43 protein-coding genes and 4 riboswitches (1 of these 47 cut by a window edge) are annotated in these 56,466 nt (G+C 44.7%); of the genes, 17 read left to right on the top strand and 26 right to left on the bottom strand.

The features are described 5' to 3' along the window. Window positions 1–26: 26 nt before the first annotated feature. The 8 genes from AWB54_RS06230 to AWB54_RS06190 all read right to left on the bottom strand — a co-directional run bounded on the left by AWB54_RS06230 (window position 27) and on the right by AWB54_RS06190 (window position 11,976). Window positions 27–911, bottom strand: a complete 885-nt coding sequence (locus AWB54_RS06230) for a reverse transcriptase domain-containing protein (protein ID WP_082736052.1) — start codon at window positions 909–911, stop codon at window positions 27–29. A gap of 551 nt (window positions 912–1,462) precedes the next feature. Next, window positions 1,463–3,853, bottom strand: coding sequence for a CRISPR-associated helicase/endonuclease Cas3 (locus AWB54_RS06220; RefSeq protein ID WP_061213747.1), 2,391 nt, complete (start codon window positions 3,851–3,853; stop codon window positions 1,463–1,465). Between the two features lie 21 nt (window positions 3,854–3,874). Then, entirely contained in the window at window positions 3,875–4,618 is a 744-nt protein-coding gene (gene cas5b / locus AWB54_RS06215) for a type I-B CRISPR-associated protein Cas5b (protein ID WP_061213746.1), read from the bottom strand. A 16-nt stretch (window positions 4,619–4,634) separates the two neighbouring features. Next, on the bottom strand, window positions 4,635–5,507 hold the full coding sequence (cas7b, locus tag AWB54_RS06210; RefSeq protein WP_061213745.1) for a type I-B CRISPR-associated protein Cas7/Csh2: 873 nt from the start codon (window positions 5,505–5,507) through the stop codon (window positions 4,635–4,637). Then, window positions 5,497–7,434: a TIGR02556 family CRISPR-associated protein gene (locus AWB54_RS06205; RefSeq protein ID WP_061213744.1), complete on the bottom strand. Its 1,938-nt coding sequence runs from the start codon at window positions 7,432–7,434 to the stop codon at window positions 5,497–5,499. The genes cas7b and AWB54_RS06205 overlap by 11 nt, the downstream gene beginning before the upstream one ends. 207 nt (window positions 7,435–7,641) lie before the next feature. Then, a complete protein-coding gene (gene cas6 / locus AWB54_RS06200; RefSeq protein WP_061213743.1) occupies window positions 7,642–8,385 on the bottom strand; it encodes a CRISPR-associated endoribonuclease Cas6 in 744 nt (247 codons plus the stop codon). Between the two features lie 96 nt (window positions 8,386–8,481). Then, window positions 8,482–11,049, bottom strand: a complete 2,568-nt coding sequence (locus AWB54_RS06195) for a PocR ligand-binding domain-containing protein (RefSeq protein WP_061213742.1) — start codon at window positions 11,047–11,049, stop codon at window positions 8,482–8,484. Between the two features lie 372 nt (window positions 11,050–11,421). Beyond that, window positions 11,422–11,976, bottom strand: coding sequence for an HD-GYP domain-containing protein (locus tag AWB54_RS06190; RefSeq protein ID WP_061213741.1), 555 nt, complete (start codon window positions 11,974–11,976; stop codon window positions 11,422–11,424). 539 nt (window positions 11,977–12,515) lie between these two features. On the opposite strand from AWB54_RS06190, the gene AWB54_RS15270 reads away from it, so the two are divergent. The 3 genes from AWB54_RS15270 to AWB54_RS06175 all read left to right on the top strand — a co-directional run bounded on the left by AWB54_RS15270 (window position 12,516) and on the right by AWB54_RS06175 (window position 15,409). Continuing rightward, window positions 12,516–12,989, top strand: coding sequence for a helix-turn-helix domain-containing protein (locus AWB54_RS15270; protein ID WP_082736051.1), 474 nt, complete (start codon window positions 12,516–12,518; stop codon window positions 12,987–12,989). A gap of 338 nt (window positions 12,990–13,327) precedes the next feature. Then, window positions 13,328–14,194 (top strand): Gmad2 immunoglobulin-like domain-containing protein, encoded by an 867-nt coding sequence (locus tag AWB54_RS06180; protein WP_061213740.1) that lies wholly within the window; start codon window positions 13,328–13,330, stop codon window positions 14,192–14,194. Window positions 14,195–14,449: 255 nt separating this feature from the next. Continuing rightward, a complete protein-coding gene (locus tag AWB54_RS06175; protein WP_061213739.1) occupies window positions 14,450–15,409 on the top strand; it encodes a cation diffusion facilitator family transporter in 960 nt (319 codons plus the stop codon). Window positions 15,410–15,433: 24 nt separating this feature from the next. On the opposite strand, the gene AWB54_RS06170 is transcribed toward AWB54_RS06175, so the two are convergent. From AWB54_RS06170 to AWB54_RS06110, 13 genes are all read right to left on the bottom strand, one after another. Continuing rightward, window positions 15,434–16,285 carry a DegV family protein gene (locus AWB54_RS06170; RefSeq protein ID WP_061213738.1) on the bottom strand — a complete coding sequence of 284 codons (852 nt, stop codon included), beginning with the start codon at window positions 16,283–16,285 and terminating at the stop codon, window positions 15,434–15,436. A gap of 90 nt (window positions 16,286–16,375) precedes the next feature. Further along, window positions 16,376–17,116 carry a pyruvate formate-lyase-activating protein gene (pflA, locus tag AWB54_RS06165; RefSeq protein ID WP_061213737.1) on the bottom strand — a complete coding sequence of 247 codons (741 nt, stop codon included), beginning with the start codon at window positions 17,114–17,116 and terminating at the stop codon, window positions 16,376–16,378. Window positions 17,117–17,136: 20 nt separating this feature from the next. Continuing rightward, window positions 17,137–19,365 carry a formate C-acetyltransferase gene (pflB, locus tag AWB54_RS06160; RefSeq protein ID WP_153014674.1) on the bottom strand — a complete coding sequence of 743 codons (2,229 nt, stop codon included), beginning with the start codon at window positions 19,363–19,365 and terminating at the stop codon, window positions 17,137–17,139. 184 nt (window positions 19,366–19,549) lie between these two features. Continuing rightward, window positions 19,550–20,242 (bottom strand): ECF transporter S component, encoded by a 693-nt coding sequence (locus AWB54_RS06155; protein ID WP_061213735.1) that lies wholly within the window; start codon window positions 20,240–20,242, stop codon window positions 19,550–19,552. Between the two features lie 18 nt (window positions 20,243–20,260). Beyond that, a complete protein-coding gene (locus AWB54_RS06150) occupies window positions 20,261–21,976 on the bottom strand; it encodes an ABC transporter ATP-binding protein (protein WP_061213734.1) in 1,716 nt (571 codons plus the stop codon). Then, a complete protein-coding gene (locus AWB54_RS06145) occupies window positions 21,973–22,899 on the bottom strand; it encodes an energy-coupling factor transporter transmembrane component T family protein (RefSeq protein WP_061213733.1) in 927 nt (308 codons plus the stop codon). Before AWB54_RS06145 ends, AWB54_RS06150 begins: the two co-directional genes overlap by 4 nt. Before the next feature lie 3 nt (window positions 22,900–22,902). After that, the gene (locus AWB54_RS06140) at window positions 22,903–23,538 is read right to left on the bottom strand and encodes a DUF4430 domain-containing protein (protein ID WP_061213732.1); all 636 of its coding nucleotides are present in this window, start codon (window positions 23,536–23,538) and stop codon (window positions 22,903–22,905) included. A 45-nt stretch (window positions 23,539–23,583) separates the two neighbouring features. After that, window positions 23,584–25,851 (bottom strand): S-layer homology domain-containing protein, encoded by a 2,268-nt coding sequence (locus AWB54_RS06135; protein ID WP_061213731.1) that lies wholly within the window; start codon window positions 25,849–25,851, stop codon window positions 23,584–23,586. 245 nt (window positions 25,852–26,096) lie between these two features. Then, window positions 26,097–26,280: riboswitch (cobalamin riboswitch) on the bottom strand. A 76-nt stretch (window positions 26,281–26,356) separates the two neighbouring features. Next, on the bottom strand, window positions 26,357–27,454 hold the full coding sequence (locus tag AWB54_RS06130; protein WP_061213730.1) for an HD domain-containing phosphohydrolase: 1,098 nt from the start codon (window positions 27,452–27,454) through the stop codon (window positions 26,357–26,359). Between the two features lie 14 nt (window positions 27,455–27,468). Next, window positions 27,469–29,559 carry a [Fe-Fe] hydrogenase large subunit C-terminal domain-containing protein gene (locus AWB54_RS06125; protein WP_061213729.1) on the bottom strand — a complete coding sequence of 697 codons (2,091 nt, stop codon included), beginning with the start codon at window positions 29,557–29,559 and terminating at the stop codon, window positions 27,469–27,471. 299 nt (window positions 29,560–29,858) lie between these two features. Further along, the gene (locus AWB54_RS06120; RefSeq protein ID WP_061213728.1) at window positions 29,859–30,419 is read right to left on the bottom strand and encodes a DUF502 domain-containing protein; all 561 of its coding nucleotides are present in this window, start codon (window positions 30,417–30,419) and stop codon (window positions 29,859–29,861) included. 328 nt (window positions 30,420–30,747) lie between these two features. After that, window positions 30,748–32,160, bottom strand: a complete 1,413-nt coding sequence (locus AWB54_RS06115) for a C1 family peptidase (RefSeq protein WP_160328915.1) — start codon at window positions 32,158–32,160, stop codon at window positions 30,748–30,750. Between the two features lie 321 nt (window positions 32,161–32,481). After that, a complete protein-coding gene (locus AWB54_RS06110) occupies window positions 32,482–33,432 on the bottom strand; it encodes a C40 family peptidase (RefSeq protein WP_061213726.1) in 951 nt (316 codons plus the stop codon). A 463-nt stretch (window positions 33,433–33,895) separates the two neighbouring features. Here AWB54_RS06110 and AWB54_RS06105 point away from each other — a divergent pair, with 463 nt between their 5' ends. Continuing rightward, complete coding sequence (locus AWB54_RS06105) at window positions 33,896–34,657, top strand: SIR2 family NAD-dependent protein deacylase (RefSeq protein WP_061213725.1); 762 nt, start codon at window positions 33,896–33,898, stop codon at window positions 34,655–34,657. Between the two features lie 19 nt (window positions 34,658–34,676). Here AWB54_RS06105 and AWB54_RS06100 read toward each other — a convergent pair whose 3' ends face one another. Further along, window positions 34,677–35,303: an NUDIX hydrolase gene (locus tag AWB54_RS06100; RefSeq protein WP_061213724.1), complete on the bottom strand. Its 627-nt coding sequence runs from the start codon at window positions 35,301–35,303 to the stop codon at window positions 34,677–34,679. A 144-nt stretch (window positions 35,304–35,447) separates the two neighbouring features. Continuing rightward, window positions 35,448–35,966, bottom strand: coding sequence for a CDP-diacylglycerol--serine O-phosphatidyltransferase (gene pssA, locus AWB54_RS06095; RefSeq protein ID WP_061213723.1), 519 nt, complete (start codon window positions 35,964–35,966; stop codon window positions 35,448–35,450). Between the two features lie 282 nt (window positions 35,967–36,248). Here pssA and fdhD point away from each other — a divergent pair, with 282 nt between their 5' ends. From fdhD to AWB54_RS06025, 13 genes are all read left to right on the top strand, one after another. Further along, entirely contained in the window at window positions 36,249–37,040 is a 792-nt protein-coding gene (gene fdhD, locus AWB54_RS06090; protein ID WP_160328914.1) for a formate dehydrogenase accessory sulfurtransferase FdhD, read from the top strand. A gap of 287 nt (window positions 37,041–37,327) precedes the next feature. Continuing rightward, a riboswitch (molybdenum cofactor riboswitch) is annotated at window positions 37,328–37,449 on the top strand. A gap of 55 nt (window positions 37,450–37,504) precedes the next feature. Then, a riboswitch (molybdenum cofactor riboswitch) is annotated at window positions 37,505–37,624 on the top strand. Between the two features lie 64 nt (window positions 37,625–37,688). Then, window positions 37,689–37,939, top strand: a riboswitch (molybdenum cofactor riboswitch). A 141-nt stretch (window positions 37,940–38,080) separates the two neighbouring features. Then, entirely contained in the window at window positions 38,081–40,762 is a 2,682-nt protein-coding gene (fdhF, locus tag AWB54_RS15265; RefSeq protein ID WP_082736055.1) for a formate dehydrogenase subunit alpha, read from the top strand. An 11-nt stretch (window positions 40,763–40,773) separates the two neighbouring features. Further along, window positions 40,774–41,805 carry a molybdopterin-binding protein gene (locus AWB54_RS06075; protein WP_061213720.1) on the top strand — a complete coding sequence of 344 codons (1,032 nt, stop codon included), beginning with the start codon at window positions 40,774–40,776 and terminating at the stop codon, window positions 41,803–41,805. Window positions 41,806–41,826: 21 nt separating this feature from the next. Then, complete coding sequence (locus tag AWB54_RS06070; RefSeq protein WP_061213719.1) at window positions 41,827–43,035, top strand: molybdopterin molybdotransferase MoeA; 1,209 nt, start codon at window positions 41,827–41,829, stop codon at window positions 43,033–43,035. A 73-nt stretch (window positions 43,036–43,108) separates the two neighbouring features. Then, window positions 43,109–43,555, top strand: a complete 447-nt coding sequence (locus tag AWB54_RS06065) for an NADH-quinone oxidoreductase subunit NuoE family protein (RefSeq protein WP_061213718.1) — start codon at window positions 43,109–43,111, stop codon at window positions 43,553–43,555. A gap of 29 nt (window positions 43,556–43,584) precedes the next feature. Continuing rightward, complete coding sequence (gene nuoF, locus AWB54_RS06060; RefSeq protein ID WP_061213717.1) at window positions 43,585–44,808, top strand: NADH-quinone oxidoreductase subunit NuoF; 1,224 nt, start codon at window positions 43,585–43,587, stop codon at window positions 44,806–44,808. Between the two features lie 233 nt (window positions 44,809–45,041). Beyond that, complete coding sequence (locus AWB54_RS06055; protein WP_061213716.1) at window positions 45,042–45,293, top strand: TM1266 family iron-only hydrogenase system putative regulator; 252 nt, start codon at window positions 45,042–45,044, stop codon at window positions 45,291–45,293. Between the two features lie 423 nt (window positions 45,294–45,716). After that, window positions 45,717–47,180, top strand: a complete 1,464-nt coding sequence (gene hydG / locus AWB54_RS06050) for a [FeFe] hydrogenase H-cluster radical SAM maturase HydG (protein WP_061213715.1) — start codon at window positions 45,717–45,719, stop codon at window positions 47,178–47,180. A gap of 23 nt (window positions 47,181–47,203) precedes the next feature. Further along, a complete protein-coding gene (locus AWB54_RS06045) occupies window positions 47,204–47,536 on the top strand; it encodes a hypothetical protein (RefSeq protein ID WP_061213714.1) in 333 nt (110 codons plus the stop codon). Further along, complete coding sequence (gene hydE / locus AWB54_RS06040) at window positions 47,505–48,560, top strand: [FeFe] hydrogenase H-cluster radical SAM maturase HydE (RefSeq protein WP_061213713.1); 1,056 nt, start codon at window positions 47,505–47,507, stop codon at window positions 48,558–48,560. Before AWB54_RS06045 ends, hydE begins: the two co-directional genes overlap by 32 nt. A gap of 346 nt (window positions 48,561–48,906) precedes the next feature. Further along, entirely contained in the window at window positions 48,907–49,350 is a 444-nt protein-coding gene (locus AWB54_RS06035; RefSeq protein WP_061213712.1) for a complex I 24 kDa subunit family protein, read from the top strand. 60 nt (window positions 49,351–49,410) lie between these two features. Next, window positions 49,411–50,634, top strand: a complete 1,224-nt coding sequence (nuoF, locus tag AWB54_RS06030) for an NADH-quinone oxidoreductase subunit NuoF (RefSeq protein WP_061213711.1) — start codon at window positions 49,411–49,413, stop codon at window positions 50,632–50,634. A gap of 24 nt (window positions 50,635–50,658) precedes the next feature. Next, entirely contained in the window at window positions 50,659–52,383 is a 1,725-nt protein-coding gene (locus tag AWB54_RS06025) for an NADH-dependent [FeFe] hydrogenase, group A6 (protein WP_061213710.1), read from the top strand. Window positions 52,384–52,397: 14 nt separating this feature from the next. On the opposite strand, the gene AWB54_RS06020 is transcribed toward AWB54_RS06025, so the two are convergent. The 3 genes from AWB54_RS06020 to AWB54_RS06010 all read right to left on the bottom strand — a co-directional run. Beyond that, window positions 52,398–54,155: a B12-binding domain-containing radical SAM protein gene (locus AWB54_RS06020; RefSeq protein WP_061213709.1), complete on the bottom strand. Its 1,758-nt coding sequence runs from the start codon at window positions 54,153–54,155 to the stop codon at window positions 52,398–52,400. An 8-nt stretch (window positions 54,156–54,163) separates the two neighbouring features. Continuing rightward, on the bottom strand, window positions 54,164–55,063 hold the full coding sequence (gene murB / locus AWB54_RS06015) for a UDP-N-acetylmuramate dehydrogenase (protein WP_061213708.1): 900 nt from the start codon (window positions 55,061–55,063) through the stop codon (window positions 54,164–54,166). A 446-nt stretch (window positions 55,064–55,509) separates the two neighbouring features. Further along, window positions 55,510–56,466, bottom strand: partial view of an acetyl-CoA hydrolase/transferase C-terminal domain-containing protein gene (locus tag AWB54_RS06010; RefSeq protein WP_061213707.1) — the 3' portion only. 387 nt of this gene lie beyond the right edge of the window; only the last 957 of its 1,344 coding nucleotides appear in the window; the start codon falls outside the window, past its right edge; the stop codon is at window positions 55,510–55,512.

The following is a 56,466-nucleotide window of genomic DNA, read 5'->3' as shown; positions in this document are numbered from 1 at the left end:
TAGCCTCGCCTTTTCCTTAACGCTCACTACCGTGGCTTTTGACCAAAGCAGCTTAAGGTGGTTTGAAGCCTCCACCTGTATGGCGGCTTCGAGGGGCCCTCCCTCATCTTCTGTGCAGCATGGCTGCGCTCAGTTGCATCTCTGCGCCTTCGTGGCGCACAGTCATCGGCGTATCTGATGATATGCGCCTCGCCTTTACACTGCTTCTTTACCACCTTGTCAAACCACATATCCAGCACATAATGCAGATATACGTTTGCACATACCGGCGAAATCAATCCACCCTGGGGTGTACCCCTGTCGCTTTCGTGGTATTTCATGTCCTCCATGATGCCTGCTTTCAGAAACCGCTTGATGTACCGCAGAAAATTCTTGTCCGCTATATCATGCTCCAGAAATCTCATCAGCCACTCATGGTCTACATTGTCGAAGAACCCCTTTATGTCCGCATCAACAATGAAGTTTATCTTATTTGTCATTATCAGCTGGTTTACTTCCCTTATTGCTTGATGACAATTCTTGCCTTTTCTGAAGCCGTAGGAGAAATCATAGAACTTCCCCTCGTATACCTGGTCAAGCACCTTCCGCATTGCTCCCTGCACCAGTTTATCCTCATATGCAGGTATCCCCAGCGGCCTCATCTTGTCGCTTCCCGCTTTGGGTATATATGTCCGTCTCACCGCCTGTGGCCTATAGCTGAACATTTTCATTCTGGTGAGCAGGTCCTCTATGTTCGCTTCGAGGTTTTCCCCATAGGCTTCCTTGCCCACTCTGTCTATACCCGTGGCTTTGCCTTTATGTTGTTGCCTGTGTTCTTCAGTCAGATTTTGTTTGTTTACATAGTGCATCAGCGTCTGCGCTCTCTTGTGTTTCTCTACCTGCTGCGCTATTCTTTCGTACGCATTTTCCATCTTCTCTACCACCTCCAGTGTGGCTGATGTTTTGTCCTAAGAACGGTTTATATGTCCGCCCCTTCCCTCCGCCGTCATTACCGGTTTCTTCGGTACTATGAGCGAATCCGACTCCTTGTATACCGTTTCTTCCGCCTTGGATGAAATGCTCCTTGTGCGAAAAATACTCTTTCGAGAGTATGCAAGGCCTCCCAGGTACGTTGTGAATAACAATCTCATGCTCGCCATGCTCTCAGACCCCGGTGGAACTCGCTTGTTCTCGCCTCTATCGTCCAAACGTTATTGCCTGCTGCCGAGGTGAAGGCATCGGCTTCCACTTTATATAATCTAACGGGGCTCTATCACTTCACGCTTTCGCATTACGGCTCGCATGGTTTCCTGCCTACGCTTAAACCTCACCTCACGGCTTTGGCTCCAAGGCTGGATACCGGCGGCTGGCTAGACCTTACCGTGCCGGCTTCCCACCGGCTATATCCACAACGCCGAACTGGCGCACCACCTCTGTTGATTTATCAATCTTGCTTAATAATTAAACTCCTGTCCCATAAGCACTAAAATGCTAAAAAGCTATCATTTCGTTCTCGCTTAAATCCGGTATCTTCATCATAATAATCTGCCATTCCTTCAGGCGGAAGCGAAATAAAGACATTGCTTTCCCCCAATGGTCTTTTTTCAAAAACATCCGTAAATTGGGCCGGTAATGAAATCGTATATTTTTGTAAAATAGTTTTTATCTTCAGATATTCGTTTCTCTTCTCCTGAAAATCCTTGATCCCTATAACTTCCCAGAAACGCTGGTAGGCCTCTTCAACCCTGGAATTATACCGAAATAACACATCAATGTATCCGCTGTTGTTCTTTATCAAGGAAAACCCACTTACACCATCACGCGACATATTAAAATTCTCCAGGGCGGCAATTAAATCATGAGCCGGCTGAGTGCTTATTTCTTTTTTTATCATGTTATAAAATGCCTCAATCAAGCTCAAATATTCCCGTTCCTCAATCCTGTCTCTACCACGTAGCAGTTCTTTGGTAAGAATTAAATTGCTTGTTCCGTAAATGAACGAAGCGTAATCATCTCCTTTTTCATTCACCACATTGAATAAATATACTATTCCTCGATTATAGCTAAACATTATCCCACCACGATTGCATCGACCGGCACATTGGATAATGGAATCCAGGGGAGCAAAATCGCGAACGACAATATCAAAATCCAAATCTACCCCGGCCTCTACCACCTGGGTAGAAACCAGTATTAAATTCTCTCCATCTTCAAGATCCGCAGCTATCTTGTCAATTCTATCGGCGCGCTGTGCTGGAACCAGATTGGTTGACAGGTAATAAACCTTACGCTTTTCACCGAATATCTTTTTCAGCAGGCTAAAAACCCTCAACGATGATTTAATAGTGTTGCAGACCACCATGCAGGAAGTTTCATCCTTTATCAAGGCCGCTATTTCCTGCACAAAATCCTCTAGCCCTATTTTGTCCAATTTCGGTATCAGGCAAGTTCGGTTAAACCTGGAATAGTAATCCGGATAATTCTCCAATAGTTCCATAGCTGGAAGCCGGTCATTGGGAGATGACCCGAAAATTACCGGTCGGGTAGCTGTCATTAGAATTACCCGGCTATCGTATTCGCGGCAGAGGATGTTCAAAACATACTCCACCAGAGGATAGTACTTGATGTCCAGAGCCTGTATTTCATCTATCAAAAAAATAGAACCTGCATAGTTGTGAAACTTCTTCAACATGCGGTTGCGAACACTAATCATGCTCTCGAAAAACTGGACAAATGTTGTAACAATGACAGCGCTTTGCCAGTCTTCGGTAAGGAGTTGCTCAAATACCGGGGAGCTTGCCGGGTCATAGCCTTCTTCATTCTCTTCCTTTACTTGGCCTGATAAATGATGATGCTTGAGCAAGTAGAATCTTTCCTTATCGGTTATCTCTCCGCTATTATGAAACAGTTCTTGAATGCTCTTATAATTCTGATCAATAATAGATGTAAAGGGCAAAACATATACTATCTTTCGATTTCCACCCAAGCGATCGCGCAGCTTGGTAGCCGCGCAAAAACCAGTCCAGGTCTTGCCCGAACCTGTGGGACTGGTGATGGTAAAAATACGCTGCGTATCGGCAAAAAGCTCCATATTGGTCTGTACCCGGCGAAAAATATCTTCTCGTATTGAATTAATCTCACCCTGGCTATCCTTGTTGTTTTTTTCCATCCTGGATTGCACAATTTTGTCACGAGCCAGCAATATCCCTGGGGACTGAATAAAGCGAATCGAGGTTGGGTTTTCACCTGAGGCACTGAGTTTATCAGCAGCAATAAGTGAGGAATATATAAACTGATGGGCAAAATAACTCGTGTCCCGTTTGTATTTGCCACGAACGGTATAATAATACTCCAGTTTTAAGAGCTTGCGGAGCAGCTCGTGGGGATTAAAACCTTTTATGAAGCCATTTATCAACTGTTCATCAAGCATATCCCGGTAGGCTTTCCTGACCTCTTTGAGGTTGGTCTCTATATTTTCCACCTGTCGCCGGGCTATATCAACGTTTTCCTCGAAGGCCGCACCAAAGTTCTTCATTGAGGAAGGTAGTATTTCCTTAAAATCACTTAGATTACCATGGTGATGATAAATACTGCTATAGATTGCCAGGGGGAAGAAGTGGTCTTCCCCCCAGCGGTGAAAAGCATTATGAGCCCCAAAAAGCGCCGAGATAAAGCCATGCTGTTTTAATTTACCCTGCTGCTTTTTTTTAAGCATATATTCTTGAAAAAAGGTGGTAAACTTGCCAAAGTCATGGGCTATCCCGGCAATTCTTGCGGCTTCTCCATAGCGCTGGGGGCAAAAAGCGGCCGCCATAGTACTTACCTCTTGCAGGTGCTTTGACAGCAACTTGTCCGGATGAGAATAAAATTGCATGACTCCTCCCCCTATTATGGTTTAATAAAAAGTGATATTTTCCTTGATATCTTGTTCCTCCCATTGGTAGGCTATTCGCCAGCACATATCTTCATTAAGGCTTACGGGCAGGGCTGAAGCATTTTCGTCATAAACATAGCTGGCACTGGCCACTGGATATCTTTCCGCCGTAAAATCCACCGGCATTTTTTCTTTAACCAGGGCTACATTATCCAACATACGATCAAATGAAAACTCCACTATGTTCCTGCTTTTTATCGGAGTAGACACCTCTACCAACCCTCGCGTCTGCAGCCGTTGGCACGAAGCCTCAGCAACAAAATTGGCTGTAGCCGAAAAAGGGGCTGCTCCCAGGTAAGGCGGAAAAACATACTTGTCGTTTACCAAACGCTGTTTTAATTCCTCGTAAGCACCCGGGTTCCCGGCAAAATAGATCCGGTAACGCAGCTCGGGTTCTCCGCAAACCAATTCAAACGGTATCTGAGTGTGTTCCCGGGGTACAATTAGCTCTCTGCTTCCCGTAGCCCTCATATAATTTAAGGTTTGCATAATCTTCCTGGTTCTGCCCAGTTTTTTAACGGCAATAAAGCTATGTTCCCGGCTAAATTCCTGATAATAGCTATCCCGTTCCCGGCCCAGCATGGCCGCTATTATGCCTGCCAGGCATGTTCGGGGTGGCAGCGAGTAGCTTAAGGAGGAAGAATTAGTATATATCTTGCGGAAATGAGCCAGGGAGCCCTTTAAATCAAAAACTAATACCCGCATCTGCTCATCTCCCTAATTAAACAGGAATGTTGGTAAAGGCAGAAAAAATATCGCTAGCAGTTTTCTCCACTCCATTGTCCAGCATTCGCAATTCATTGCTTTGAAACATTCTTATCTCTTTTATCAAACCCTTGCGAGCTTCCAAATAGGCCCGCAAACGCCCGCATTCCAAAGCGCATTCGTTAATAGAGCGCAGGTTCTCATCCGCCGGCAGCAGTTGAATGTAGTTTCTGAAATCATCCAATATCGTTTCATTATCATTAAAAACTACTCTCATATAAAAACGGGGATACTGCCCGATTTTACTGCGGGTGGCCAGAAGTGGAATGGCTTTTTTCATAGCCTCATCCAGCAGTTCCAGATCGCTCTCGCTCAGCCGGGAATATTCGGCCCGCTTGCCGCTTACCACACCGGAAAAAGCAATAAAAGAGTATTTTACCCGGTAATCCTTGCCAATTGCTCCCTGTCGATTAGTGCTGGAAGAGGCAAAGTGTGAAGTTATACTGGATTCCAGCAACTCTACTTTATTCAAGGAATAACCCCAGTTGAACTGCACCGGGCCTATAAAAGACTTGCTATCTCCGGTGGCCGGCACAGTAGCCCCAAAAAGCCGGATATCAATAAAAGAATTCAACAGGTTTTCATCACTGGTATCTCTGATCTGTTGAACCCTTTCTGCCGCTGTGACCGGTTTATTATCAATACTCTGAACATAGAGTTCATAATTCTTGTCTAAGAGATAATCCCGGATATATCTCTTTAACCTGAGATCAGAAACCAGGTTAATACCTCTCTCATAATCCATGCGGGGCCGGTTCTCTTCATCCGGATCACCATTGGGATTGGTTAATTGGGCATCATAAAGGTAAAGGATCTCACTATTGTTCATCACTGTTATCCCCTTTCTTTTTCACTGGCAGCGTAGTACCAAAAGCGTAACCAGACAATACATAAAAAAGATTTTCGTCCTTATTCATCTTCCAGTCATTGATGTTTTTATCCATCAAGCGCGTACACTCCGCAAAAATCCTTTCGTTATAGACAAGCACCTTTTCCTGGCGCAGTTTGTTAAAGACATCGGAGCGCAGGCGTATTATTTTGCTTTTATCGATACCATTGAAGTTTATCTTGTTTAATACCGGTTTATATGTAGTATCCGCTCCTTTTTCACTGGCACGCCGGTACTGAGCATTACCTACTTGTCCCAGCAGATAGCCCAAAAGGAATAAGGCCGCTTGCTCTTCATCATAGTGCATATCCGCCATAAATCCCTTGATACTATCATTCAGGTTTAATGTACGGTAATCCATCCCTTCCCCACCTTTCAAACAACCCATTCTTTTGAAGAATTCCAGCAAAAAAACCCCGTCCAGGGTTAAATAATTAATATATTGCTGCTTTTGTCGAATATTAAAGCCTTCTTTTTCATAAAAACATATAGCCAGAGCCTCTGCCAGATTTTTTATGATCCGTTTTTTATCGATAGAGCGATTCGTAAACAGGGCATCATAAAGAGCCAGCAGTTCCCGGAAGCTGGAAGCATTACCCTGTTTGAGCCTGATCGGGGTTAAATAATAGACCTGCTCCAGTCCTCCCCGGTAATGATAATTATTCTTAAAATGTTTATTGGCCAATTCCTGCAATTGGGCCACGGAAACATCCAGGTTCTCAAAAAAGGAAGGGCGGACATCCTTTACCAGGCGCAGTATCTTGGTAGCAGCATTAGAGCTGCGGACAAACGCAAAATCAATAAGATAGTAGATATTTTCAATTTCCTTCAGTTCTTCCAGCCGGTTGCGAAAGTCCTCGAGCGCATCAATGGATTTGGCCATATTTACGGTTAGTAATAGTTTTTGCGCCAGGTTTTTCATGGTAGATGGATCTACCGATTCCCCATATACCAGATGAGGTATAATATAGACAGTGAAGCCCGCTATCCTGGTGGAAAGCTGCTCCTGCAAAAACACCTCTCCGGCCTGCAGTTTTTCCATGCAGGAGCTGCAGATGTTCAGGTTTTTGGTATAATCCTTTAACTGGCTGGCAAAGATAAGTTGATTGGTAGTAAAATATTTGATTTTCATTTTGCTCAAGTCAGCCGGAACCCCTTCCGAAGCACCGCATACATTGCATTCCAGTTCCATTTGCTCATGCTGCCTGGCAGTTTGGGGCTTTTTTGAATCACTTACGGCCTGGCGATAAGAAGGATCGTTCACCAGCGCTTCACCATCGATAACAACTGTATATAAACCTAATTGCCTCTCCCCCACGCCATATTCTTGCTGTATCCATTTGAATAGTTGTTTTTGCAGCAATTCCAGGATTTTTTTTCCAGGCTTGTTGCTTTTGCTTGCTTCCTCAATAATCTCATCCAGGGAAATATCGCCCATACCCAGTTTTTCAATATCCAATATATACCTGTACTTTTTATTCCCCGCCAGTTCCGGGTCAATAGGATAATAGAACTGTTCCACAATACTCCGGGATTTTCTTATGATATCTTCCTCGATTATTCCCTGCATTTCAAGCAGGTTAGGAAAGAGCTCACTCAGTATATAGGAACTGGCCGTACTGGTAGCAAACCATTGTGCCGACCGGGGTCCGTCCACACTTCCCACATGAAGATACCGGAGCGATGAATTATCGTCCATTTCTTCTTTTACATCAATTCTTAATTCCTTCTTTTTGGTATGGAATACAAATTTACAGATATGTTGTTGCCGGTTATTCTTTATTGATGGAACTTTTTTAATCAATGATGCCAAGGCATCCTGTTCCTCTAGAACCGCTGCGCCCAGTCCGATTATACTTTCCAGCATTTTCTCACCTCCCCTTTAGTCATTATTAAGGTTATTTGTATAGTACAGTAACAAGGAATATTTTGCAAGCTATAAATACTTGACAAGTTGTAAAAATAAATGATATGAGTTATAACAACTTGATAGGAGTAACCCTGGAAGGAATTGAAACAGGTTTTTTGTCATCGTGTTTTAGCTTACCTAAAAGGGTTGCTCCTTTTGGTTTCCCTACCCCACCACCTCCCAGCAGCCGAAGCCCTGGGCGTTTTTACTGCCCAGGCCCGTATCATAGGCTATCTTGATCAGATCCGGATTGCCCTTGAGCCAGTAAAGTCCTAGATACCCGACTATTACCGTTCCTTTATATTTGATTACGCTCTTGAATTTTTGTTCTTGACTACCATGGGGGATAATTTTGAGCTCCTCCTGGGAGGGAATTTCGCCATAGAGAACCTGGTATTTGGCTTCCAAATTGGCTTTGACTAATTCCGCGAAACGGGGCTGCCAGGGGGAATAGTATTCAGTCCATTTTTTCTCACTTTCCGTCAGGGTGGAGTAGGCAACTATAGGTGAAAGCATTTTTATCTGCAGCAGATTGGATGGAGTGAAATTCTTGTGAACACCGATGCTCTTGACCTCAACGGGCTGGTTTCCCAGAAAATTAAGCTCGGACTTTATGAGGGTTTCGGCCAGATCGGTAATGAATTGCTCAACACCGGCAGCCACAATTATTTTAACGGGAGGAGTAAAGATTATTTCTTTTTTCTGCGGAACTATCCTGAACTCACCCAACAATCGAGAAAAGGTAAAAAGCTTGAATGATTTGTTTCCCAGGCTGTAACCTTTCTGGTGCAAGAATTCTCGATAATCCTTATTGCTCAAGTTTTTGTAAAGGAAACCCTGCAAAATATGGTTATAATGAATAGGCAGTTTTATTTCCTTTTCACTTGAGATTTCCAGCGTTATTCTCAATTAAAAAACCTCCAAAATTCTTCTCCTTTACTAAGTATTCATTATTATCCATCTAATTCCTTCCATTCCATCAAAATTCCATATTAATTATTGTTATTATACCATGGGCTCTTCTCCCGTTTCGCCCGGGAATTTGAGATAAAAAGTGCTGCCGTTTATACTGGTCTCCACATTGATTTTGGCATTATGCTGCTCCGCTATCCGGTAACAAACTGCCAGTCCCAGGCCTGTCCCATTATCTTTGGTGGTTAAGAAGGGGGTTCCCAACTTATCCAGCAATGAAGGGTCTATTCCCTGACCTTGATCTTGAACCGCCAATACCACTGCTTCATCTTCCATATATGTTTTTATAGTCACATAGCCAGGTAAAGACATGGATTCCAGCCCATTATTGACCAGATTCAGTATCAATTGGTGAACTTCTTTATTATCCAGAAGCAAGTACGGTATCTCGCCTAGTTCCAGTTTTATGTATTGATCTCTACTCAAAGCCTTGGCTTGAATCAACGGCAATAATTTATTAATTATGGCATTGAGATCTCCTGGCTTCATATCCACCATCTTGTTTTTAGCCAGAGAAAGAAAATCAGTGATTATAGCATTGGCTCTATCCAGTTCTTCTATCATCAGATTAAAATATTCCAGCTCTTGTATGTTATCCTTATTCTCCCGCATAATTTGCAGATACCCACGAACAGTGGTCATGGGGTTCCTGATTTCGTGTCCAATACTGGCGGCCATTTCTCCTACTAAATTGAGTCGATCCAAACGAGTCATTTCCACTTCCATTCGTCTAAGTTCAGTTATATCCGTAAGTACGCTGAGCAAGCATGGTTTGCCGTCAATATCAAGGCCTTCAGCAGAAAGTAATCCCAGCTTTTGCTCTCCGTAAATATTGCCAAAAACAATTTCCATATCCCGAACCGATTGCCCGGCCACAATGCTTTGTTTTAGAAGGTCACGCTCCAGCGGATTTAGCCAAAATCCTATCTCTAATGACGTTCGACCTATCACCTCTTCATGATCATAACCGACAATGCACGCAAATGCTTTGTTAGCTTTAATAAACATTCCCTCCTCCAGGGTAGTGATGGCCATTATGATCGGACTGGTATTAAAGGCTTTGAATAAGCATTCCTCCGACAAACGTAATGCTTCTTCCATTTGCTTTCTTTCCGTAATATCTCTATTTGTAGTGATAAGATATTCTTCACCACCCAAGTCCACTATCTCGCCGGAAAGCAAAGAAATCCCAGTTTCCCCGTATTTTGACCTTAATTCTATTTCAAAGTCGCGAACTCTGCCGTTTTCCTGTATTTGTTTTATTACTGCGTCCCTTTCTTCAGGAACAACCCATATATTTAAATCAAATACACATCGCCCAATAACCTCATTGCGTTCATAACCGGTAATGGCAACAAAAGCATCATTTACTTCCACATAGCGCCCGTCTTTTATGGTGCTGATGGTCATTATGTCCGGACTGGAATAAAAAACTGTGGCGAATTTCTGTTGTGATTCAAACAAGGATGCTTCCACCTTCTTAAAGGCTGTGATGTCGATACTTGCGCCCACCATGGTTAACGGCTGACCTTCTGCATTTCTGGCTACTAACTGACCGTGATCCAAAATCCATTTCTCTTCACCCGATTCGGTAATTATTCGGTATTCGGCCGCGTAAACTGTTGTTCGTTCCTGTAGATGTTCATTAATGGCCTCCATTGCAGTGCTTATATCATCAGGATGAAGACGCTTTTCCCAATTTTGAATATCTACCTCACAGTCCTCAAACGAATAGCCCAACATTTCGGCCCAGCGCGGGCTGTAATATACTTTACCCGCTTCAATATTCCATTCCCAAAAGCCATCATTGCTCGTCTCCCAAAGCAGTCTAAATCTTTCCTCTTGCTTTCTTATTGCCTGCTTTGCCAACTCAATTTGGCGTTTCCGGTTTAGTCCTATAGATGCAAGAAATTGGCCCAATTGTATATAAAACTTCATAATAGTTTCTATCTGCTCTTCAGGAATTACCGGAACCCGGCAAAGTGCTTCCAGGTAAGCATTTTCGTCAAATCCATACTCTCGGGCCTGGCTACTAAAATATTCTTCATCGGGCGGTTGATGCAGAAGCTGTCCAATGAAGACTGTAGCCAAATGTTCCCCTTCCACAATAATAGGGGTAGCATAATCCATGAGGCCATTTAAACACTTGTACCCGACATAAGGTCCATCATGCAGATGGGCTGATATGTAGCTGTCGCTTTCTTTGCACCTGCAGCTACTTTGCGGACACGCCCGGTGAAACCGGCTGCAAATATCCTGCCAACCTATTCCGCTCAGTATATTATTATCAATATCGACGAGGGCATGGGGCAATCCGGTAGCTTCATATAAAGATTTTAGAAATTGCTGAAGAAGAGGAATGTCTACCAAATCCGAAAACTTATATTTCTTCTTGCTATTATCGATTTCTTCTTGCTCCGAGCTTTTGCAAACAAATAATTCAGCCCGGCCCGTAGAGAACCAGCGGTTGGGTGAAGATGATTCAGGGGCTGTAGAAAGGCATTCTTTATCTTTAAGAATAAGTTCCAATTCCATGTTCTTCTGCCGGAGTTTAGCCAGTTCATCTACCAGTTGCTTTTTTGTCATATTTTTATAATTCATCCGTGCAACCTCCTCAGCTTTTAACAATCCTTAATTACCATAGCTGATTACTTAAGCAAATAATGTCGAAGATGGTTAGTTGAAGTATTTTCTTAGAAAAATATATGAAAAGCAGGAAAAAACACCAGCGAAATATAAGCTAAACCAACAAGAGGGGTATTGCGGTTTCAACACACCGCTGCAACGAGGTGGGGATTAGAACCCGTCGCCTGTTTTGTGAATAGGCGGCCGCTCAGCGGGGGACAATATTTCACCTCGTTATAATTGCTCATCAAATGACCAGTGGAAGTGGGTATGCGTATTTATGGCGAGGGGTAATAAGTTCCTGATTCGAGGAGGGAATGTCCGAGGGAATAAGGGATAAATTATTAATCACACATGGGATAATCCCTTGACTTTTTTACATATATATGGGTCAAACTGTGTTCCTTCACACAGAAAAACCTCATTAATCGCTTCATTAAAACCTAAGGTATGGGTTTTATATATACGTCTGGTTGTCATGGCATCCAGTGCATCGGCAATAGCAATAACCCTTCCATAAATTGATATGGATTCCCCTTTAAGGCCGCGTGGATAGCCATCGCCGTTAAAAGACTCATGGTGACTATATACTCCTTCTATTACATCGTTTGACATTATCTCATAGTCATGAACCAAGATGTTTGCACCATAAAGCGGATGTCTTTCTATTTCGTTCCATTCTTCCGGGTTCAATTTTCCTGGCTTATCTAAAATACTATTGCCTAGTTTCACTTTTCCAATATCATGTAGTAGGGCAGACATATGCAATAGATCTAATTCAGAAGTGCTTAGAGCAATCTCTTTTCCAATATTATAGGCTAACATGGCGACTCTAAGGCTATGCAAGTAGGTATCATAGTGAATTCTTTTTAGCAGTTTTAGCGGTTGCCATGTTCTATCCATAGTCCCCTACCCCAATATGAAAATCTAGTACAGTTAGGGAGTTTATTGTGAGAATCACGAAACAGTGATTATCAGTAATAATAAATCATTAAAAGACTTCCTCCCAATGGAACTGAGTCAAAATGTTATGAAAGTAAAGGTACTTGCGTATAATTGCACATTGTAACGGAAATTGCTAATATGACTAAAAAGATTACTTTCAAATTAAGATTTAACCATAGAAAATATGGTTACCTGGTTATCACGCTACCCAACTCGCTTTCCAAGTGAACCACAATTTTCTGTGCTTTAAATTTGACTGCACTGTAGCTAACCAAACTGTGCTAATAATATTTAGCGCTCTTTATTGGATACGAATTATGTTTCTAACAAAATGTCATAAACTAAGTTAAATATTGTCATAATGATTTTATTCTACTATTTCAGATTGATTATCCATATATTATTAAGCCTGTTTTTGATTAATATAATCACATTGGATAGTATTAGTATACTTTTTTTGATTATAAGGTTAGTTGTGCTAAACGTCAAGGAGAATTATGCTGAATAAAGGTAAATTTTCAAAAAGATTAAAGGAACTTCGGAAAATGCAAGGTATATCAACACGAAGCTTGGCTAAAGCCATTGGTCTGAAAAGTCATGCTGCGATTACTCAATTTGAAAAAGGCACATCTATGCCTGCACTGGATACACTTGTAGCCCTTGCAGGTTTTTTTGAGGTTACGCTGGATTACCTTGTTGGAATGACTGATTTTCCTCAAGCTATTCCTGATAAAACCAAAAAATTATTAGAGCAGACAGAGAATCCCGAAGCATGTATTACTATTTTAAACCAGATCAGCAACGAGAAATTTCAGGAACTGCAAAAACGCACAGAATCCCCACAAATAATAGCGGAAATGATAATGGGATTGGACGAAAAATCAATGTTGGAATTATATATGTTCTTGCGATATTTACACATTCGTCAAGCACTAGTAGAGACAGACGCAATCTCCGCTGATAGGATATAGCAATAAACGAAAAACAATGAAACCAGATAAGAAGCATAGTAATGATATATTTAAGCATCGGAAGAAGCTGCGGAGCAGTTTCAACACACCGCTGCAACGAGGCGGGGTATTAGAACCCGCCGCCTGTTTTGTTATAGGCGACCGCTTAGCGGGGGACATATCTCACCTCGTTATATTTTGTTCTAATAATAGAAGGAAATCGGCCTTTTATGGATAAATTATTTATAAAGTATAAATAAGATAATTATATGCAAAAGATAAATCTGGAGGTAATAGCGTGAAAAATACTTTTTTATTACTATTTGTATCGCCGCTTTTGCGGCGAGATGGAGGTTTATATGAAGCTTCTTAGAAAAGCCCCTGCCCTTATACTGATTTTGCTGTTGTTATGGTTGCCTTCCGGCTGCGGTCAGCAAACGGGTAAAGTACCAGGTGATAAAGACCATAAGGAAAAGCCGGCTCCATCAACACCGGTTGCTAAAACGGCCGATGTTGCTGTTTATTATCTCAAGATGACTAATGATGATGCCTATCTGGTGCGAGAAGTACATCAAATTAAGAAAAGCTCAAACCTTCCCCAACTTGCCCTAAACGAATTAATCAAGGGCAAGCCGCTTACTCCCGGAGCTAATCGAGTTTTACCCCCGGATACAAAAGTTTTGGGAATCAAAATTGATAAGGGGCTGGCTACCGTTAACTTCTCCCCAGAGGTGCTTAAGGCCAATGTCGGTGCAAGTGGTGAAGCGCTGGGAATAGCCAGTATTGTTAACACCCTTACGGAGTTTCCCGATATTCAAAAGGTTTCCTTTATGGTGGATGGTCAGGTGGAAAAAGCCATAGATTGGTGGGGGCACATCGGTTTATCAGAACAGCCATTTAGCCGCAATCTGGCTGTGGTATATGAGCCGGTTATTTGGGTAAGCTCTCCAACTCCTGGAGAGACTATCAGCAGCCCGGTAGAGATCAGCGGTAGTGCCCGCGTATTTGAAGCCATGGTGAGTATTCGCATAAAGGATGCCCAGGGTAAAACCCTGGTGCAAGATTATACCGCTGCCAGTGAGGGTGCTCCCGGTCGTGGAATATTTCAAAAAGAAATCGCCTTTAAAGCTCCCGGTCCAGGTCAAGGTCAAATTGAAGTCTTTTGGTTGAGTATGAAAGATGGCAGTGAACAGGATAAGGTAATCATCCCGGTAAAGTGGAAATAATTATGACATATTTCAAAAACTCGCTTGTGTCATATTATGTCAATCATATATCCTAATAAGGTTTTTTTGTATTAAAATCACCCTTGCTTAATATAAGTATTTTTGATAGAATGTTGGGAGCAACTTAAGAAATCTGGTCAGGCCTTGAGCCGGGCCCCAAAGGGCAGCGGAAATTACCGTGGGACTATTATTAAAAGTAAGAGTCTACGGTAATTTTTTTACCTTAAATTATTTCTTTTTGGGAAGGTGATATATTTGGATAAGTTCACGTCTTCTATATCTGACTTCTTAATAAGCAAAACCCTTAAGGATACTTATGCCGAAACAAATATTGAAAATCCTGAACAGAGAAGGAAGATAGCTTATCTGGAAGCCTGGGTCAGCATTATCGGCAATATTGTTTTGGCAATTATAAAGTTCATCATGGGGATATTGGTAAACAGTATTTCTCTGATTGCGGACGCGGTTCATACCGCTTCTGATGTACTGACCTCGCTGGTAGTAATTATTGGATTTAAACTGGCCGCTTTACCTGCGGATGAGGAGCATCCTCATGGCCACGGCCGTATTGAATTTATTGCCACCCTGGTTATTTCTTTGCTGCTGGTAGCAGTGGGAATAAAATTTGGTTTTGATTCTTATAAAAGGCTCATGGCCAATACCCCGGTAGCAGGAAGCTACTTTGTAGTTGCCGTTATGCTGGTTGCCGGCTTGTTTAAAGAGTGGATGTCCCGTTTTTCCATCGACCTGGGGCAGAGAATTTCTTCCTCCACCCTTATAGCTGATGCCTGGCACCACCGAACTGATGCCATAGCTTCAGTGTTAGTAGCTATTGCCATCTTAGCCTCTAAATTTGGCTACTATTGGGTAGATGCTGTACTGGGCTTTGCTGTGTCGGCCTTGATTGTTTGGACGGGTATCGAAATTTTCCGCGAATCCTGCTCCAAGATTATCGGAGAGTATGATGAGGAGCAGGTAAAGCGGGTTAATCAGTTAGCCCTGAAGGTACCTGGAGTAATCGCGGTTCATGATACCAGTGTGCATGATTACGGGGCTAATAAAGTGGTTTCCCTGCACATTGAGGTGGATCAAGGATTGTCCGTGGTCAAGGCTCACGCCATTGCCGATGTAGTTGAAGTAAGCATAAACCAGTACCTCTACACTACCTCAACAACGGTTCATGTTGATTGGATAGATAATGAGGCGCAAAACTAAAGCAGGAGGAATTCCCTCTCTACTTCATGCCACATAGACCATACCTATTGTGCCCAGTCCTGTGTGCAATCCTATTACCGGGCCGATAGAAAGTATGCTTACGGGTAAAGCATAGCGGTCGATAAGGGTTTGCCTTAACTGCCAGGCTCTTTCCGGGGCATTGATATGGTGGACCATGATTTCCTTCAACCCATATTTTTTATGATCTTCTTCCATTAGACGCAGCATTCGCTTAACTGCATTGGAGGTGCCTCGGGCCTTCTCCAGCAAATGGGTCATACCTTTTGCCATATCTACCGTTAGAATGGGCCGGATGTTCAAAAGGGTACCGAGAAGAGCGGAGGCTGTACCTATTCGTCCCCCTTTGCGCAAATACTCCAGGGTTTCTGGGACAAAGTAGAAATGTACCCGGTCATGGATGTATTGGGCCGCTTTTACCACAGCATCTATATTGCCCCCGGCCTTGGCGACCCGGGCGGCCTCCACAACCTGAAGCCCCAGGGCCATACAATTGGTATGAGAATCAATAATCTCCATCCTGGCTCCAGGATATTGTTCCATAAGCTGCTTTTTAACATTCAGGGCTGTAGCCCAGGTTCCACTCATGGTTGAAGATATAAAAATGCCTACAATATGATCTCCATGAGATAGTGCCTTTTTAAAAGCTGCAAAGAATTGCCCCGGCGGAGGTTGGGAAGATGTCGGAATCTCCCCGGTTTTCTCTATTTTCTGATAAAAATAATCGTAGTCTACTTCTGTCTCAATAAAGGACTCATCGGAGAAATGCACAGTTAAAGGAATGATTTCAATATCCAGTTCTTCTTGCATTTCTTTACTTATGTATGAAGTGCTATCAGTAAAAATTTTAACGCTCACCCCAACTGCCTCCTGTTGTTTTCATATTATTCGTTAGCATTGATTCTACTACACCCTGAGCATAAGGGGAACTTTTAGAAACGGAAACATCTATTTCAAATAAACCGGTTTTCCGCTAATGGCGGATATGATGTTCTTAAGCTGTTCCAAAGCCTCCGGGCTGGGAGCAGTTACCCCGTTTAATTCGTAGTTTAAGCCCAGCAAATCCCATTTATGTTTTCCCAGGGAGTGGTAAGGCAAAAGGTCAATGCGTTCGACTTGTTCAAGCCGCCCAACAAAAGCCGCCATTTCTTCAAGATCTTCCCTCGCATCGGTCCAGGCAGGAATTATCACATAGCGAATCCAAATGGGTATATGATGCGAGTTGATTAGTTTGAGGTTGCTCAAGTTAAGACTATTGCTCATTCCGGTCAGGCAGCGGCTTTTTTCTTCGCTGATATGTTTTATATCCGCCAGCACCAGGTCGGTCAGCGGCAAAACTGTTAACAACGCTGCGGGCTTGACATAAAGGGAGGTATCGATAGCGGTAGAAATATTTTCTTCCCGGCAAAGAAGGAAAACTGCCTTTATAAAATCATCATGCAGCAGGGGCTCACCGCCGGAGAAGGTAAGTCCTCCCCCGGAAGCGATAAAATAAGGTTTGCTTCTTCTTATGACTTCCATTAATTCTTCAGGACTATATTCCTGAGCAGAAAGGCTTTTCAATTCCCAGGTGTCGGGATTGTGACAGTATTTGCAGCGCAGGTGACAGCCCTGCATAAAGACCACGGTTCTAATTCCGGGCCCGTCCAGGGTGCTGAAGGTATCAATGGAGTGAATTCTGCCTATCATGGAGCCGTACCCACCTTCAACTACATTCGGCGATAGAAGGTACGCATAATTATCTCTTCCTGTTGCTCCCGGTTTAACCGGGTAAAATGCACTGCATAACCAGAAACCCTTATGGTCAGATCCGGGTATTTTTCCGGGTGCTCCATAGCTTCCTTCAATGTTTCTACATTAAGAACATTTACATTCATATGATGAGCATCCTGAACAAAATAACCTTCAAGCAGAGCCAGAAGATTATTCACTCTTTCCTCCTCACTTTTGCCGAGAGCTTCGGGGACGGTGGAGAAGGTGAAGGAAATGCCGTCCCGGGCATCTTCATAGGGTAATTTCGCTACCGAGTTGCAGGCGGCTATGGCTCCCTTTTCTTCCCTACCATGCAGGGGGTTGGCACCGGGAGCCAGGGGTTCGCCTTTTTTTCGTCCATCCGGAGTGGTTCCGGTATGTTTCCCATACATTACATTAGAGGTTATGGTTAATATGGACAAAGTATGCTGGGCATTTCTATAGGCGGGATGGCGCTTAAGCTGGTGTATAAAGGTATGGATTATTTCCACCGCCAGCAGGTCAACCCGGTCATCGTCATTACCAAACTTGGGGAATTCACCTTCTATGGCAAAATCACTGACCAATCCCCTTTCGTCTTTGATGGGCCTTACCCTGGCATATTTTATAGCACTTAGAGAATCAGCTGCTACTGATAAACCGGCTATGCCAAAAGCCATAAAGTGTTTAACAAAAGTATTGTGCAAGGCCATTTGCATATATTCAAAAGCATACTTGTCGTGCATATAATGAATAAGATTCATGGTATTAACATAAAGCTCGGCCAACCATTCCATCTGAATCTTGAATCGTCTCATAACTTCGTCAAATTCCAATTTATCTCCGTCATAAACCGACATTTCCACCCCTACCTGTTGGCCGCTTATCTCGTCCTTACCCCCATTTATGGCATAGAGCAAAAGTTTGGCCAGGTTGCAGCGGGCGCCAAAAAGCTGAGTCTCCTTCCCCAGGCGCATAGCCGATACACAGCAAGCGATACCGTAGTCATCACCATAGTAGTCACGCATCAGATCGTCATTCTCGTACTGGAGAGCAGAGGTAGAGATAGACAGCTTGGCACAGAACTCTAAAAACTTGCGAGGAAGATTGCGCGACCATAAAATAGTCATATTAGGTTCAGGCGCCGCTCCTAAATTTTTCAAGGTCTGTAGAAAGCGATAAGAAGTTTTGCAAACCAGATGCCTCCCGTCCGTACCAGAGCCGCCCAGTGATTCCGTGACCCAGTTCGGATCACCGGCAAATATCTCACTGTACTCGAGGGTGCGCAAGTGTCGAACCAGTCGTAGTTTTATCACCAATTGATCAATCAGTTCCTGGGCCTCGTTCTCCGTAATCCTCCCGGAACGCAAGTCCCGTTCCAGATAGATGTCCAGAAAGGTAGATACCCGCCCCAGGCTCATGGCTGCTCCGTTTTGTTCCTTAACTGCGGCCAGGTAGGCAAAGTAGAGATGCTGCACTGTTTCAGCCGCAGTGGAAGCCGGTCGGGAAATATCATAATCATACGATTTAGCCATTAGCTTAAGGTCTTGCAGGGATTTAATCTGTCCCGCCATATCTTCCCTGAGTTGTATAGACTCAGTAGTCATTCTGCGATTAAGCCAGTCGCGATCATTTTCTTTGGCTTTAATAAGAAAGTCTACTCCGTAAAGGCTTACCCGGCGATAGTCGCCAATTATCCGGCCCCGGCCATAAGAGTCTGGCAGACCGGTAATTATCCCCACCTTTCGCGCCAGGCGCATTTCCGGAGTATAGACCGCAAATACTCCATCATTATGGGTACGGCGATGTTTTTCAAAAAACTCCCGAAGCTTCTTATCCGGTTCATAACCATATGCCCGGCAAGCGTTAAGGGTCGTTCTCAAACCACCGTAAATGTTGATAGCTCGTTTTAAGGCTTTATCCGTTTGTAATCCGACAATCTTCTCCAGTTCTCGGTTAATATAGCCGGGGGGGTGACTGGTGATGCTTATGGGAGTATCCGCATCCACCAGCAAAACCCCTTGGGATTCCCTTTCCTTCTGTAATAAATCCTGGCATTTCCTCCAGAGCAAAGATGTTTTTTCTCCCGGGCCAGTCAAAAAACCACTATCGCCATCATAGGGGCTATAGTTTTTTTGGATAAAGTCCCTTACATCTATTTCATGCATCCATCTACCCGCTTTAAAACCGCTCCATGCAGCCTGCAATATACCCACCTCCAGGGATTGAATTAGCCTTATTATTTGATACTTTCCCGCTTTTTAACCTAAGTCGTCGGGAGACGGAAGACAGAAGGCGGAAATCAGAAGACGGAATGCTTGTCAGATGGGCGGTTAGTAAGGAAAGTGAGGAGTGAGCCCTATTTGCTTACTATCCGAAAAGTAACCTGGGCTATTTGCTGTATCCTGACATCTTTCTTTGGAAGCGAAAAAGCAGTTGATAGAAGTGAGTGCCAAAAAGAAGTGAAAAAGCCAGATTGCCGGCTGCGTGAATAAGATCGAAAGGAAAGCTGGCGATGCAGCTGCCCAGGTAGCTGGACCAGTTCAGAGGATGAACGAAGCTGCTCCAATAGGAGATGTTAGTAATCCAGCCGAAGAGGAAGGCAGAAAAAGTACATAGAAAAACAAAGGGCAGCAGGCGAAATGCGGATAAAGCCTGCCCCAGGCAGCCGGCCAATAGCCCGCATATACCCCAGGCCAACATCTGCCAGGGTGTCCATGGCCCCTGCCCTAAAAAAAAGTTCGATACCAGGGCGGTTATAGCTCCGACCAGGAAACCGGTCTGGCTGCCAAAGACATAGCCGCTAATCATAATTATAAAGCTTGCCGGCTGCAAACCGGCAATAGGAACAAAAGCTACGCGGGATAGGGCGGCCAGTGATGATATGGTGGCAATAAAAGATAATTGCACTATGCTGTTCCGCCGTCTCTCAAATTGCCAGAAAAACCCGGCCAGGGCAACGGTCAGGATGGTGGCTGCCAGCAAGCCCCAATTCCAGTTTCCCAAACTTCTTCCCGGCCAGATGCTAAGCAAGAGCAATAACCCCAGTAAACCCAGGGATATGAGGGATATTCTTAACTGCATAATCCTTATCTCCTACCCTTATTTTTCCCCGGTTCCAGCATTACCAGCTAGCCTTGGAATAGCCTCCTGGCGGTGATAGAGAATGCGCTGCAAAAGTTCTTGCGCCTGCTCCAGAGTGACGATTCCCTGAGCGATACCCCGAAATACTTTAGTGACTTGCGGAGAATAAAATGTAGAGGAGCTGAGCATATCATATTTACTGCCGGAGCACAGCAAAGAACCGTCTGTTATAAAAATCACCTTAGCAGCGTATTCAGCCACAAACTCCACATCATGGCTGACCATAAGAATAGCCGTACCCTCAGCCTGCATTTCAAGAAGGATACGCCCCAGTTCTTCTTTATGACGATAGTCCAGGCCGCGGGTCGGTTCATCCAGAAGTAAAACCCGGGGTTCGCTGGCCAATACTGCTGCCAAAGCCACCTTCTGCCGCTCACCGCTGCTGAGATCGCGCGGGTTGAGCTGCGCCAGCCTGCAGAGACCAAAGCGCTGCAAGACCTGGTCGCTACGGCTATCAATATCGTCCTTCCCCGCCAAATACTGCAAGCTGAATTTTACTTCCTCCCGTACGGTAGGTAAAAAAAGATAATCATCCGGATTTTGCGAGAGGTAGGCTATGCTATTGGCCAGTTCCGCTACCGGAACCCCTTTGCTGTCGCGGCCGCAAATCTTAATCTTACCCCGGCCCGGGCGCAATAGGCCGTTAAGGTTTTTAAGGATAGTACTCTTTCCGGCTCCATTCGGCCCCATAAGCACAGCGAACTCGCCCGCTTTCAAGTTAAAGGAGATATCTTTCAGTACTTCCTTTCCTTCCGGGTAGCGGAACCAGACCTTCTCCACTTCCACTACCGGCTGTTCAAAACTCCTCTCTGCATCGAGCTTATTCCCCAAGCCAGGGGATGCCGCGGAGAATGAAGGGGAGAAGTCACCCTGGGGAGCCAGGCTTCTTAAGACACCCCGGCCCTCCTTTATGCTGGCCGGTATTTTCGAGAAAGCACAGCCAGCAAATAAGCGCGCTACCGGAGGAAGGCAGGAAGTCTCATTTTTAACGGCCCAGTGGGATAGTTTATCAAAGCTCTGCTCATCACAAGCTATGGCTCCATTTTTCATCACCAGTACTCTATCCGCTAAATGAAAGCACCTTTCCAGCCGTTGTTCAGCCAAAATTACGGTCAAGCCGCTATCTTCGTTAAGACGGCGTATGCTGTTCAAAATCTGTTCCGCCGCCACCGGATCGAGTTGGGAAGTGGGTTCATCCAGCAGCAGGATTTCCGGTTCCCAGGCTAAAATCGATGCCAAAACAACCTTCTGTTTCTGTCCCCCCGATAAAGTGGCTGTAGCCTGCGGCAGACAATCCGTCAAGTCCAGAGCGGCTGCCACTTCCATTATCCGCCGCTTAATCAGGGCCGGGGGAAAACCCAGGTTTTCCAGGGCAAAGGCAATTTCCGCCTCAACCGTATTCATAAGCAATTGCCGTTCGGCTTCTTGAAATACGATGCCTGTTTTCAGCAGGCGCTGGCGATGGGGAATCCTGGTTAAGGGAATTCTATCCAGGTAAATGGCACCTGCCAGGTGACCTCCATGAAAATCCGGAACCAGACCAGCTATAGCCCGGAGCAAAGTGGTCTTTCCACAGCCGGAAACTCCCGAAAGTAAAACAAATTCACCTTCATTTAGAGTAAGGTTAATTTTCTTCAGAGCGGGTTCTTTTTCATCTGGATAGGAGTAACTCAAATCTTGGATAAGAAGCTGTTGGAACGTTTACACCCCCAATTCAAGACGGATGGGATGGCCAAGCTTAAAGTCATCAGGGTTAAGATGCTGCTGCCCGAGAATTCCCAGCTTAGACGAGGATAATAATTAAAGGCAGTCCACCCTTGCCCATAGGCCAGTATTCCACAGAAGAAAGCAATTATCAGCGCCAGCAAAATCAGGAAGTCGCGGGGATGCCATAAATCAGCCTGTCTTTGGCTGCGTTCTCCGCTGCCGTATCCCCGGGCATACATTGATTCCGCCAATTCCAGCGCCTGCTCCAGAGAAGATGAAAACAGAACCGATATGACTGGTTTTAACCGGCCGGTTCTTTGCCACAAGTTACCGTGATAAGGGTCAACTCCACGACATTGAGAGATTTCCATGATTCGCCTATAATCCCTCAAAAACTGGGGAAAAAGGCGGGTGGCTAAGATAATGGCCAGAACTGTTTTCCCCTTCCCCAATCCCGCGACTGCTCGCAGTATGCGGTCAGGATCTATCGCCTGCGAATAAAGGCAAAAGGCCGTTATAATAACCAGCAGGCGCAGACCCATTCCAGCAGCAAAAGCAAGAGCTTCCAGGCTTAAATCGAGTGGAGCCATCCCGGGCAAAAGCTGTAGGGTAAATAATATCGTTTCCCCTTCCCGCGAAAAAACCATATTCAAAACCGCGATTAGAATAATCAAGCTTACACTAAGCTTTAGATAAATGCTCCATTCCTTGTAGTGACCAGAGGAAACTATAACTAAAGCTGCGGGCAGCAGTAAAGCTGCCAGGTAAATCGGGTGATAGAATATGAGGGATAGAATCGTTATTACTAATACATAACTCAGGGTGGTTAAAGGATGGAGGCTATGAATCAGATTATCCTTCACCCGGTATGAGAGCATAGTTTCATTCATTGGCTATCTTCCCCCTGAACTCCAACTATGATAATCCCACCATACCACATCCCCCGGAGCCGGGCGGTAAGATGCGGCACCCACATTGGCCGAAGTACCGTTGATATAATAAAACCAGTCTTCCGGTTCCTGGCCTAGGCCGGCACGCTTCGATTTCAGACCATTGATGCCTTCGACAAACTCACCGCCGTAACTGCTGCTGACCTCCAAATGGGCTTTTAAAATATCCATTACTGTCGCATCCTGGGCTAATTCCACTTCCTGGTCAAAAATCACCTCTTCACCATTGTCCTGGGTAACCAGCAATCGCAGCTGGGCTTTATTATCAGCAGGCCCCGGCTCCGGCAGAACTGGGGTTTTGTTGCCGCCCATAGCTTCGGGAGTCTCCTGCAGCGTAGAGGAAGAAACCTCCAACGGGGCCGGAGCAATGTTTCCCTGTCCCTTGCCCTTGACACTTGTGGAAGCGGCAGAGCCAGTATCATCCGCTTTTAGCTTTTCCTGCCCCGGCTCTACGCTGGCTTTATAGCTGGAAGAGCCGGAACTCTCCCCCTGCTTATTAATGCCGTCGCTGCTATGGCAGCCAGCTATGAGGAACAGCAACAAAAACAATAGTAAATATATCGAAAAGTTCCTTTTCATCATAAACCTCCATCACTATATCATGGGGCGGTTCTATTGATATATTCATTTTAATGGAGCAGCTTCGATGCTGTGCAAATAACGGAATAAAATCACGGCTGCTTCTGCGCGGCTGCAGGGCTGCCCGGCCCGAAAGCTGCCATCCTCGTAACCCAGCATTAATTTCTCCGCTACTACGAACTTAACAGCCGGAATAGCCCAGGGAGCTATACTGTCTTGATCTCCCAAAATTGAAGCCGGCAGATTATTATTTTGCTTATCCTTCATTAGACGATACAAAATACAGGCCATTTCCTGGCGGCTAATTGAATCCCCGGCCCGAAAACTACCATCGGGATATCCGGAAATTATCCCTTCTTGCAGGCAATACTGCAAAGACGGGTAAAACCAATCAGATTGGCTCACATCTTGGGGCATAATTCCCTGATAATCAACGGTATTCTTTCCCAACGCCCGGGCAATTAAAGTTATAAACTCGGCCCGAGTTACCGGAGCCAGGGGGTCAAAATGCTCTCCCCGCCCCTGTATTATCCCCCTGCCCGCCAGTATTTCAATAGCATCCCGAGCCCAGGCCAGGCTATCATCCACATCACTGAAAAATCCCCTGGCTGCAGGAGTTGGTACTTGCTTGTCCAATTCGGGCTTAATCTCTGGCAGCACCTTCTGCTTATCTGGAAGCTTTTCTTTCACCTCTGGATTATAGATTTGGCCGCTGCCCAGACGGTCCCATTCCGGGCTGCTGGCGGAAGCATCCTGGCTGTACCAAAATATAATCCGGTCTCCATCGGACACAGTCTGTTCACTGGCCAATACGCCAGGAACTCTGGCGTTAACTGAATACATCCAACCACTCATACCCTGGTTTTGCTCTCCGGCTATTTCAACAATAAGCCCTTCCCATCGATCAGAAAAGCTCCATCTCAAACCGGTTTTATTTAAAGCCCCCATAGCCGTTAATCCAAATCTATCCCCGGTAGATATACTAATGGAGCTGGGGCCAAATAATAGGGTCCCGTTTTTGCCTACTACGGCAATATTTACTACCAGATCGCTACTCTTGGATTCTCCTTCTCCTCCCCCGCTTCGGGGCCTGACCGTAAGACTTGCGGAAGCTTCATAATCATTTGAGGTAGCTGTAACCGTTGTCTGTCCCTCATATAATCCCCGGGCCAGACCCCCATCGATACTGGCTATATTATTGTCAGCAACCAACCAATTTACGCTTCTACTAATATCGTTCTGCTCACCATTGAAAAGCTTTAATAAAGCACTGAATGCTATTGTGCCATTTTTCTCAACGCTGGCTGTTGCCGGGGTGATAGAGAGCCCCAGAGGAGTATCGGCCGGTATCTGCACCCCCAGGGATAGGCAGGCATTCAAGACCCAGGTTGCGTCAGTTTTGTTCTTGGAGGTTCCCAGGCTGCCATCAGTATTTAAAGCTTCATTATGCAGGTAATCAAGTATGGTTTTTCCTTCCTGACTGCTCCAGCTTGCCGGATCGATATCCAGCGTCTTTAAGGTCAGCAACACTTCCACACTATCTATCAACGGATCATCAAAACCACCGCTATCCTGGAAACTGCCATCATCCTTTTGCAAAGCTGACAACCAGTTAAGAGCTTTATTTATAGCGGCATTAATCTCAGCAGTCTTTTCACCTGTTGATGCTTCCAAGCATTTAAGGCTTCTTATGGCCTGAGTAGTTGCCATTACATCGTTCCACGACGAGGTCCAGGCTCCGGTATTAGGGTCGCTGTTATTAATAATGTAGTCAATGGCTGAACTGCTGTTCATCCGGGTCAAATCACCGGAAAGAGCTAAATATTCAAAGGCCGATATATCACCAAAAGGGTTGTTATCGATGGACCCATTTAAAGTTGTATTCTGCCTGTTCTGTAAAACTCGGAGCAAGGCATCGGCTTTTTCATCTTCTCCCCAACTCCGGGCCAGGAGGTTTAATTGGGCTATCTGCTTGGATGAATAGGAATAGGCAGGATTACCAAAATAATCGGCGGTCTTTTTATCGGGATCTGTCAGGATTTCCTCCATTGTTGCCAATAAAGTTGTTTGAATATTGCTACCATCATATACCCAACCGGAAACCTGAGCTCCAGCCTTTCCCAGTACCCAGGCATCAAAGCCATCCAGGGCCTGACCCTGCCGGTAGCTGGAATAATTGTACTGTACGGCCTTCTTGGCCAAAGTATCTAAATCTACTGTCGCTTCGGCAGAAGCCGGGAAGAACAGGGTCGAGCAGCAAAGGCATATTATACTTAGCAGAATTAAAAGGGGCGAGTTAAATCTTCTTATCACCGTTTTCCCTCCTCATATATTTTCCCACAAGCAAACTGTCATTAGAACCCCCTATGGCCGGGGGCCAGCTACAACCACCGATGAAAAGTGCCCTTATGCAACAAAAAGGGTTTTTTGCAGTGGAGTCAACATTCTCTTAAAAAATAAAAAATCTTCCTTAAAAAAGGAAGATGGGTAGGCGAATATAAGCAAAAACGAGCTGAATTCGCGCCTATAAAAACCCCTCCCTTCCCTCCGAAGGATATAATGGTTTTCTATCCCAGGCAGGTCTCCTGGCTCGTGTTCATTTGCAACTGCTGGCCTTCCCGGTTTATACCAGTGGCTATACAAGCAACGCATCACACTCACAGTAGCGGGGGCTGCAGCGGATTCTCACCGCTTTCCCTTTTCATCCGAGCAAGCTCGAACACCTGGCATAACGCTCAATTTATATCTTGTATTATCATTATTATATCTTAATTGAAGCTTGTTCTTAATTCAAGCTTTCAGAAACCATTCACTCTCCCTAGTCCTGGTTGGAAGTGAATATCCCATCAAATTCATCAGCAATCTCGATAAAGGCCTGCAACACTTTGGGATCAAAGTATTCCGGGCGCGTTCGCTCATCACCCTTGGTTATAATCTGCATAGTACGGAAATGACTGAAGGCTGGTTTATAAGGTCTTTTGCTGCGCAAGGCATCATACTGGTCACATATGGCTACAATACGGCCTTCTAAAGGTATCTCTTCTCCTTTTAAACCATTGGGATAACCTGAACCGTCCCATCTTTCATGATGGGTAAGGGCAATAGATTCGGTCATTCTAATTTTTTCATACTTTGACCGGGCCAGGATGCTGGCACCAGTTGTAGTGTGAGTTTTCATTATTTCAAACTCCTCCGCATCCAGAGCACCTGGTTTTAACAAAATATTATCCCAAATCCCTATTTTACCTATATCATGCAGCGGAGCGGCAAAGGCAATGGACTCAACAAAATCCGCTGGTAGCTTCAGGGTTTCCGCCAACCTCCTGGCATACAAACCCAATCTCTTATTATGCAGTCCAGTATCAGAATCCCTTAGTTCGGCAGCGGCAGTAAGGCGGTAAACGACTTCGGTTGTCAGTTCCTGCACTATGGTCAGGGCTTCGGATAACTCCCGGGTTCTTTTCTCTACGGTTTCCTCCAGAGCTCTCTTGTAGTCTGCTTCCATTTTGTAAAAATGGACTAAACTAACGGCCTTGTCAAGAGCGGTTAAGAACTGATTGATATCCAGGGGTTTAAGAACAAAATAGTCCACGCCAAGGTTAATAAGTTCGAGAAGATACCGGGCTTCGTCATGGGCTGATATAACTATTATTATCTCTTTTTTATTGCCTGCCTTGATCTGGGCGGCCATTTTAACCCCATTCATTATCGGCATGTTAATATCGGTAATAATCAAGTCGTAACAGTTCCCGTTGTACTTTTCCAAACCCTCCTGTCCATTACTGGCCGTATCAATACTGCTAAAAAATGTAGCCAGGAGGCGGGCGGTGTTTTCCCGCAGCTCTTTGTCATCTTCAACATATAAAACCCTGATTCCTTGAGCTCTCTCCTTCAACTCCTTAACATCGATGGTCATTTCTAAACCTCCCGTTAGCGAAGTGGAAACTTGAGGGTAAAGCAAGCTCCCTCTTGCGTATTACGGGCAATGAGTTCTCCCTCACAATGTTCTTCTACTATGGTTTTTGACATATAGAGTCCTAGCCCGGTTCCAATTCCGGGACCCTTTGTGGAAAAATAGGGATCAAATATTTTATTAAGTATTCGTTCGGGGATTCCACCGGCATTATCAATAATTTCTACTATTTGATAGTTGTTTTTTTCATAACCATTTATCTGTATCCGGGGATAGCTGGTTTCATTATCAACAAAGGCATCTGAGGCATTTTTAAGGATATTAAGAAATACCTGCATAAGCTCATTGGGATAAGTTAAAATAGGTTGGGAAAAAGAGGTGTTAATATTTAACTGGACATTTTTATACTCCAATGATTTACCGATTATGCCCAGGGTATTGTCAATTACGACATTAAGATATACCGTATCCTCAGGATTGTCCGGCTTAAAAAAGTGCCGAAAATCGTTTATGGTACTGGATAAATACTGGGCATGGTGGTTGATCTCTTCAAGCAAAGAGAGGAATTGTTTCTTTTCATACATATCGAGATCCAGGTAAATTTTGAGATTTCCTGCCAGGGTGCTTATTGAGGATAACGGTTGCCGCCATTGGTGGGCAATCATTCCTATCATTTCCCCCATAGCTGCTAGTTTGGAGTTTTGTACCAGCAACTGCTCTTGCTGTTTTCTTTCCGCCATTTCTTCTTCCAGTTTAGAATTAAGAGTAGCCAGTTCATCGACCATATTATTGAGGATTTCCTGCTCCCTTAATAATTCTTTTTCTTGATAGAGATGGCAATTCTCCGCCTTGTTCAAACCATTAAATACTGCAACCGCCATTTGCAAGCAGGAATTGTAGCCACAGGCCAGGCAGTTGCGGAAATCCTTGGCTTCTTCCTTATACATACGCTTATATACCTGCTGTAATTGCAGTTCACTGGGTATAATAATATCGCTATTAGCAGACAGATCTTGATAGAAGATGTAAGAAAAGTCTAAATCCTGTGTGATTTTACCAAGAAATTCCTTTAATTCTTTAGTTTTTTCCGCCTCGCTGCTGCTAATTTCCATTCGGCGGTTAACAGCTCTTTCAATTTGGGTAATGGATCGCCCCTGGTTGATGCAACCGGCTCCTATATTACAGCCTTTTTCACAGGCCAGAATATCAATAATCAGGGGAAGATCAGCTTGTCCCTCCTTTATGGCCGTTTCCAGATCTTTAAGGTATTTTTCAAAAACCAGAGAACCTTCAATTTTGGAGATGCTGCTGGGCAGCGTTTCCGGGTAATGGAAAAGGTAGGATTCCTTCAGTCCCCCGGGAGTAGAAAAATTGGTCGCAATTCCAGCGGAGATGTAATTATCAAAGTCACTTTCCTCAAGCAAGTCGATATTAATATCCTTTTCAGCTAATATTCGAGTTAGTGATTGAAATATTACATTGTATTCAACGCTTTGACTATCATGAAATTCCCCTTTCTTGGCCAGGCAGGGGGAAATAAAGGCCAACTTCGCTTGTGGGTGCAGGGTTTTAGCATAGACAGCAATATTGTGCACCGGGCTGCCTACTGGAGCCAGGTAGGGAATCAAAGCCGGGTGATTTAGCTCTATATATTTGACTATGGCCGGGCAAGGCTGGGCTATCAGGGGGAGCTTAGCCTTACCGGATTCGATAGCCTCATGATAAGAGTAAATGGAAATTTCTGCTCCCAGTGAAACATCATAAACTGCCTTAACTCCCAAAAGTTTAAGAGCGCTTATTAGCTTCTTTAGGTTAAAATTAGCCTGGGCTGAGGGAGCGACCAGAGCTATTACTTCGCTGCTATCTAAATCATTTAAAAAATCATCGGCGTCATCAATGGGAAAGCGGGCACTTTTCTCAACATTACCTCCGTGACTTTTGATACAAGCCTCTATACAGCGACCGCATCCTATACAGAGATGGTTATGGAATTTTACTACATCCCCACTTCCGTCACTGCAAATTTTAACCGGGCAAACCGCAATACACTGGTGGCAGTTGATACAGTTCTCTTCTTTAATGCCTATTACTTCTATGAAACTGTTCATAAACTCCTTGTATTATCTTAAGAAACCATTTTTATTCTATTTTTTTCTACATATAAGACAACGGCATAAATCTCTCCCCCTATTCTTAATTCTCTCCCTGCTGTTCCGTTCCAGAGAGTCTTAACCCATTTATCGGGTTAATAGCCAAATTGGGGAATGGTTCCTTTAAAATACAAGATTCCCCCCTTTCCATCAAAACCGACCTTTTTTAAACCTAATTCTACAAAAACCAACGATTACCTTTTATCACAGAAAAAAACCTGCTTTAGTCCCGTGGTGCAGGGACTTATTTCCTGTATTTAGCTTTTGGCTACACCACCGGAAACGATAAAAGTCATTACTTCCGAGCTGCTGGCATCAATAGGCGTTACCTGCTTCCGAGGAAAGAGCAATAGATTGCCAGCAAAATTATATGATTGGGGGAAGTATACTGCCACCATATCATCCACGCCCAAGTGTTGAAGTGATTCTGAAGTTACGAATCCTAAAGCTGAAGCATTACTATCCGGAATAATTGTAACTAAAACCGGCTGGTTGAAAGTCTTCTTTTCTCCTAGAAAGGCGTTTATGAGGTCTTTGATCGAAGAGTAGAGAATTTTTACCAAAGGAAGTCGGTTAAATAGCCTGTCCATAAGGGACATAAACCTTCTCGTAATCAAGTTGGATACTAGTACACCAGTTAAAGTTATAATCAAAATGGTTACCACAAAACCAACCCCCGGAATAATCCCGATACCAGGCAAGGGAATTTGCAGGAGTCTGTCAATTTTTGTAAACATAAAATAGATAATATAAATTGTGAGAAAAATAGGTACTATAAAAAGCAAACCATTTAAAAAATAGCGAGCAAGCCGGTTCATATTATATTTAGTCCTCCATAATTATTTACACTTTCCTTACTAACCCCCCATGCCCTGAGGACATTAGCGTCTGATGAAAGTTACTCCTCACTTTCCTTATTAATATATTAACATGTTATGGAATAAAAAGGAGTGTGAAAATATTCATTATTGGCTCCACTGTAAACATTTCTTGCCTACGGATTGCACTCGGCACTCAAAAAGTATTAACCTTTCCTCAATAAGGTCATTATACTGAGTGCCGGATCGCTACCCTTTGAGCTGCTAGATATGCTGCACTATAGCTTTCTCATCTTGGCTTAAAGCTTTGCGCTAACTCCCTTCTGTTTTAAGCATCGGAACTCTTGTTGGCAACATATGCTTTGAGACAGGCATTGCTGTTTTCCCATGAATTTGTAATATCCTCCCAATTAGTTCCACTTTTACTCATAAAACTTTGTCCCTTATTTGCCACCGCTTTACTGGTATAGCCATCAACCGGCATTTCCAGCGGTATAGGAAAATTATATCCCGGAGTACTTAGTTTTACTACAACAGAAAATTTCTGACCTGCTTTTAAAGCTACCGGTTTGGTAAAGGAACGAGTAAAATATCCGGGATAAGTAATTGTACCGCTCACATTCTTGGCAATTTTTCCGTTTCTCGGATTGTTGGCGGCAGGATCAGTATAAACCAGGACTTGATAGGTGGCGGAAACTCCCCCAACATACCAGCCTACAGCAAGTAATTCCTGTTGCTTTGAACTGGCCGTAAAAATATTGGCAAACCAGGCGGTTGAACCGCGGTACCCAACGGAAGCAATCCAACCCAGAGGGTCGTATTGATAAATAATATTATATTTTGTGGGAGACTCGGCGTTGTAATATACGGCATTATCGCTTCCGATTCCAGTATCATAATAGGAAATGTAAAAATAGCCATCATCTCCCCAGGAAGTTCCCCAACTATTTCTGACTATAAAGGCACCATTTTTGGGGGGTTCTGGATTGAAGTTTTTCCGGTCATAATTATCATCCCAACCAACCAGGCAAACAGCATGGTTGGAAAAACTGTAGCTGGGGAAATAATAGCTTGACTTATCAGGATTGTAGTATTGATCCTCATAATACATGCCGCTGAACACGGCGCCATATTTACTTATAGCCTCTTTGATGTTTTGATTGTCTGCAGCGTCCTTGCGATCAGGAATAAAGATTACATTTTGAATATGTTTTTGCGGGGAAAATTGGGTGCAAGGGCCGTCATCGAAAGGGTCATAGGGATCTTCTTTTTCCAATACCGGTCCATCCCAGCGGTTTAAGTAAGCCATAGACATAAATTGATTTCCCCCATCCCGGGGACCCCGGTCATAGCCAGCAGGACAATTCTCACTCAAGAGGTTCTTCATATTATTTTCCGAGAAATCGAATTCCTGATCGGGGAGTAAACATGATTCCAGGGACCCATAAGTAGCAAAAGCCCAACAGGTACCAGCAGGCCCCTGGTCTTTAACCGGGGTAAGTCTTCCTTCTTTACGTAAATCATAAGAGGAAGATAAACGTAGAAGCCTGGTTTCGGGAAAGATTTTCTGTCCTTTTAGATGGGAGAGGTTCAGGGGATGAGGAATAAAACCAGGCTGGTATTGCCCTGTCAGAACTTTTTTCGAACTTGTTGGGCTTATTTTATTTCGTTGTTGCTCGAATATAGGATTTCTTTTGGCCAGACGTGCTTTAAAAAGCTTGATTTTTCTCCTTTTTTTCAATTTTTTCATCCTTTCTTCTCAAAGGTTTTAATATCTGTCAGCGCTTCTAATTTCACCATATAAGCTAAAGCACAAAAATATACCGGAAAAAGCAAATTATTTGCTTAGCCATGGCATATAGCGGTATAATTTGTATAATGATGAAATGCCGGTAAAACCTGAGAAGAGGAGCAAAATATAGTATTACAGCAGTAAGAAAACCCCTGCCTTTGGGCAGGGGTTTCTTGGCCAGATTTCAAGTTGTTGCTCGGTCGTATGTTTTCTGGGTTTATTGCTGAACAAATTATCAAATATACTTGAATTCCGATTACTAAAACGCTATTAAAATCCACCGGGAAGGTCTTCAGGCTGAATAATCGGTCCCTGAGGCGGAAGCTTGTAAACCTGGGGAATAACCGGCCCCGAATCACTAAATGATTTACTGGAGCGTTCAGTACTATTTAACACCCTTCTGGCTTCATAGAAATGCTCACCAAACCAGTAAGTAAAACTATTGGTTATACCAATAGCGGTGGGATTATCCTTCCGGGTATGAATAATAGTCGGTTTACCATTAATTTTGCCCATATAGATGGCAACATGAGCAATATATTTCTTTCCTTGACTATCCTTTTTCCAGAAAGTCATAATATCGCCTGGACGGAGCTTATCAATGCCCACTAGCTTGTATTTACTGCTGCTGCTACTGAGTTTTTGGGAATAAACCCCACTAACCTTATTTCCTACTGTGTCATAACGGCGAGCTGCTGAAGTTATTGTATAACCGAAGTCCTTGTAAACCAGGGATACAAAATTGGAACAATCAATAAGACCACTCTTGGGATACTTTTCGTGTCCATAAATCATATAGCCATATTCCATATACCAGATAGCTCTTCCCACTATGGCATGAGCCAGAGTTCCATTATAATTGGAACGAAATTCCTCTACAATGGGCAGTTCTTCTTTGGCATAAGCAGGATAATTGTTTTTGTAAATGCTTACATATTTGTTGTTAGTTGTTGTTTTGCTCTCTGCAGGCTGTATGGGTTTAGCTGCCTGCCCGGAAAGATTCTCCGTAGCCTTTGAACTACTTGGCGGCTTAGATTTCTCTATTTCTTCAGGCGGTATATTGGCTCTGGGATTATCCAGCAAGAGCATATACTCCGAGTAATCAATCTCATCCGGGCCTGCTCTTATAATAGGAGCAGCCCAGGTCACATCGAGCGGATTGACTGGGAAACTTAGCGTAAAACATCCTATCATTATTAGTGCGAATAGTTTCTTGAGCATTGCTTACCTCCTCGTATGATAGTAGTAGAGCCATTAATAAACCAAATTTCCAGTTGGATAATAGGAACATTAATGGTTCGGGAACCGGTTCCCACATTACAGGGTGCTTTAAGAAGATGGTTTCCACTGTTTTAAATACCAAACAACAACCTGACTAACCACAAAATACCACCCAGATATATTAATGGTTCGATTTCCTTCGACATTATCCTTTAGGTAAATCATGACAGTGGCCAGGTAAAACAGCCGCGAAAATGTTAATATCGTGCTTTTACTGGCTACTTAAAGCGCAAATAGTTTTGGACTTATTAAATCAAAACCGCTCTATTATAATGGTAGAGGGAGAGATAAGTTTGAAAGAAAATCTTTCATGACGTTTTGTGCCTCAAGGAAGGAATGGTTATAAGTCTGAAAGAAACTCTTTCATGACGTTTTGTGCCTCAGGAAAGGAGTGGTTATAATTATGGAGAAAAGCATTGACCGTGTTGTGGAGATTCTTGATCGCTCCCATAACACAGTTGTGGTGACGGGTGCTGGTATTAGCACAGAGGCAGGTATTCCAGACTTTCGTGGACCAGAGGGAATATACCGAAAACTCGGAGAAAACCGGGTAATGAATATTATTAACATAGACTTCTTTCGCAATAATCCATTGGAATTTTATAAGTTTTACCGGCAGTACTTCATCTTTCCTCCGGTAGAACCGGGCAAAACACATAAGGTGCTGGCGGAAATGGAAAAAACAGGCATCGTCAAGGCCATAGTCACTCAGAACATCGACAACCTTCATCAAAAGGCCGGGAGTCAAAAAGTAATTCCTATTCACGGCAATGGTGCACGTTTTATATGTCAGGAACGTAATTGCCGTTTTGTACATGACAGTAATTACGTTAATACTTACCCGGAGGTTATTCCCCGTTGTTCTCAATGCGGCGGCATCCTGAAACCAGATGTAGTTCTTTTTGGAGAACATATTAAAAATTACCCGGACGCTATGGATAGAATATTGGGAGCCAGGGTTTTGGTCGTAATTGGTTCTTCCTTGACCGTCTACCCGCTGGCCGGTTTTGTTAAGGAGTTCAGCACCTTTACCCAGTATTTGATAATTATTAATAAAGGACCTACCCCGCTTGATCATGCAGCAGTAGTCAAATTGCAAGATGGAAATACCGGTGAACTGCTTGAGGAAATATTTGAGAAGATAAAAAAACGGAGAAGCAGTTAGCTTTTATTAATATAATCCTTTAAGCCTTCAGCAAATCCAGAAAGTGGTTGAGTATGCGGGCGGTAAGACCCCATATTACCTCTTTTTCCCAAAGGTAAAAGTACTGGGGATAGCGGGCATCCCGGTAAGGGTAATTCCTCCCATGGGGAATCAAATCATAGGGATATCCCTGGGGAAGAACCAGTTTGAGACCCAGCGGAGCACAAGGCGGCTCTATCTTAAGAAGATAATTGAGAGGCACATAGAAGACATATTCAACTTCGCTATTGATTTTAATCTTTTGATAATCTTTAATCTTGCCTACAAAAGGATTAACAATTAGGTTAAAGGGGCTAACAAAAATATCCAGTGGAGCTACTACTTCTATATCTCCTGTATTAAGCCCCAGTTCTTCACAAGTCTCTCTAATGGCAGCTTCCTTTGCCCCCTGGTCAATTGCCTCAATCTGCCCTCCGGGGAAACATATCTCCCCTGGTTGTACATTAAGGTCAGCGGCTCTTTTTTCAAATAAGATGCAGAGATCATTTTGATATTCAGCCAGTGGTAATAATACTGCTGTCTTTAAAAATTCTTTATGTCCAAGTATTTGCGGGCGGCGGTTGGCCATAAGTTTTAACTTTTCTTCAAGCAGGATTTTATCCATCATATCCTGATAATCCTTTCAAAAAATCGATAAAGCTGTTCATATAGCTAACCGCTTAGCAAAATACAAGCTTTTGGCCAACAAAATCACGACTGACCTGCCAGTTAGTTTTGCCAGGCAGCTATGTCAATTTCGCTATGGAGAGAATTAAATCTTTCTTATCTTAATATTACTAATCATCATAAGAGAAAGAAAAACTACCAGCAAGAGAATTACCATAGGATATATATTGTCTGCGAGCAGTGAAATAATGGCCAATAAAAACCCGGCCAGGGTAATAGGTATACCCAAAAAATACTCATGAATATTTAATACATTAAAACGGGCTAAGCGCAAAGCCCCACATATTATAAAAAACAAAGCAGCAATTAATCCGGGCAGATGATAACTCTCCAGGAATACCTGGGCATAAAGCAAAACCGCAGGAGCTACTCCAAAGGAAACCAGATCACAAAGAGAATCCAATTCTTTTCCCAGCTCCGAAGTTGCCCCAAATCTCCTCGCTATCTTGCCATCCATACCGTCCATAAATACGGCAAATAAAATAAAAATGGCTGCCCAAGAATAGTGTAGGTGTTGAACTAAAATAATGGCCATGGAACCAAAAACCAGGTTCATTAATGTAAGAACGTTCGCAAAGCTCTTGGTTATCAAATCCAACAACATTATCTTCCCCTCTTGTTACAGTATTGTTTAAGGTTAAAACCTTTACTAAAAAACAACATATGGCTCAATACATAAAATTTGCATAAAAAGTAAGACCAACAAGTCTCATTTATATGCCGGTTTAGACCCTGGGCATGATATTTCCGTAAATTAGATATCTATCCTTGTATATGCTAATATATTATAACATATTAGGATTCAGGCGCGGTCGATGATAAAATGAAAGTGTTTTTAATACTGCCAGGGTGTTGGAGGTAAAAGAAAGAAGGGTTGGGAATTAACTTGAGTGATGCATTATTGTTTGAAGAGAAAGATATTCTAATATATCGCCAGGGAGAAGTAAGACCTTACAGAGATACACTGGTTATTGAGGTTCCCCTTACGGTATATGCCAACGGGCAAGAACTATCTACCCTGGTCTGCTCCCCTCAAGGGTATAAGGAACTGGGGGTGGGTTATCTCCTAAACGAAGGACTTATTTCAGACCCGGCTGATATTCAAGATATACATCATGACTCCAATAAAGGAATACTCTTTATAGAGGGGAAGATAGATACTCCTTCCAATGGTTATGGGCACAAGCGCTATTTCCCAGAGGATAATGAAACACTAAATAGCAGTTTCTATTTTGCCAAAGATGCTTGCCAAATTAAGCCGGTAAAATCAGACTTTCGAATCCCTGCATCCCAGCTATTGCAACTCATTTCTTTATTAGAAGAAAAGTCGCTTACCTTTCGCCGGACCGGGGGAGTTCACAGTGCAGCCCTGGCTGATAATTCAGGCCTAATTGTCAGGTATGAGGATATCGGAAGGCATAATGCCGTAGATAAGGTTATGGGTTATGCATTTTTGAACGGCATTTCTCTGGATGATAAATGTCTGGTTTTGAGTGGACGAGTTGCCTCAGAGATAATGTTTAAAGTTGCCCGCAGGGGGATACCGCTTATCCTATCTCGTTCGGCTGCCATGCTGCTCGCAGTAGAACTGGCTGAAAAACTAGGTATCTGTATCGCGGGTTTCACCCGGGGAGAGCAGTTCAATGTCTATTGCCATCCGGAACGTATCATTTTTTAAGTAAGATGACTCTTATGGGCTACTTTAAGCATCAGCCGAAACTGCGGCAGTTTAAACAAACCTGCAACGAGGCGGGGGATTAGAACCCGCCGCCTGTTTTGTTAATAGGCGGCCGCTTAGCGGGGGACATATTTCACCTCGTTATATCATCAGACCTATAACAACGAACTTTGTTTTAAGCTGGTTTAGTAAATAATTATATATAAAATTTATAAATAGTATGTAAATATTACATAGTATGACTTTGCTCTATTGATTAGCTCCATTATTTATAGTATGCTGAGCTCAAAAGAAAAGAGCTCCGAGCCATATTAATCTAAGACTGCGGTTATGATTATAGGGCCTATAGGTATAAGTGGAAACGCTTATGTCTCCCCGTATTGTGGAAAGGAGTACTTATTTAGCTGTTCGTCAAAGGAACAGGTGTTTATGTGCTATTCCATAACACCTGTTTTTTTATTATATCTTAATATGTATCCGAGCCCTCTTAACCTACAGACAAGTCCAGGTTACAGGGCCTATAGGCATAAGTGGAAACGCTTATGCCTCCCCGTATTGTGGAAAGGAGTAGTGAAAAAACTGTTCAATTAATTGAACAGGTGTTACTGTGCTTTTTTACAACACACAACACCTGTTTTTTGTTTAATTGAATAGAACCGGCTCCAAGCCTTTGAGCCTAATGATTGAAACTCATTTTTCAGGGAGAATCGGACTTTTATGGTGGAGAAAGCCAGACTCCCTGAGCCCATTAAAGAAGTATAAAACTTATGGCAGATTAAAGCATTTTATACTTTCCTTTTTACCGGGATTGAGTATTTAATCCATGGTTCAACGGCCGCGGTATAAGTGGAAACGCTTGTGCCTCCCTTATTTGGAAAGGAGATCAAATTCACTATTAGATTAGGTTTATCCAATTTTGCCCTGGATATCGGATAAGCCTGGCAGGTGATAATTGGACTTTCTTCGAAATACGGGAGGTTTGTTTTTGTCTGTAGGTTTGATTTCTTGGGAGTTGTTAGAATTTGAAAGGAGTGATGGGAGTGGAACTGATCAAAATCACTATTGATGGAAAGGAGGTTGAAGTCCCGGCGGGTACAACGATAATGAAGGCCGCTGACAGTGTTGGGATTAATATTCCAAGGCTATGTTATGATCCTGACCTCAGCGCCCTGGGTGCTTGTCGCCTGTGCGTGGTCGAAGTAGAAGGCAATCGTCTTTTACCGGCCTCCTGTGTGACGCCTATTTTCCCTGGAATGGTAGTTAAAACCAATTCCCCCGCCGTGGTCGAAGCCAGGAAGACCATCCTTGAATTGCTGGTAGCCAATCACCCATTGGACTGCATGACTTGCGATAAACTGGGTAACTGTAAATTGGCCGATTATTGCTACCAGTATGGCGTTAAGGAAAGCCCCTTTGTTGGTGAGAAACATGAATACGCTATCGATGATACCAACCCCTTTATCTTGCGCGATATGAACAAATGTATACTCTGTGGTGCCTGTGTCCGGGCGTGTGAGGAGATGACCGGCCAGGACAACCTGAGTTACCTTAACCGGGGTTTCCATCGCAAGGCTACTACCGCCGGCGATGTTGACTACATTGATTCTGATTGCGTCTTCTGCGGCCAGTGTGTGGCAGTATGTCCCACCGGAGCCCTGCAGGAAAAAACCATGGTTGGTCAGGGACGTCGCTGGGAAATTGACAGAGTACGGACTACCTGCCCCTTCTGCGGAACCGGCTGCAACTTTGACCTGGCCGTAAAAAATGGCAAGGTAATAGGTGTTCTCTCCAATCCCGACAGCACGGTCAACCAGCGTTCCCTCTGTGTTAAAGGTCGTTTTGGATGGGATTTTATCTACAATGAAAAGCGGCTTACCACCCCCTTAATAAAGAAAAACGGCAAATTCGAAGAGGCCAGCTGGGATGAAGCCTTTGACTTGATTGCCCAGCGCTTTGGCGAGATAAAGGCCCAGTACGGCTCCGAATCTTTCGCCGCCCTGAGTTCGGCTCGTTGTACCAATGAAGAAAATTACCTGGTGCAGAAATTTACCCGCGCAGTTATGGGCAACAACAATGTTGACCACTGCGCCCGTACCTGACATGCGCCCACCGTGGCCGGTCTGGCCACCACATTTGGAAGCGGCGCAATGACTAACGCCATCAGTGAAATTACCACTGACGCGGAACTCCTATTCCTTATTGGTACCAATACCACTGAAGCTCATCCCGTAACCGGCTACAAGATGCGGCAAGCCGCCCGCCGGGGCTGCAAACTGGTGGTTTGCGATCCCCGCCACATCGACCTGGTGGATGAAGCAGATTACTGGCTTCGCCAGAAACCAGGCACCGACATTCCTCTTATCAATGGCTTGATGCATATTATTATTAAAGAAGGTCTTGAGGACAAGAAATTCATTGAAGAGCGGACCGAAAACTATGAAGCCCTCAAGGCCACGGTAGAAAACTACCCGCCCGAATATGTAGCGGAATTAACGGGCATTCCGGTTGATGTACTTTATGAAGTCGCCCGCCTCTATGCTACTACGGACCGGGCCATGATTTTCTATACCCTGGGAATAACCGAACACATTTGTGGAACCCGAAATGTTATGAGTTTGGCCAACCTGGCTATGCTAACCGGTCATATGGGCCGGGCAGGAGTGGGTGTATGCCCCATTCGCGGTCAGAACAATGTGCAAGGTGCTTGTGACATGGGAGCTCTGCCCAATGTATACCAGGGCTACCAGAATGTCACCCTGCCCGCAGTCAAGGAAAAATTTGAAAAGGCCTGGGGTCGGCCTATGCCGGATAAGATTGGTTTAAAAATTCCGGAAATGTTTGAGGCCGCTCACGAAGGCAAGGTAAAAGCCATGTATATACTGGGTGAGAATCCGGTACTGACCGATCCCAACAGCCACCACATCCGCGGTGGGCTGGAAGCCCTGGAGTTCCTGGTGGTTCAGGAACTGTTTCTTACGGAAACCGCCGAATATGCTGATGTAATATTACCTGCTGCCAGTTTTGCCGAATGTGACGGCACCTTTAGCAATACCGAGCGCCGGGTGCAAAGAGTTAGAAAAGCCATCGAACCCATTCCGGGAAGAGCCAACTGGCAGACTATCTGCGAAATGGTCAGCCGCATGGGCTATCCCATGAATTATGCAAGCCCCCGCGAAATTTGGGATGAAATGGCTTCCCTGGCTCCTTCCATGGCGGGAATCAATTATGACCGGCTGGAGGAATTGGGCAGCCTGCAATGGCCTTGTCCTACCACTGACCATCCGGGAACTCAGTTCATGCATGTGGGCAAGTTCACCCGTGGTCTGGGCCTGTTCCAGCCTTCCGACCATATACCTCCGGGAGAAATGCCGGATGAGGATTATCCCTTCCTGCTTTCCACCGGTAGGATTCTCCAGCACTACAATGTAACAACTCCTTATTCCATGGGAATAATGAGTGTTTGGGATAAAGAAATGGCGGAACTTAATCCGGCTGATGCTGAGAAGATGGGAATTAAAACCGGCGATAAATTGAAAGTTACTTCCCGGCGTGGCGAAGTGGTTACCGCTGTCAGAGTGACCGACCGGGTAATGCCCGGCATAATCTGGATGTCATTCCATTACAGCGAGACTCCCACCAATGCCTTGACCAGTCATCATCTTGATCCGATAACCGGAACTGGTGAATACAAGGTCTGTGCGGTTAAGCTGGAAAAAATCTAGGAGGATAGTTAATGCGCAAGGTACCTGTAAATGAAGCAATAGGCCAGGTTTTAGGCCATGATATAATCAAGATTATTCCGGGGCGAGAGAAATGCCGCGCTTTCAGAAGGGGGCAAATCATTTCCGCTGCTGATGTTCCTCTGCTGCAAAATCTGGGCAAGGAGCACATTTATATCTGGGAAGCTGGTGATGAGCTGATTCATGAAGACGAGGCCGCTCTCCGGCTGGCCCAAAGTGCGTCCGGGCCAGGTATTAATCTAAGTGAGCCCAGCCATGGCCGGGTTAATCTTATGGCCGCTTACGATGGCCTTTTGAAGATACAGGTAGACCAGTTGCATTGGATAAACAATCTCGATTCTGTTATTTTCGCCACTTTGCACAATAATCGCACCGTAGTTAAGGAACAAAAGCTGGCCGGGACCCGGGTGGTTCCCCTCGCGGTTGAGCACAGCCTGGTTGAAGAGGCAGAAAAACTCTGTTCTAACCCCCGTCCCCTGATTTCAGTCAAGCCCTTTAAGAACCTCTGGACAGCCGTAATTACTACCGGCAACGAAGTTTGCTACGGTAGAATAAAGGATGGTTTTGGCCGGGTTATACGCAAAAAAATTACCCCTTTCGGGGGGCGCTTTATGAGCCAGACAATTGTTCCTGATAGTCCAGAAATTATTGCTGCGGAGATTAAGCGTTTCATTGGAGAAGGCGCGGATTTTATTATCATAACCGGCGGAATGTCTGTTGACCCGGATGATGTTACCCCGCTAGGGATTAAGGCCTCTGGAGCCGAAGTAGTATTCTATGGTGCTCCGGTTCTGCCTGGTTCCCAGTTTATGCTGGCTTACCAGGGACATGTTCCTATTTGTGGGGTGCCGGGAGGAGCATTATATAGCAAGTTTACTACCCTTGATTTACTCCTGCCCCGGATTTTTGCCGAGGAACGGATAAACCGTTCTGAAATAGTAGCCCTGGGACATGGCGGTTTTTGTGAAGAATGCAAGGTATGTCACTTCCCGGCCTGTCCTTTTGGAAAAGCAACTTATCTTTAATACCGGAGGTATAAAGCTATTATGCTTAATAGTCTGGAAGAGGCTCAGCAAGAACTAATTAAGAATATTGAACCGCTGGTTGCTGAACCAGTTTCTTTGCTGGAGGCAGTAGGAAGGATTAGCAGTACTGGGATCCTGGCTGATTGCAATATGCCTGATGAACTGCGATCAGCTGTGGATGGTTATGCTGTAAATCCTGATTTATCTGGCAATTATGACCAACTCCTGGTTGTTGGTCAGCTTACGATGGGTGAGGTACCAAATTCTCCTCTTGTTCCCGGGCAAGCAGTCGGTGTATTGACAGGTGGATTGGTTCCAGATGGAGCAGTTGCCGTTATACCACATGAAAAAGTACAAATCAAGGACAATTACCTGAAATCTCTCGAATTTGTCAAGCCCGGGAACAATTTTAAACAACCCGGGGAGGATTTTCATAAAGGAGATTTGATATTGGGTCAAGCTGCCCGGATTACACCGGGATTGGTAGCCTTACTGGCTACTTTTGGCCATGGGCAGGTTCAGGTTTATCGCCGTCCCCGAGTAGCGATATTAAGCCTGGGTTCAAATGTAGTACCCTGTTCAAGCCAGGCTGCCAGGGGAGAAATTCGCGATGCCAACGGGCCTATGTTGGCATCCCTGGTCAAATTGGACGGAGGCCTGATAAGCTCAGTTGAGCTGGCCGGCCAAAAGGACATGACTCAAATCAAAATCCAGCTTTTGCAAATGCTGGAGCAGTCTGAGCTGGTAATAACCACCGGCGGGACTTATACCGATGGTATTAATGAGATTCATGTATTAATAGATGAAATTGGAGCTCGTCCCCTGTTTCGGGAGATTCCCATACAACCAGGAAGTCATAATGGAGGTGCTATACTGGGTTCCCGGCTCATTATTTCGCTTTCCGGTAATCCGGCGGCCTGTGCTGTAGGCTATCATCTTTTTGCCGCCCCGGTCTTAAGAGCTTTACAGGGAATTGAACCTCTGTTGCCCCGGGTAAATGCCATATGTTCCAGCTCTTATGCCAAGAAAACTGGATCACGCAGGTTTATCCGGGCCCTGGCTTCACCCCGAGAGGATGGATGGACCGTATCTATATTACCCGGGCAAAAGCCCAGTATGATTCGTTCTTTGGTAGATTGCAATGCCCTTATTGATTTACCACCCGGGCATCCGCCGATGGAAGCAGGTTCGGAAGTATCGATACTGCTTCTGGATAGGAGTGCAGTTTAACCAGAGGCAACTATTTATAATCGCAAATGTTTCAAATAACAATGCTAAATAACAGGGAGGTGAATATTAACAAATGGCAAACTATGAGGATATAATCAGCAAATACCAGGATCTTCCCGGCGGAATCATAGAAGCCTATCATGCCCTGCAACGGGAATACAGTTATATTCCGGAAGATGCTGTTCGGGTTGCCGCTGAGGTTTTTGGTATTCCAACCGCTAAAGCCTGGGGGGTAGCCACATTCTATTCCTACTTTAAAGTGGGAAAGAGAGGCAAAAATGTTATCCGTATTTGTGAAAGTGCTCCCTGCCATGTAGCCGGTGCCGCTGAAGTTATAGCTGCTCTGGAAAAGGAACTGGGAATTAAGATGGGTGATACAACTCCTGACGGAAAGTTTACCCTGGAATTATGCGAATGCGTTGGTCAGTGTCAGGCTACCCCGGTTATTACCGTCAACAGTAAACCCTATGGAGATATGACTCCGGAAAAAGTTGCCGGGGTGCTGGCTGAATACAGGTAAGGCAAAAGAAAAAGAAAGGAGGGAATACAATGGCTGAGGAAATGCGCATAGTCTTGCGCAACTACGGTAAGATTGATCCACTGAAAATCGATGATTATATGGCTGCCGGGGGTTACAAATCATTGGAAAAGGCCCGCAGTATGAAGCAGACGGAAGTCATTGAAGAAGTAAAAAAATCCAATCTGCGAGGACGCGGGGGTGCTGGTTTCAATGCCGGCATGAAATGGAATTTCTCTTATCAGGTGCAATCGGAAGAAAAATATGTGGTATGTAATGCAGATGAAGGAGAACCCGGCACCTATAAAGACCGTATCATTATGGAAAACGACCCCCAGAGCGTAATCGAAGGTATGGCTATATGCGGTTATGCTATAGGATCCAAAAAAGGCTATATTTATTGTCGGGGTGAATATCCCTATGTAGTCGACACTTTAAACCAGGCTATTGCCCAGGCTAAAGCCAAGGGCGTACTGGGTGATTTTGATGTGGAAGTCAGGATGGGTGGAGGAGCTTATGTTTGCGGCGAAGAGAGTGCTCTGATTGAATCCATTGAGGGACACCGGGGTGAACCCCGCTTCAAACCTCCCTTCCCGCCGGTTATTGGTTTATGGCAAAAACCGACTATTGTAAACAATGTTGAAACCTTCGCCAACATTCCCATTATTATTGAAAAAGGCGGAGATTGGTACAAAGCTATTGGCGCCCCTAATTATCCAGGCACCAAAGTTTTAACCCTGACCGGTGATGTCAATAACCGCACCTTTTTCGAAGTACCTACCAACACCACTATCAGAGAGGTCATTTTTGGACTCGGCGGCGGTATAGCCGGCGGTAAAAAGTTCAAAGCGGTGCAGATAGGTGGAACATCGGGTGGTTTTATCCCCGAGTCCAACTTGGATACCTCTATTGATTTTGACTCCATGAACTCAATTGGTGCCGTGCTTGGTTCCGGTGCAGTTTTCGTAATGGACGAAAGCCGCGACATTGTTGATGTCGTAGCCCGAATCGCCAAATTCTTCGAACATGAATCCTGTGGCAAGTGTTCACCCTGCCGCGAAGGTACCAAGAGAATGCATGAAATGATGGAACGGCTTAATGCCGGCGAAGGCAGTGCGGAAGATGTTGAACTTCTAGGCCGTTTGGGCAAAGTGATGTCAGTGGCCTGCCTGTGCGGGCTGGGCCAGGCAGCACCTGCTCCGGTACTGACTACCATAAAGAACTTTAATGCTGACTACCAGGCCAAATTTAACTAAAAATATTTAAACTGGTATTTCTTTTACCAATAAGGTATTATAACAATAATACAATAAGTTTTAGTCCCTGATAAAAAGGCCATAAGCTGCTTTAGAGGGGTCAGGAAATCCAGTTAATACGGTGCTTATCCTGAGTCCTTATCAGGATAAGCACTTTTTTTTAAGGTGCCAGAGACTTAAGTTGTTAAGTTATTGCCAAACGGGCATAACAACCATTGGAGGGAGGAAAACCTTTGTCTGATAATCGTATTGGAGTAATAGGTATTGTGGTGGAGAATCATGATGCCGTTCCCCAGGTAAACCAGGTTTTAAGCAAGCATGCCAGCATGATTATTGGTCGCCTGGGACTTCCCTATCGCCAAAAAGAACTGGCGGTTATCGCTTTAATTGTAGACGGCAGCATTGACGAATTGGGAGCCCTAACCGGGAAACTGGGAAATATATCCGGGGTAACCGTAAAAAGCGCCTTAACTAAAGGAAGCTAAGAATAATTGTAAGAATAGCATATTAGCACCCTGATAATGAGGTGGGAACTGAATTTAAGGGGGGAAGCATAGTAAGTATTGACCGCTTGCCTCTTTTCAGGGTGAGCGGTTTGTTAGTTTAAGGGTTGACTCCGCAGCAAAAACCCCTTTTGTTGCATAAGGGTTGCATAAATATACAAAGCGAGCGTTGGCGAAGCATGGATGCAACATCCGGCGAAGGCGAGCAGGCGACAGGGGGCGAGCGACAGGACGTCGCGAGAGCGCTAGTGACCATGGACGGGAGATTAGCGCGGTACCCCTTGAGCCGCGAGACAAGCCGCAGGTGTTGCCCATGCATAGACTGCGAGCGGTATATTTATGCAAGCCGATAAATATTAATACCTTTTTGCAGTTGAATCAAAAGTTAAAAGGAGGAGAATTAGTATGGAAGCGGTATCACTTAACCGGTGGATCGATAATGTTATTAAGCCGGAGCAGATTGAAAAGTACAAGAATAATGGGAAAAGCTTTATTGACGAAGGCTTTATCCAGGAAACCCTGATGGCTAACAAACAGCCGGAAAAGCAGCAAATTCGAGAAATCATGGCCAAAGCCCTAGAGCTGAACCGTCTGGAACCGGCGGAAACGGCCGCCCTGCTTAATTGCACTGATGAAGAGCTCTGGGAGGAAATGTATGCTACCGGTCTACAGATTAAACATAAGGTCTATGGAAGAAGGATTGTTTTTTTTGCACCGCTTTATGTCAGCAACTATTGTGTAAATAACTGTGTGTATTGTGGTTTTCGCTGCGATAACCGGGAAACCATCAGAAAAAGAATGAATGCCTCGGAATTAAGCGCAGAAGTTAAAGCTCTGATAGGCAAAGGCCACAAACGCTTAATCATGGTTTATGGAGAACATCCCAAATCTGATGTCAACTATATTGCCGACACCCTGAGAACTGCCTATGCCACCAAAGAAGGAAATGGTGAAATTCGCCGGGTCAATGTTAATGCTGCACCCATGTCCATTGAAGATCTCCGTATATTAAAAGAAGTAGGTATCGGCACCTTTCAGGTCTTCCAGGAAACCTACCACTATCCGTCCTACAAAAAGCTTCATCCCCGTGGCTTAAAAGCGGATTACGGTTGGCGTCTCTATGCCCTGCACCGGGCTATGGATGCCGGAGTGGATGATGTGGGTATTGGAGCCCTTTTCGGCTTGTATGACTGGAAGTTTGAAGTAATGGGACTCTTAATGCATACCATCGATCTGGAAGAAAAATTTGCTGGGGTTGGACCCCATACTATATCTTTCCCCCGCCTGCAACCTGCTTTGAATACCCCATTTCTGCAAAACAACAGCTATTATGTGGATGATAAGACCTTCAAAAAACTGGTTACGGTTATTCGTCTTTCTGTTCCCTACACCGGAATGATATTGACCGCCCGCGAAAATGCGGAGATTCGCAATGAGGTCATTCAGGTGGGCTGCAGCCAGATAGATGCCGGTTCCAATATAGGTGTGGGAAGCTATACTGAAGATGCTGTGGACTATCAACGGCAGCAGTTTATTCTGGGCGATAACCGCAGCCTGGACGAAGCCATCCGGGACATGGCCAGGCTCGGTTTTATCACTTCCTTTTGCACGGCCGATTATCGTTGTGGTCGTACCGGCGGCTGCTTTATGGGAATAGCCAAGAAAGGTAAAATCCATAATCTTTGTATGCCCAACGCCATTTTGACCTTCAAAGAATATCTTTTAGATTATGCCAGTGAAGAAACCAAAGAGGCGGCTTCCTATTTAATTGATAAGGAACTGGCGGCCCTTCCCAATGAACAAGTGAGAGCTACGGTAGTGGAAATGTTGGAACGTATCAAGAATGGAGAGAGGGATTTGTTCCTCTAATTCAGGCTTAGGTGGTGAAAAAAGTGCAGGAATCCTTAGAAGAATTTAAGAGCATTCTTGACCGGTACCCGGAAAAAGACGGTGAGGAATACCTTCGTTTTTGCGATAATCAGATATTGCGTATTTATCCCCAAATAAGAATACGTTGGGCCAGGATTTATGGCAGCAGATGGGCTCATCTGCTGGGAAATTTTGCTGATTTATCTTTAAAGCCATTGCGCGTAAAGCTGAATGATAAATATGGACTATTGATAGACAACGCCCATTCGCTTCCCCCGGCTGATTTGCAACAATTGATTGCTATCCTCAAGGAGTGTTTTGAAGATGAACCCTTACCGGGAACAAGAAATAGTTGAAATCCTAAACAGCAATGAGCCGGAAATCCTTAATTCCCTGCTGCAAGCGGCCCATAATACCCGAATTAAACAGCTGGGAAAGGAGGTATACCTGCGTGGACTTATCGAATTTTCCAACTATTGCCCGCGCAACTGCCTCTACTGCGGATTGAGGAAAAGCAACGAAAAAATCCATCGTTACCGGCTTGATGAGGAAATAATAATAGAATTGGCTATGATGGCTTACAACATGGGCTTTCAATCCATTGCCCTGCAGTCGGGGGAGATAGACAGCCAGGAGCAGGTAGATTTTTTAGCGGCTATAGTCGAGAAAATTATTCTCAGCAGCAAACAGCGGAGCCATCAGAGCCTGGGGGTTACATTGAGTGTTGGCGAATTAAGCTACCAGCAATACCTGCAACTTTGGCAGGCAGGTGCTCATCGTTACCTCTTGCGTATCGAAACTTCCGACCCCGTCTTGTTTAAAAAAATACATCCTCCCTCCCAGCTTTATGATAGACGGTTGGAATGCTTGGACGCCTTGAAGGATATCGGCTACCAGGTGGGGACGGGGATTATGGTGGGACTGCCCGGACAGAGCAATGAACAGCTGGCTCAAGACCTGACCTTTTTTCAAAAAAGGGATATTGATATGCTGGGTTTGGGTCCCTATATCCCCCATTCCGATACTCCCCTGGCGCGGGTTCCGGATAGGCACGAGCGGGATGTCTTTACCCTGACCCTCAAAATGCTGGCCCTGGCCCGCCTGGCCATGCCGGATATTAATATGGTGGCTTCCACCGCTTTGCAGAGCATTAATCCGCTCGGACTGAGATGGGGGTTAATGGCCGGTGCCAATATAATAATGCCGGTACTCACCCCGGAAGAAAAACGAAGTGATTATTCTCTCTACGATAATAAAGAGCAGAAGAGTATGGAAGAAATAACAGCGGAGGTTGAGGCCGGCGGGTTTAAGCTGGGTTATTGGAAATGGGGCGACTCCCCCCATTATTTCCAGCGCCGGGAGGAACTGAAGCAGGGTTAAATCCTTAAATATTTAAACATGACTTCAATGTAGGGCAAGCATGGAGCTTGCCCTAAAATTATCTAGTCCCAAATATTTACCAATAACTCTATTTGAATCCAAAACTTGCTTCACAGAACCTTCCCTTGACTCATTCTTTAGTATAGACCATCCAGATAAATAAGAAACTAATGAAAAAGGAATAAAACGAACCATTCACTAATAAATCCCAAAAAATTCTGCTAATTTGAGAAATTTTGAACTTTCTATTTGTTCAGTATTATATTATGTTAAGCATAAGTGTGGACTAGTAGCTCTATGGCAGTTGCTACAAAACCAAATAAACAAAGGAAGGAGGTATTGGAGGATGGACTACAAGGAAATAATTGCCCGGTACGATGGAAAAGTAGGGGGAATCATTGAAGCTTACCATGCGCTATTGAGAGAATTCAGTTACCTGCCGGAGGAAGCCATAGCTGAAGCTGCTCGTGTATTCAAACTATCAACTGCTGAAGCCTATGGTATAGCTACTTTTTACTCTATGTTTTCGGTCGAAGCTAGAGGTAAGAATGTTGTTAGAATTTGTGAAAGTGCTCCCTGTCATGTAGCTGGAGCAGCAGATGTTGTAGCAGCCCTGGAAAGAGAACTCGGAATCAAGATGGGAGAAAGTACGGCCGATGGAAAATTTGCTCTGGAATTCACCGAGTGTGTTGGGCAATGCCAGGCTACACCGGTCATCACCATCAACGGTAAGCCTTACCTGGATGTAAGTCCAGCACAAATCCCGGCCATTATTGCGGAATATAAATAAAGCGGGACCTCAAAGAACTTTAGTTGGGGTTATTAAAGAATACAGAAAGGAGGCATACGAATGGCCGAAGAAATGCGTATAGTGCTGCGGAACTACGGTAAGATCGACCCCCTGAAGATCGATGACTATTTGGCTCAGGGCGGCTATAAGTCCCTGGAAAAAGCTCGTGCTATGAATACCGCAGATCTCATTGCCGAAGTTAAGAAATCCAATCTACGGGGCCGCGGTGGTGCTGGTTTTAATTGTGGAATGAAGTGGTCTTTTGCCGCTGGCGCACAGGCTGAGCAGAAATATGTCATATGTAATGCTGATGAAGGCGAGCCAGGTACTTACAAAGACCGTTTGATCATGGAAAACGACCCGCACACTTTAATTGAAGGAATGGCTATTTGTGCTTATGCTATTGGAGCGACCCAGGGTTATATATATCTTAGAGGAGAATACCCTTTCCTGGTAAGTACCCTAAATACTGCGATTAACCAGGCTAAAGAAAAGGGATTGGTAAAGGATTTTGATATCGAAGTTAGAAGCGGAGCCGGAGCATATGTTTGCGGTGAAGAGACCGCTCTTATCGAATCCATTGAAGGCAAACGCGGTGAACCTCGCTTTAAACCCCCCTATCCACCTTCTGAAGGACTATGGTCCAAACCCACTATCGTCAATAATGTTGAGACCTTCGCCAACATTCCCGTCATAATTGAAAAGGGAGCCGATTGGTATGCCGGTATTGGCAATCCTGCCTATCCGGGAACCAAAGTCTTTACCCTGACCGGCGATATCAACAACAGAACCTTTTTCGAGGTTCCTACCAGCACCACTATCAGGGAGATAGTCTTCCAATTTGGCGGAGGTATCCCCGGCGGCAAAAAATTCAAAGCGGTGCAAATCGGCGGAACTTCAGGCGCTTTCATCCCTGAAGCCTTATTGGATACCCCGGTGGCTTTCGACTCCATGTCCGCTATAGGAGCTACCTTAGGCTCCGGGGCTACTTTCGTTATTGACGAGAGCCGGGACATTGTGGATGTAGCCACCAGGATAGCAGGCTTTTTTGAACATGAATCCTGCGGAAAATGTGCGCCCTGCCGCGAAGGCACCGCCAGAACCGCAGAACTAATGGAAAAGATTAACGAAGGACGCGGCTCGAACAAGGATGTTGCTTTGCTGGAGAAGTTAGGTACAGTAATGTCCTATTCGTGTCTCTGCGGCCTGGGTCAGGCCGCCCCTGCTCCGGTATTGACCACCATCAAGCACTTCAAAGCCGACTACGAAGCTAAATTCGTGTAGGAAAGAGCAAAGGAGGGAATATGAATGGTTAACCTGACAATAGACGGAATTAAAGTATCCGTTCCTGAGGGCTCTACCATCCTGCAGGCAGCTAGTGAAGTCGGCATTAAAATACCTACCCTGTGTTTTCATCCTGACCAGTCGATTAAAGCCAACTGCAGAGTATGTGTATGTGAAGTAGAAGGCAACCGGTTGCTGCAAGCGGCCTGCGCCATGCCCGTTTTTGAAGGAATGGTCGTAAAAACCAGAACCCCGAAGGTTTTAGAAGCCAGAAAAACCATACTGGAATTGATATTATCCAATCACCCGCAGGACTGCCTGAATTGTATAAGAAACGGCAATTGCGAACTGCAGGACCTGGCCCAGGAATACTGCATAAGAGAGAATCCTTTTGAATACAAGGTACGGGGATTTGCCAAAGACTTTTCCACTCCCGCCCTATTCCGGGATCAGGATAAATGCATACTTTGTCGCCGTTGCATCGAAGCCTGTTCCGTTGTCCAGAGCGTAAATGCCCTGGGTCTGGAAGGACGCGGCTATAATTCTATGGTGGTTCCCACCCTGGGTAAAGCCTTGATTGACAGTCCTTGCGTAATGTGTGGACAATGTATCCATGCCTGCCCGGTTGGCGCCATCGGCGAAAGAGAACAGATTGATGAATTCCTGGCTGCAGTAGCTAATCCCGACAAAGTGGTGATAACCCAGATAGCACCTGCAGTCAGAGTGGCTATTGCTGAAGAAATAGGCATGATGACCGGTGAAATGCCGATGGGAACCTTTGTACAGGGACTAAGGCAAATCGGTTTTGATTATGTTCTGCACACCAACTTTTCCGCTGACCTTACTATTTTGGAAGAAGGCAACGAACTATTGAAGCGTTTGAAGGAAGGCGGGACTCTGCCCATGTTCACTTCCTGCAGTCCCGGCTGGATCAACTTCTGCGAAACCTTCTATCCGGATTTGTTGGACAACCTTTCCACCTGCAAGTCTCCACAACAAATGTTTGGAGCTCTGGCCAAGACCTACTGGGCCGAGAAGATGGGTATTGACCCCTCCAAGATTTATTCGGTATCCATTATGCCCTGTGTAGCCAAGAAGTTTGAGGCAGCCCGGCCGGAGATGAACGATAGCGGCTATCAGGATGTTGACCTGGTGTTGACCACCCGTGAAATCGGGCGGCTATTCCGTATGAGCGGGCTGGATTTCAGCAAGCTGCCCGCCTCCGATTTCGATTCCTGGATGGGTAAATACACCGGTGCCGCCGTAATCTTTGGCGCTTCCGGCGGGGTTATGGAAGCGGCCCTGCGTACCGTTTATGAGGTAGTAACCGGAAAGACCCTGGAAGATGTAAATTTTGCCGCTACCCGCGGTATAACCGGTATTAAGGAAGCCGCTGTAGATTTGGATGGTACGGTAGTTAAAGTAGCAATCGCCAATGGACTGGCCAATGCCCGCAAACTGATGGAGCAGGTTAGAGCAGGCGAGTCGCCTTATCATTTCATTGAAATCATGGCTTGTCCCGGCGGTTGTATTGGCGGCGGCGGTCAGCCCATCACCAAAGCCAATGTCAAACGGGTGGAACGCATAGAGGCTATTTATGCGGAAGATGAAGGATTGCCCTTGAGAAAATCACACGACAATCCGGAAGTCAAAACCCTTTACGAGGAGTTCCTGCATGAACCTCTGGGACATAAATCCCATGAACTCCTGCATACGCATTATCATCCCAAGAACAAAAAATTCTTATAATTTAAAAACAATAATTAATTTATGTCAGAGTTGATAAAGGTGCCTGGCACCTTTATCAACTCTTCTGCTTTTTTCCGGCGGGGATTATAGAGAAAAAGATAAGGGACAAGCTGGGAAGAGCGTATTCCCGTAATCAGGTCGGTTTTGAAAAATTCGAGATGCAGCAGCCTGCGCAATTCCCGGTTGCTTTTTCTGCTTGCATATGGAGGTAGATTTGACTGCACAAAATCCCGGTCTTTTATCAAGGTGTAGAGAATTTGGCTCGTGTTTTCCGGGTTATACCTGTTCAATTGGGAGGGTAGATTAGATGATTGCTGATTCCAGAGATAATCGTATTTTAGGAGTTCGTTGACTGTTTCCTGAAACTCAACAAAATTGCTCTTAATAAAATCCAGCAGAAAATTGTACTCCGCTTCCTGGCGGTGAGAGCAGGCAAAGTACCCCTGTTCCTGCCAATAAGAGGCGAAAGCAGCCAGGAAATTAAAAGCGTCACCCTGATAGATCTGTTGTACGATAAAATCCAGCGTAAAACGCATCTTGCCTGAATTGTAATAACGATCCAGCAGGTTCTCTATTTGTTTTAACTGCAGTATATCATTGTAGTCGAGATAATGATTAGCCAGCAACTGGTAGGGGGGATTGTCCTGAAACAGATATCCATGTTCCCTGGCAGCAGCCCGTATCTGCGAACCTTTCAAGAGCTTAAGGAAACCCAGCTGAATTGCATCCGGGTGTAAAGAGAACACATCATTGAAAGAACGGCCAAAACGCTTAAAGCTTTCGTAAGGCAGACCGGCAATAAGATCGAGGTGCAGGTGGATATTAGCGGCAGCTTGCAGCCTTTCAATATTAGTCCTCAAGCGTGTCCAGTTGCTATTCCGCCTTACCGCTGCCAGGCTTTCCGGGCAGGTAGACTGAATGCCGATTTCAAATTTAAATAAATCTGCTGGCACGGTAGCCAGGAAGGAGATGAATTCAGGGGATAGATATTCCGCAGTTATCTCGCAATGAAAGCGGGTATTCCCCTGCTGGGAAATAATAAACTCCATGATTTCCCGGGCCCGCCTTTCATCGGCATTAAAAGTCCGATCAACAAATTTTACTTCCTCTACCCCGGCGTGAATTAGCTTTGCCAGATCCTCTTTTACTCTCTGCAGGGGAAAAAAACGCACCCCCTTGATGGTTGAGGATAGGCAGTAACTGCAATTATAGGGGCAACCCCGGGAGGTCTCGTAATACAAAATACGCTTGTGGTAGGAGTCCAGCTGGTCCTGGTAAGGAAAAGGAATAATAGCCAGGTCAGCTATCAGTTCCCTATCGGGATTATCGAGAATTGACGGCCCATTTCGGTAGCTTATACCCTTTATTGCTGCCCGGGATTTGGTTCCGGCGATACTCTCCAGGACTTCCTTTAAGCTCTCCTCCCCTTCCCCGCGTATTATGCAATCAATGCTTTCATTTTCCTCCAAAACAGTTAAAGCATTATAACTTACTTCCGGTCCGCCCAGAATAATATAGCTTTGTGGAGCTACCTTCTTGTATTCGCGACAGATTTCCAAGATGGCGCCAACATTCCATATATAAACGGAAAAAGCGAGCACATCCGGCTGCTCGCGAAATATCTCCGCCATAATGTACTCGTTCTTTTCGTTTATAGTAAACTCGCGTACTCTAGTCTCCCAGCTGCCATCAGCGGCAACCGCTTGAAGGTAGGCCAGGGCGAGACTTGAGTGAATATATTTGGCATTGAGGGTGGTTAATAACAGCTTCATAGTATTTTTTATTCTTCTCCAATTACCTTGATTTCTGTCTCCAGCTCTATTCCATACTGCTCTTTGGCTTTAGCCTTAACTATCGCAATTAATTCCAACACCTCGCTGGCGGTAGCATTACCGCTATTAATGATAAATCCGGCATGCTTGCGGGAAACCTCAGCTCCGCCAACTTTTAAACCTTTAAGCCCCATCCCTTCAATCATCGGTCCCACAAAGAATCCTGCAGGACGCCGAAAAGTACTGCCCGCACTAGGGTATTCCAGGGGCTGTTTTTGACGGCGGCGTTTGGCAAAGTCCTGCATCCTGGCTCTGATATCCTCTGCCCTTTCCTTTTTCAATTGCATAAGGGCTGAAACCACAATCAGTTCTTCTTCCTGAAAAATGCTTCCCCGATAGCTCAGTTTCATTTCTTCCGGCTTAAAGCTGGACAATTTTCCGGCAGGAGTAATTGCCCTGACTTCCTTTAAAACATCTTTCATTTCCCCGCCGTAGGCACCGGCATTCATTACCACTGCTCCCCCCAGGCTTCCCGGTATGCCTTCAGCAAATTCCAGACCACTGAGGCTGTAGTCGGCAGCCGCCTGGGATAGCTCCGCAAGCCTGACCCCGGCCTCAGCAAAGATGGTATCATTACAGATAGAAATATTTTTGAGGTTATTCCCCACTTTTATGGCCAATCCCCTTATTCCCTTGTCTCTGACCAGAAGGTTGCTGCCCAGGCCAAAGACAAAACAAGGTATGTCCTGTTTGCGGCAATAGTGTAAAATCCTTTGAATTTCTTCAATGCTCTCCGGCAAGACCATTATATCTACCGGTCCACCAATTTTAAAACTGCTATGCTTTTTCATGGGTTCATTAATTCTTATTCTTTCCGGGGGCAAAATGTTAAATAACTCAGAATACATAAATTCTCCTTTTAAACATTAATCAACCTGGCAGGCAGATATCGTCAACAACTTGCTGTATAGCGTGGTTCCGCTTTTCCATAATTCTACCGGATGCTAAAACCTGCTGCCCTTCCCGTTTAAATTTATGCCTTAAACAAGGAACTATGTTTAGCGCTGTGCAAAATCAGGCTTTTGCGAAGCAAAAACAATAGTATTAAAGTCTAATATAGATTATATCCAATTATCCAACGCTTTTTAACTGCAACTCCAACTTTAGATTAAAGAATGAAGCGGCAGAGTAGATCCTGCCGCTTTTAAAAAAACTGGGGGAATATAATATGGGGCTATTCTATTGGGGTGCTTTATAATTGAATTCTTATTCCTTTATCAGCATCACGACTTTTAGCAATAGTTGATTATTCCTTTTTCAACTACAGGGTGCTTTGACTAACAAGTGTTATTAATTAGCTTATTTTGTTGCTCCTTCTCCAAATACCCTGCTCCTGGGCGGCTTTGATTAGCTCATCTCTGGTATCAGGATGAGCAATTCCGATCAAGCCTTCCGCCCGCTGCCAAACTGACATGCCCTTTTGATGAAATTTGCCGTATTCGGTAACGATAATAGGGGCCATGGAACGGGTATCGGTAACAATTCCTCCCGGGGGAAGCGCGGGACATATTCTGGATTTGATACTCCCGTCCGCAGCTTTATATGAAGAAGGCATACATACAAAAGATTTGCCGCCCCGGGAGAGGTAACCGGCCATGACAAAATCGAACTGTCCTCCGGTTCCACTAATCTGACGGAATCCGGATGACTCGGCACAAATCTGCCCATAGAGATCGATTTCCACCGCATTATTAATGGTTATAAGATTATTGTTGAGTGAAGAAACAGCTGGGCTATTGGTATAATTTACCGGATACATGGCGCATTTGGTATTGTCATCGATAAAGTCATAAAGCATTTGGGTACCCAGAGCAAAGGTATAGACCATTTTTCCGGGATCGGTTTGTTTTTTGCTGCCAGACAGCTTTCCTGCCTCATGCATATAGACATAGGCATCCACCAGCATTTCGGTGTGACATCCCAGATCCCTCAGGTCAGAGTCTGCGATCATCATGCCCACCGCATTAGGAATACCGCCAATTCCCAACTGAACACAACATCCGTCATACATATCCTCCAGAATAAGTTTGGCTATCTTTTCATCTACTTCGCTGAGAGGCGGAGCCGGAATCTGGGCCAGGGGCTGGTTTTCCCCTTCCACAATATAATCAACTTCCGAAATGTGGATAGCTTCTTCATAACCACCAAGGCAACGGGGTTGTTTTTCGTTTACTTCCACAATAATCTTTTGGGCCCGGTCGCAAACTGCACGGGTGTGGGTAGCCTGGGGTCCAAAATTAAAATATCCGTG

The organism is Syntrophomonas wolfei subsp. methylbutyratica, from assembly GCF_001570625.1.
GTDB classification, from domain to species: Bacteria; Bacillota; Syntrophomonadia; order Syntrophomonadales; family Syntrophomonadaceae; genus Syntrophomonas; species Syntrophomonas methylbutyratica.
Note: the sequence above shows the minus strand (reverse complement) of the source record. Positions and strands in the feature narration are given on the sequence as shown.

Excerpts from the sequence above, each read along its gene's own strand:
- AWB54_RS06230 (WP_082736052.1), bottom strand. The coding sequence starts at position 911 with ATGGAAAATGCGTACGAAAGAATAGCGCAGCAGGTAGAGAAACACAAG.
- AWB54_RS06220 (WP_061213747.1), bottom strand. The coding sequence starts at position 3,853 with ATGCAATTTTATTCTCATCCGGACAAGTTGCTGTCAAAGCACCTGCAA.
- cas5b (WP_061213746.1), bottom strand. The coding sequence starts at position 4,618 with ATGCGGGTATTAGTTTTTGATTTAAAGGGCTCCCTGGCTCATTTCCGC.
- cas7b (WP_061213745.1), bottom strand. The coding sequence starts at position 5,507 with ATGAACAATAGTGAGATCCTTTACCTTTATGATGCCCAATTAACCAAT.
- AWB54_RS06205 (WP_061213744.1), bottom strand. The coding sequence starts at position 7,434 with ATGCTGGAAAGTATAATCGGACTGGGCGCAGCGGTTCTAGAGGAACAG.
- AWB54_RS06195 (WP_061213742.1), bottom strand. The coding sequence starts at position 11,049 with ATGAATTATAAAAATATGACAAAAAAGCAACTGGTAGATGAACTGGCT.
- AWB54_RS06190 (WP_061213741.1), bottom strand. The coding sequence starts at position 11,976 with ATGGATAGAACATGGCAACCGCTAAAACTGCTAAAAAGAATTCACTAT.
- AWB54_RS15270 (WP_082736051.1), top strand. The coding sequence starts at position 12,516 with ATGCTGAATAAAGGTAAATTTTCAAAAAGATTAAAGGAACTTCGGAAA.
- AWB54_RS06180 (WP_061213740.1), top strand. The coding sequence starts at position 13,328 with ATGAAGCTTCTTAGAAAAGCCCCTGCCCTTATACTGATTTTGCTGTTG.
- pflA (WP_061213737.1), bottom strand. The coding sequence starts at position 17,116 with ATGATAGGCAGAATTCACTCCATTGATACCTTCAGCACCCTGGACGGG.
- AWB54_RS06155 (WP_061213735.1), bottom strand. The coding sequence starts at position 20,242 with ATGCAGTTAAGAATATCCCTCATATCCCTGGGTTTACTGGGGTTATTG.
- AWB54_RS06145 (WP_061213733.1), bottom strand. The coding sequence starts at position 22,899 with ATGAATGAAACTATGCTCTCATACCGGGTGAAGGATAATCTGATTCAT.
- AWB54_RS06140 (WP_061213732.1), bottom strand. The coding sequence starts at position 23,538 with ATGAAAAGGAACTTTTCGATATATTTACTATTGTTTTTGTTGCTGTTC.
- AWB54_RS06130 (WP_061213730.1), bottom strand. The coding sequence starts at position 27,454 with ATGACCATCGATGTTAAGGAGTTGAAGGAGAGAGCTCAAGGAATCAGG.
- AWB54_RS06125 (WP_061213729.1), bottom strand. The coding sequence starts at position 29,559 with ATGAACAGTTTCATAGAAGTAATAGGCATTAAAGAAGAGAACTGTATC.
- AWB54_RS06120 (WP_061213728.1), bottom strand. The coding sequence starts at position 30,419 with ATGAACCGGCTTGCTCGCTATTTTTTAAATGGTTTGCTTTTTATAGTA.
- AWB54_RS06110 (WP_061213726.1), bottom strand. The coding sequence starts at position 33,432 with ATGCTCAAGAAACTATTCGCACTAATAATGATAGGATGTTTTACGCTA.
- AWB54_RS06105 (WP_061213725.1), top strand. The coding sequence starts at position 33,896 with ATGGAGAAAAGCATTGACCGTGTTGTGGAGATTCTTGATCGCTCCCAT.
- AWB54_RS06100 (WP_061213724.1), bottom strand. The coding sequence starts at position 35,303 with ATGATGGATAAAATCCTGCTTGAAGAAAAGTTAAAACTTATGGCCAAC.
- pssA (WP_061213723.1), bottom strand. The coding sequence starts at position 35,966 with ATGTTGTTGGATTTGATAACCAAGAGCTTTGCGAACGTTCTTACATTA.
- AWB54_RS06075 (WP_061213720.1), top strand. The coding sequence starts at position 40,774 with ATGCGCAAGGTACCTGTAAATGAAGCAATAGGCCAGGTTTTAGGCCAT.
- AWB54_RS06070 (WP_061213719.1), top strand. The coding sequence starts at position 41,827 with ATGCTTAATAGTCTGGAAGAGGCTCAGCAAGAACTAATTAAGAATATT.
- AWB54_RS06065 (WP_061213718.1), top strand. The coding sequence starts at position 43,109 with ATGGCAAACTATGAGGATATAATCAGCAAATACCAGGATCTTCCCGGC.
- nuoF (WP_061213717.1), top strand. The coding sequence starts at position 43,585 with ATGGCTGAGGAAATGCGCATAGTCTTGCGCAACTACGGTAAGATTGAT.
- hydG (WP_061213715.1), top strand. The coding sequence starts at position 45,717 with ATGGAAGCGGTATCACTTAACCGGTGGATCGATAATGTTATTAAGCCG.
- hydE (WP_061213713.1), top strand. The coding sequence starts at position 47,505 with ATGAACCCTTACCGGGAACAAGAAATAGTTGAAATCCTAAACAGCAAT.
- AWB54_RS06035 (WP_061213712.1), top strand. The coding sequence starts at position 48,907 with ATGGACTACAAGGAAATAATTGCCCGGTACGATGGAAAAGTAGGGGGA.
- nuoF (WP_061213711.1), top strand. The coding sequence starts at position 49,411 with ATGGCCGAAGAAATGCGTATAGTGCTGCGGAACTACGGTAAGATCGAC.
- AWB54_RS06025 (WP_061213710.1), top strand. The coding sequence starts at position 50,659 with ATGGTTAACCTGACAATAGACGGAATTAAAGTATCCGTTCCTGAGGGC.
- AWB54_RS06020 (WP_061213709.1), bottom strand. The coding sequence starts at position 54,155 with ATGAAGCTGTTATTAACCACCCTCAATGCCAAATATATTCACTCAAGT.
- murB (WP_061213708.1), bottom strand. The coding sequence starts at position 55,063 with ATGTATTCTGAGTTATTTAACATTTTGCCCCCGGAAAGAATAAGAATT.